This is a genomic window from Aeromonas sp. 603757 (assembly GCF_049171255.1).
GTDB lineage: Bacteria > Pseudomonadota > Gammaproteobacteria > Enterobacterales > Aeromonadaceae > Aeromonas > Aeromonas veronii_A.
The window spans coordinates 1-56,143 of the sequence record NZ_JAAKOE010000026.1; the positions used below are offsets into that span (position 1 = coordinate 1).

The following is a 56,143-nucleotide window of genomic DNA, read 5'->3' on the forward strand; positions in this document are numbered from 1 at the left end:
GGTCGTTACTGGGATCGAACCAGTGACCCCCTCCTTGTAAGGGAGGTGCTCTCCCAGCTGAGCTAAACGACCTGGGAATTCTGTCTCCACCGAGTGGAGAAAATGGTGGGTCGTGCTGGATTCGAACCAGCGACCAATTGATTAAAAGTCAACTGCTCTACCGACTGAGCTAACGACCCTCACCACAACCAGTTCCGACTGCATTACTGCTTCGGCTCTGACGGCGGCCTATATTACGGATTTAAATTTCCGGTGCAACAGAAAATTCGTAATTTAAATCCGTTTGCTCACTGTGCGTACAAATGCAGGCTGTTTTTACAGTAGCGTTACGAAAACAGTGACATACAGCAATGTTACAGCTTGGCCAGACTCTGTTTGGCCAACTGGGCCGGCGAGGTGTTGGGATAGCCCTTGATCACCTGCTCATAGAAGGATTTGGCTTCCGCCTTCTTGCCATCCAGCTGCGCCAGCATACCCAGCTTCAGCAACGCATCGGCTCGCTTGGGGGATTTGCTGTATTTGTTGGCCACGGTCGAAAACTGGGCCGAGGCACCGGCTCTGTCCCCCTTGTTGAACAGCAACTGGCCGAGCCAGTAGTGTGCATTGGGAACATAGCCCGAATTGGGGTACTGCTTGATGAAGCCTTGGAAAGCCGGAATGGCTTTGTCGTAGTTCTTCTCTTTGAGCACCATGTTGACCGCTGCGTCGTAGGCCTGGTTCTCATCCTGATTGGTTGAGTAATTGGCGGCAGCAGCCGGTGTGGCAGCAGCAGGGGCCGGGGTGGCTGGAGCAGCTTGCTGGCTGCTGGCAACCTTGTCGAGCTCCTGATAGAGCTGACGCTGGCGCTCTTGCGACTGCTCCATCTGGTAGGTCTGCTGCTCCAGCTGACCACGCAGCTCGGAAACCTCCCCTTGCAGGGAGTCGACCTGTTGCTGCAATTCAGCTTGCAGCCGCAGACGGGCATTGAGGGTGCGCTCCAGCAGGGCAACCCGATCTTCCAGGCTACCGGTGGGCACGATGGCGCCGTTGTTGCCGCTAAGGACAACCCCACCACTTGAGTCACCGCCCAGATCGCTGACCGGTGCCGCAGCTTGCGCATTCAGAGCAACCATTACGGCCAGCGCAACAACCGCTTGCTTGTACACAGATTTCATTCGGATCAAACCTTAGCGTTTAGTACAGATAAAACGGCCAGCGCCATCGTCGCTCGCATATACAGATTTCATTCGGATCAAACCTTGGCGTTTAGTGCAAATAAAACGGCCATCGAAATGGCCGCTTGCATATAAACGAACTTCGTTCGGTTCAAACCTTAGTAAACCAGAACCGCGCGGCGGTTTTTGGCAAAGGCATCCTCGGTGTGGGACAGATCCAGCGGCTTCTCTTCGCCATAGCTGACGATGGAGAGCTGCTCGGCCTGCACACCCAGGGTTTGCAGATACTTGGCAACAGCCTTGGCACGACGCTCGCCCAGGGCGATGTTGTACTCCGGAGTACCGCGCTCATCGGCGTGACCTTCGATCAGGACTTTCACGCTCGGGCGCTCGCGCAGGTAGCTGGCGTGGGCATCCAGCAGATCAGCGTACTGACCCTGGATATCGTAACCGTCGAACGGGAAGTAGATCACGTTGTCACGCTGCAGTGCTTCGAACTTCTGACGCATCTGCTCTTCCGGGGACAACATGCCGTTGGCGCCGCCGGTTTGTACACCGCCCATGCCGTCGGTCATACCTGATTCGGCGCCAGCGGCGTCGGAATCAGAAGAAGAACTACAAGCGGCCAGGGTGAACAGTGGCAGTGCGATGGCCAAACCCTTGAGCAGTTTATTGAGTTGCATGCTATTTCCTTAAACCTTTATAACAAAACAAAAAACAATTGGATTTTTATCAATTCAAGAAGGGCGACCAAGCTGGTGCACGAATTTCACCGCTACTGGTCGGAAGCACAGCCTTGAAGCGACCATCAGTCGACACCAACGCGAGACTCTTACGACCCTGATAGATGGTGGCATAAATGATCATGCTGCCATTGGGAGCCACACTTGGCGACTCATCCAGAGCACTCTGGGTCAGGACCAGCAGGGCATTGTTTTCCATGTCCTGACGGGCAATACGATACTGTCCCTGAACACGGGTCACCATCACCATGATTTTGCCATCAGGAGTGATGGATGCACCCTGGTTGGATTCACCTTCCCAAGTCATCCGGCGAGTCATACCAGTCGCCAAATTTACGCTATAAATCTGGGGTTTGCCACCACGTTCAGAGGTGAACAACAAATTTTGCCCGTCCGGCATCCAGGAGGGCTCGGTGTCGATCACGCGGCTGGTAGTGACGCGGGTAAGCTGCTTGCTAGCGACATCAACCACATAGAGGTTGGGTGAACCATCTTTGGAGAGAACGATAGCCAGACGACGACCATCAGGAGACCACTCAGGGGCCCCGTTAATGCCACGGAAACTGGTGATCAGGCTGCGCTGCTGGGTGTAGATATCCTGCACATAGATTTCGGACTTCTGGTTCTCGAAGCTCACGTAGGCCAGCTTGCTGCCATCCGGTGACCAGGAGGGAGACATCAACGGCTCGCGAGAGCGCAGCAGAGTCTTCTCGTTGTAACCGTCGTAGTCAGAAATGCGCAGCTGGTACGGGAACTGGGTACCCTGCTGTACGGAGACGTAAGCCAGACGGGTCAGGAAGGCACCGCGCTCGCCAGTCAGACGCTCATAGACGATGTCGGAGATACGGTGGGCAAACTGACGCATCTGGGCACCCGGGATGGTCGCCATGCGGCTATCCAGGATGTAACCGTTGCTCTCGCCACCTTGCGCCTTGGCCAGCTGGCCTTTCAGCACATCGACCAGCTCGAAGTTGACCTTGTAGGTGCCGTCACCTACTGCCGAAATGGAACCCACCACCACGGCTTCAACCCCTTGGGAGGCCCAGGGAGCGAAGTTGATCTCGCTGCTGCTGCTCGGGGTCTGCGGCATCTGGCCACGGGCCAGCGGCTTGAATTTGCCACTGCGCATCAGGTCGTTGGAGACCACTTCCGCGATGTCCTGCGGCAACTGCCCGTTGCCTTCCCACTTGAAGGGGGCGACGGCGATGGGGCGTGCGCTATCAATACCGCCGGTGATGACGATGTCCAAGGCCGCCTGGGCACTCTGGCCCAGCAACAAACAGCCAACCAAAGCAAAAAATACTTTTCTGATCATGGCTTAAATACTCGGTTCCAATAAAGATGAGAGGTTAAATTCCTTTCTCGGCGAGAGGTTGCCAACCGGAGGCAAGCAACCTCGTTTTATCACGCTTAGATACTCGGTTCTAACTTCAGGTTAAATTCCTTCAACATCTCGAATGCCGCAGGATCCTTGGGCACTGGCAGTTGATTGGCTTTCAAGACAGCCGCCTTACCCGAACGACAGACCGCCGGGTCACCCTGGCCGTTATCTACCGATATGACAAAGCCACTGCTCGCAAGACGTACGCCGATAGTACATGTTTTGCCCCGCATGGTGGGATCCAAAATCATATACCGCTCAACAGTGGCCTTGATGAGCGCCGCATACTTGTCGACCTCACCTTGTGCCGCTGCAGAGGCAGCCTGGCTGCGGGCATTGGCTTCAGCCGCCAGCTGCTGCTGCATCATGGCTTCCATCTCTTTTTGCAGTCTGGCCTCCTCGGCCGCTTTGCGTTTGCGTTCTGCCGCGATCTTGGCCTGCTTCTCGGCTTCAGCCTTGGCTTTCTTCTCTGCGTCAGCTTTTGCCTTTTTGGCTGCCTCTTCCTTGGCCTTCTTCTCAGCCTCGGCTTTGGCTTTATTCTCAGCCTCTGCCTTGGCTTTCTTCTCTGCCTCAGCCTTGGCCTTCTTGTCAGCTTCCGCTTTCTTGGCTTTGGCCTCCTCGGCTTTAGCCTTCTCTTCCGCCTGTTTGTTCTCGAGCTCTTTCTTTTTCTTCAGCGCCAGTGCCTTGGCCTCTTCAGCAGCCTTGCGCTCGGCTTCCGCCTTCTTGGCCTTCTGCTCTTCCAGCTTGCGGGCCTCCTCGGCTTTCTGCGCCTTCTCTTCCGCCCGCTTCTGCTCGGCAACTTTTTTCTGCTTCTCAGCCTCGGCCTTGCGGGTCGCCTCTTCTGCTTCTTTCCGCTTGGCCTCGGCAATACGCAGCCGTTCCTGCTGCTGGGCTAGTTCGCGTTTGGCAAGATCCGTATCTTCCTTATCCTTCTCTTTCTCTACCTTCTGCGGCTTGGGCTGAGCTTTCTGCTGCTGGATCTGCTTGGCCTGCTCGTTGAGGAAGTTCTCATCAAGCATGACGGCATTGACGATCTGCCCCTTCGATTCGGGTCGTTTCGGTTTGCTGAAATCGAGCCCGACAAACAGGATGATGCCGATGATCAGGTGCAGCAGAAACGACGCGATGAGATAACCGGAAATACCACGCTTCACATCCATCTCCGTTAGTTCACCGGATCTGTCATCAGGCCAACCTGAGGCACGCCCGCATTCTTGAGGGCCACCATCAACAGGATCACCTCTTCGTAGCGCACGGCCTTGTCACCCGCGACCACCACGGGGGCATTCTGGTTGATCGCCAGATAGCCCATGGCTTTTTCGGTGATGTATTGCTGCATCGCCTCTGGCGTGCCACTTGGCACCGGCTCGTCATCGGCTTCGCCAGCCTTGATGACATACTCGCCTTCGGTATTGACGCTGACGATGAAGGGCGGCTTGGCATCTTCCGGCAACTGCTCGGACTCAGCCTGCGGCAGATCCACCTTGACCCCTTGCGTGATCACCGGCGTGACCGCCATAAAGATGATAAGCAGCACCAGCATGACGTCGATATAGGGAACCACGTTGATCTCGGCCACCTTCTTGCGCCGGATCCGCTGATAGGTTTGCATTACTGATCACCCTGCTGCTGAGCAATTTGACGGTTCAGAATGGTGGTGAACTCGTCCATGAAGTTGGCGTAGGCGTTCTCCAGCCGCTCGACCTTGTTGGAGAAGCGGTTGTAGAAGATTACCGCCGGGATAGCGGCAAACAGACCCATGGCGGTCGCAATCAGCGCTTCCGCGATACCCGGTGCCACCATCTGCAGGGTGGCCTGCTGCACCTGACCCAGGGCGATAAAGGCGTTCATGATCCCCCATACGGTACCGAACAGACCGATATAGGGGCTGATGGAGCCGATGGTCGCCAGCACCGGCAGGTTGGATTCCAGATCATCTACCGCGCGGGAGAGGGAGACGCGCATGGCGCGGTAGGTACCATCCATCACCGCATCCTGACCACGGGCACCGGCCTTGAGCAAGCGGGCATACTCCTTGAAGCCGGAGTAGAAGATATCTTCCATGCCTTCGATGTCATCGCGGCGGGAAGAGGACTCCTGATAGAGGCGATTGAGATCGACCCCTGACCAGAAGCGATCTTCAAACTGTTCCGATGCGAGATTGGCCGCCTTGATCGCCTTGGAACGCTGGATAATCAGCGCCCAGGAGACAATAGACATGCTCATCAGGGTGATCATGACCAGTTTTACCAACAGGCTGGCTTGCCAAAACAGGCCAATAAACGAAATTTCAGCGTGCACTTAACAGCACTCCCTTGATTTTTTCAGGTATAGCTACAGGTTTCATTTGCGGACGACTTACACAGGCTATCTGTACCAAAGCCTGGGTGACGAGTCGTCCATCAGCCGCCAGGATCTGCTGCGAAAAACGCAGGGATGCGCGTTTCACTTCAATCACTTGCGTTAATACATTCAATAGTTCATTAAAACGGGCCGCCGAGCGGAAATCGATCTCAGTTCGGCTCACCACGAAGGCATATCCCTCCTGCAGCCAGACGTCCTGTTCGACCCCTTTGGCACGAAGAAACTCGGTGCGAGCACGTTCCATAAACTTGAGATAATTGGCGTTGTAGACGATGCCCCCGGCGTCGGTGTCTTCGTAGTAGACACGCACCGGAAACTCAAAGACTTCCCCCATAACAATCTGTGATCCATTCGACAGTCAGATGGGGGGCTATCATAGCGCAGGGCTGAATAGGAAAGAAGCAGGGGGAGGCAGGGAAATCCTGCCTCCCCCCGTTTTTTATGAAAGGAAATATGAATGTGTCAGCCAGAGGCCATACAACAAACTGGGCCAGGCGAGCCAGGGATTGAACAGCACACGTCCGGGCAGGCTTTTCAGATGAAAGCCAAGCCCGTTAAGTACGCCACAACAGACGGCCCACATCAGCCAGGGAGCAAGCCAGAGACCATGCTCGCTGGTGTTGGCCGCGATCAGATTGGGGGCCTGTAAAATAGCGACGGCCAACAAGGCCGCCGCGAGTAACATCAACCCCTGCCACGGCTGCCGCTCCAGTGGAGCGGCGAGCCTGGCGAGTCGATCACTTGTTTTCATCGATCTGACGATCCATGTTCTCGGTGTGTTCCAGCCACAGCGCATTGATGATGCCAAATGCACAGGCCAGCAACAGCCCCAGGATCCAGGTGAAATACCACATTGTCAGCGCACCTCTTAATAGAGAGATTGTTGGTTATCTTCGATGTGCTTGTTGGTTACCCGGCCAAACATCTTGATGTAAGTCCAGATGGTGTAACCCAGCACAATCGGTACGAAGACTGCTGCAGCCACGGTCATCACCTGCAAGGTGTTGAAGGAGGCGGTAGCATCCCACATGGTCAGGCTCAGTGACGGCTCAAGGCTTGAGGGCATCACAAACGGGAACATGGAGAAACCGGCAGTGAGGATGACCCCGGCAATCGCCAGCGAGGAGCTGGTAAACGCCAGCCAGCCGATGTTCATACGGGCAAACAGCGCAGTCAGCAGGCTCATGGCAAGACCCAGTACAGGGGCAGCCACCATCCACGGATAGAGGGTGTAGTTGTTCATCCAGGCGCCAGCCTGCAGGACAACTTCCTTGTTCATCGGGTTGGATACTGCGTCAGTCGCGGCAGCCTTGACGATGACATACCCTTCCATACCGCTTACCCACCAACCCGCGGCAGCAAACAGCACCAGGGTCACCAGTGAGCAGATCATGGCGGCAGTGCGGGAACGCGCCAGCACTTCACCATCGGTCTTCATCATCAACCAGGTTGCACCCTGGGTGAGCAGCATGAACAGGCTCACCAGACCAGCCAGAATGCCGAACGGGTTCAGCAGGCCAAAGAAGTTGCCGTGATAGGTCAACATCATGAACTGGTTAAACTCGAATGGAACGCCTTGCAACAGGTTGCCAAAGGCCACACCAAAGACGATGGGCGGTACGGCGCTACCGGCGAACAAGGCCCAGTCCCAGTTGCTGCGCCATTTTGCATCAGCACGCAGCGAGCGGTACTTGAAACCGACCGGACGCAGGAACAGCGCCATCAAGGTCAGGATCATGGCGATGTAGAAGCCGGAGAAGGTCGCGGCATACACCATCGGCCAGGCGGCGAACAAGGCGCCACCGGCAGTGACCAGCCAAACCTGGTTACCTTCCCAGTGCGGCCCCATGGTGTTGAGCATCACGCGGCGCTCGACATCTTTCTTGCCGACGAACGGGAGCAGTGCGCCTACCCCCATGTCGAAGCCGTCAGTGATGGCAAAACCGATCAGCAGTACGCCGACCAGAGCCCACCAGATGACACGCAGAGTTTCGTAATCAAACATGGTCGCTCTCCTTATGCCTTGATCTGTTCAAAGTGATACTTGCCAGTCTTCAGGCTGCTGGGGCCAAGACGGGCATACTTGAACATCAGGTACATCTCGATAACCAGAAGTACGGTATAGAACAGGCAGATACCGATCAGAGAGAACCAGATCTCGGCTGCAGGCAAGTTGGATGCAGAGAGGGAAGTCGGCAACACCTCTGCAATGGTCCACGGTTGGCGACCATATTCGGCAACAAACCAGCCAGCTTCGATGGCGATCCACGGCAGCGGGATACCCCACAGCAGAGCCTTGAGCAGCCACTTGCGCTGGCCGATCTGGTGACGGGCACTGTCATAGAAGGCCATACCAATCAGTACCAGCATCAGCATGCCGACGGCAACCATGATGCGGAAGGCGAAGAACAGCGGCAGAACCTGCGGGATGGAGTCATCCACGGCGGCCTTGATCTGCTCGTCGGTAGCATCGGTCACATTGCTGGTGTAGCGCTTGAGCAGCAGACCGTAGCCCAGATCCTGCTTCACTTCGTCGAAGCGAGCGCGGGTCTCGTCAGACTTGTCACCGGATTGCAGCTTGGTCAGCAGGTCGTAAGCGGTCATACCGTTACGAACGCGCAGTTCGTGCTCGCTCTTCAGATCTTTAAGACCGGTGACCTGACCGTCCAGAGAACGGGTCGCGATAATGCCCAGCGCATAGGGGATCTTGATGGCGTAGTCGGTGCGCATCTCTTCCTGATTCGGAATACCGAACAGGGTAAAGGCGGCCGGAGCAGGTTCAGTTTCCCACTCGGCTTCGATAGCGGCCAATTTCACCTTCTGCACTTCACCGGTCTCGTAACCGGATTCGTCACCGAGGATCAGCACGGACACGATGGAAGCCATACCGAACGCAGCGGCAATGGCGAAGGAGCGACGGGCAAACGCCACATCACGATTCTTCAGCAGGTAGTAGGAGGAGATACCCAGCACAAACATGGCGCCACAGGTATAGCCAGCCGCCACAGTGTGGACGAACTTGACCTGAGCAACAGGGTTGAGCACCACGTCAGCGAAGCTCATCATCTCCATCCGCATGGATTCGAAGTTGAACTCGGCACCGACCGGGTTCTGCATCCAGCCGTTGGCGACCAGGATCCAGAGGGCGGAGAGGTTGGTACCCAGCGCCATCAACCAGGTGGCAGCCAGATGCTGATGCTTGCTCAGACGATCCCAACCAAAGAAGAACATACCGACGAAGGTGGACTCCAGGAAGAAGGCCATCAGCCCTTCGATAGCCAGCGGGGCCCCGAAGATATCGCCGACATAATGGGAGTAGTACGCCCAGTTCGTCCCGAACTGGAACTCCATGGCCAGACCTGTGGTGACCCCCAGGGCAAAGTTGATACCAAACAACTTACCCCAGAATTTGGTCATGTCCCGGTAGATGGTGTTGTTGGTCATCACATAGACGGATTCCATGATCGCCAGGAGAAAGGCCATTCCCAGCGTCAGGGGTACAAACAAAAAGTGATAAAGGGCCGTCGCAGCGAACTGGAACCGCGATAGGTCTACCACATGCTCAGCAATCATGATGTTTCCTCACCGATTATTGGCACGGCTATTTTAAGTTTTAAGCACAAAGCTTCCGTTGGGGGTTATCGAATGGGCCCCGTTGAGACGGATCACAACAAAACACTTTCAGTAACCACCAATATTAACAACAAGGCAACGCGAAAACACAAACAAAGCTAATGTTTAACAATTAAAAAACAATAAGCTTCAATTTATTCTCGCTCATTATGACCGGGTTTTTATATCACCTTTATTTGATTGAAATCAATGTAAAAGGACCCGCCATACATGGCTTTCAAAGCCATGTTTAATCTATTTCACGATTATTGAAGCGAGCCAGATCACAAAAGATGACAATGCGTAAAATATTGATTTAAATCAATTTAAGAATTTAACATCCGGCCACCCCATTTAATTTGAAAAATGTCGATGACGCGCCTTTTTCCATGTTATCCAGGTCAGGCGAACTGATTCGAAAACTCAATTTAAAACTACAAACAATGCATACTCATGCGAACCAATTTCATCAATCACTACATTAGATAAACTAATTTGAAGGTTGCAATTTTTCTTGTTTGCCCGGGCCGATACGAGCTCCTACAATGCGCCTCGCAGTGAGGGCATACCCTTGGATACAGGCCGGTTAATCCGGGTTCACGGTACGTATTCGACCATCAATTTGAACCTGTCTATTGGAATCGAAGATGAAAAAGTTTGTTGCTAAAACCATCCGTTACTACAAGCTTTCCTTTGTTCAGCTCTATCAACTGAACCGACTCTGAGAGCTCGCGACGGCTCACCTGTTTATTTTCCGGTCTGTGTCCAGACGCACTCACTGTCTGTGAACATCCATCCTGAATTGTCTTTGCCCACCGCATCCGCCGTGGGCTTTTTTTTGCCCGGATAACAAAAAACCGCCTTTGACGGCGGTTTCATGTTCAAACGACTGTTTTTACTTCTCATCTGGTCGCTGAAGACCGAAATGAGCGTAGGCTCGTGTGGTCGCAATCCGTCCTCTGGGTGTACGTTGCAGATACCCTTGCTGGATCAGATAAGGCTCCAGCACATCTTCGATAGTATCTTTCTCCTCCCCGATCGCGGCGGCCAGATTATCGAGACCCACAGGGCCCCCCATAAACTTGTCTATCACAGCCAACAATAACTTGCGGTCCATGAAGTCAAAACCTTCGTTATCGACATCCAGCATGTCCATGGCGCGGGCCGCGATGGGGCCATCGATCCGGCCATCGGATTTGACCTGGGCGAAGTCACGCACTCGTCTTAACAAACGGTTAGCAATCCGCGGCGTACCACGAGAGCGACGAGCGACCTCAATGGCACCATCTTCCGTCATATCTAGCCCCAGACAACGGGCACTGCGGGAGACGATATCGGTCAGATCCTTGACGTTGTAGAACTCCAACCGCTGGACGATACCGAAGCGATCCCGCAGCGGGCTGGTGAGTGAACCAGCCCGGGTGGTGGCGCCAATCAGAGTGAAGGGAGGCAGATCCAGCTTGATGGAACGAGCCGCTGGCCCCTCCCCGATCATGATGTCGAGCTGGTAATCCTCCATCGCCGGATAGAGCACCTCCTCCACCACCGGGCTGAGGCGATGGATCTCGTCGATGAACAGCACATCGTTCGGTTCGAGGTTGGTGAGCAGCGCCGCCAGATCCCCCGCTTTCTCCAGCACCGGGCCGGAGGTGGTCTTGATATTGACCCCCATCTCGTTGGCGACGATGTTGGCGAGGGTGGTCTTGCCCAGACCCGGCGGACCGAAGATCAGCAGGTGATCGAGCGCTTCTCCCCGCTGACGGGCCGCTTCGATAAAGATCTCCATCTGTTCGCAGACGGTATCCTGACCGGTGTAGTCAGCCAGCTTCTTGGGGCGGATAGCCCGGTCAATAATGTCATCCTCACGGGCAGCACTGGCCGAAATGAGGCGGTCTGCTTCAATCATCAACTACCTCATACCAGGCTACGCAGGGATTCACGGATGATATCTTCCACCGACATCCCCTCTTTGGCGATCTTGCTGACAATCTGGCTCGCCTGCTGCGGCTTGTAACCGAGGGCCACCAGCGCACTGGCCGCCTCTTCGGTCACATCCGGTGCCCGCAATTCTGGCTCACTGGCTGGCAGGGTGACCATGGCCGGGGAGAAGAGGTCGTGACTGACCCAGCCCTTGAGGCGATCCTTCATCTCCACCACCAGACGCTCGGCGGTCTTCTTGCCGACTCCCGGCAGTTTGACCAAAGAGCTTATCTCTTCACGTTCGACACTCAGCACGAATTGGGTAGCTGTCATGCCGGAGAGAATAGCCAGCGCCAGCTTGGGGCCGACTCCGTTGGTCTTGATCAGCTCGCGGAACAGCGCCCGCTCCTGTTTGTGGTTAAAACCATAGAGTAACTGGGCATCTTCCCGCACCACGAAGTGAGTGTGGATGGTCGCCTCCTTGCCGATCTCCGGCAAATCATAGAAGCAGCTCATCGGCATATGAACCTCGTAACCAACCCCGCCTACTTCCAGCAAGACCTCGGGGGGCTGCTTCTCAATGACAATGCCTCTCAAGCGACCAATCACGGCTCTCTCCTCACCAATACAACTATTCGCAAATTGGCTCATAGCATAAAGAATAACTGGATAAGTATCCAGCATAGGGCAGCAACCCCCTGGTATCCGGAGAAGCTTTTTCGCAAATTGGCCACCATGCTTGATCTGGTTCAGCCTGCGTGTACGGGATGTTTCTGCACCGTACCGGACTCCGACTGGGCATGAGCCACTACACTAAATCCGTTCGGAACCGAAATTGATGCCAATGCAGATACCAAGGAAGGCCATCATATGAAAATTGTTACCACCGCCAATCTGGGTCTTGCCATCTTGCTCGGCTGCACGCTGGGGATGGGGGTCGTGGGCTGGTATGGCAGCCAGCGGCTGGCCGGCCTGCTCACCTATGTGTTGGGAAGCGCCTGGCAGACCGCCGATGGCGCCATGGAAGGCTCCATCGAACTGGGCAATCAACAGTTACAGATTCAGAAGATGCAAAACGGCACCCCGCTCAATCGCACCGAGCTTGATGCCGCCAAGGCGGCGACCGATGATGCGCTGGCCCGGGTCAGCCAGGGTCAGCTCATTGATGGCGCAGTCCTGGCCACCATGGAGCAGCAGAAGCTGGCCTATCAACAACAACAAGAGAAGCTGTTGACGCTCTATCACGCCTATACCGAGGTTGATGAGGCGCTGCATCACAACGCCGAGCTGATGGCACGACTCTCGACCCAGCTGGAGGTGATTGGCGATGGGGCGGTAGAGGTGCTGACCCAGGCCCCCGACCAGACCATCAGCTGGAACAGCGGCCTCTCCACCCGCTGGGAAGCGGCCGACGGGGGAATGGAGTCCAATATCGGCTTTTTGCGCCAGCTCTATGCGCTGGAGAAGATGCGCAGACAAGGGGTAACGGAGGCGATCAAGGTCGAGCTGAAAGAGGCGACCGATTTCTATCACGAAGCGATCGACAGCATGCTCGGTACCGGGCTGTTCGATATCGAGGGAACCGGCGAATTTGCCGGCAAGCCGCTGGCGACACAGTATCGCACCCTGTTGGCCCGACATCAGCAGCTGATGGGGCAGTGGATCGAGGCGCTCGGCAGCTATCAGGCCCAGCAGGCTCTCTATGAGGCCAGTGCCGACCAGCTACAGCAACAACTGGTTGCCATCGAGGCGAGCGGTGATGCCACCGTCGAGGATCAGGTAGTCCAGCTCAACGGCATCATCAGCCAAACCCGCACCCTGCTGCTGGGCGGCCTGTTGCTTAGCCTGATCATGGTCACCCTCTGTGGCTTCTGGCTGACCCGCAAGCTGGTCACCCCGCTGCTGCAAGTGGACAAACGGATGCAGGATATCGCCGCCGGCGAGGGGGATCTCAACGCCCGCATCAACCTGCAGCGGGATGACGAGATAGGCTCGCTGGCCAACAGCGTGGATCGCTTCATCGAGAAATTGCAGAAGATGATCAGCTCCACCATGGACAACAACCGGCACATCAGCGAACACGTTCACACCTCGGTCAACCGGGTGGAGGCGATCAGCCAGAGCAGCCGCCAGACCGCCGAACATGCGCTGGCCCTGCATCAGGACAGTGAACAAATGGTACAAGTCGCTACCGGTATTTCTGACAACTGCAGCATGGCGGCCCACAATGCCAACGAGGTGCGCCAGCTAACCACCGAAAGTAGCCAATATGTCGCCTCTGCCAGTGCGGGCATGCAGCGGGTGGTGCAGGAGGTGGGCGAGTGCGCCATCGCCATCAACGCCCTCAAGGAGCAGGCGGGCCAGATCGGCCAGATCATCTCCACCATCAGCGAAATCTCGGAGCAGACCAACCTGCTGGCCCTCAATGCGGCTATCGAAGCAGCCCGCGCGGGGGAGATGGGACGTGGCTTTGCTGTGGTCGCGGACGAGGTGCGCACCCTGGCCAATCGCACGGCGACATCAAGCGCCGAGATCAGCCAGGTGATCAGCAGCATCCAGCAGCAGACCGAGAGCGCCTACCTGATGATGCAGCGCAACCTCAAGACGGTGGAGTCCGGCATGCAGGACTCCGAGAACACCAAGCAGATCCTGTTCAAGGTGGAAGGCGCCATCGACCAGCTGGCCGACATGGTGCAGCAGGTGGCCGTAGCCACAGGTCAACTGTCACACACCCTGAGCCACTCCTCTGACAAGGTCTCCGGCATCAGTCTGCAAGCCAGAACCGGCGAACAGGAGGCGCAGGAGTGTCTGCAACTCGCCTCCTCGCTCCATCAGGCCAGCCTGCTGCAACAGCGCCTGCTCTCCCAGTTCAGAGTCTGAGCCCCTCCAATAGTAAAGATGCCACTCATATGAGTGTCATCTTTTTGTTACCGGTCGCTCATTCCTGCCGCCTTAACTTCCTCAACGTCCTATGGCCAGTTGAACAGCCAGGCTCAGCATGATGATGCCAACCAGCAGATCGATCCCCTGCTGCACCCGGCTGCGGGCCAGCCAAGGCGCCAGTGCCGCTGCACCCAGCGCCAGCGAGTAAAACCACACCAGCGAGGCCAGCATGGCCCCCGCAGCAAAGGCCGGACGCAGGGACTCGCTCACCTGACAGCCAAGGGAGCCGAGCAGCATCAGGGTATCGAGATAGACATGGGGATTGAGCAGGGTGACCCCTAGCGTCATGGCCAGTACGCTTCTGGCTCTCATCCGTTGCGAAGAGTCGGCCAGTCCGCCCTCCTGTCCATGCCAGGCGCTGCGCAGGGAGCGAACCCCAAACCAGCCGAGAAACAGCACGCCGCCCCAGGTAAGCAGCATCATGCCAATCGGGCTGGCAGCCAGCAGATTGGCTCCGCCAAATACCCCTATAGCGATCAGAATGAGGTCGCAGAAACTGCAGAGTGTGGCGCTCAGCAGATGGTGATTGCGATGGATGCCTCTGCTCAGCACAAAGGCATTCTGGGCGCCGATGGGGATGATCATGGCCAGACCGATGGTGAAGCCTTGCAGGGTCGTGGTCAGCAGCATGGAAAGTTCCGTTCGAAGTGATGAATGAACGGCACTATAGCGAGCCCTGTTCCCTCTTAGAAATTCATTGATTTACTGGTTCATTCATTTTGCTAATGATGAAGCTTTTCTATTCAATCCCTTGTCAATTACCGGATCTGACAATTGTGACCCTCATACAGCAGCAGGAGAATCTGTGGCATGTGAGACTCGGACTACTGCAACACTCGGGGAAAATTGGTGACCACCACCTGCTCCAGATTGGGCAACAGCAAGCCGGTCCCCACCCCCTTGGCAATGGCCTGGTAGCGGTTCATGGAGCCGGTTTTGCGGGTGACCTGATTGAGGTGGTAATTGACCGTGCGCTCCGTGATGCCGAGGATGCAGGCTATCTCGCAGGAGGTCTTTCCTTCGCTGGCCCAAAACAGACACTCGGTTTCGCGCTCGGTCAGGGGCTCTTTGCCCGCACTGTCCATCATGCTGAAACGCACCACCCGGATTGCGGCATCGAAGATGTAGTTCGACATCCATGAGAGGATCGGCGACGACTCCAGCAGCAGATCGCTCGAGGCCCGCTCGGACGTGATAAAGGAGAGGATCCCGTTCTCCCCGGCGGCACCGTGCAAGGGGAAGGAGATGCCGTTGCGCAGCCCGAACTCGGCTGCCAGCCCCATCACATCCATGCTTCCCTCTTGCAGAAAGCTTGCTCGCTCATCGAGGCGATTCCAGTAGATGGGCAAGGTCTGCTTGCGCGCCAGCTGGATCACCGGATCACATGCCAGCATGTTGTTTTCGGTATAGGCCTGCACCCAGGAGTCAGGGCAGTGATTGAACAGCACCACCTTGGGTCTTTGCATCGACATCGGCAGGATCAGCGCGAAGCGGTAGTAGTCGTAGCCCATCCCGAGCGTGAAGTGACCGATCAGCTCGGCCAGACGGTTGCCATCCGTCACCGAAGTGAAATGTTCGAGATACTCAAGCAGTTGGTCTCTTTTCATATGAAAGCCCCCTTGGCCAGACATGTGATTATAACGGCGAATAGCAAGACAGAGGGCCCATAATGTTGGTTTTCAAAGGAAAATTGAGAGAGCATCCACGAAATGAGGTAGAGGATGAACTCTATCGCTTTCGAAATCGCGTCTTTTCCGACCGGCTCGGCTGGGATGTAGAGTCCCATCGGGGACTTGAGCGTGACAGTTTTGATACGCCAGACACCCATTGGGTGCTGATCGAGGATAAGCAAGGGCTATGCGGCTGTATTCGCCTGCTCAACTGTGCCGATGCCTATATGCTGCCCACCATCTTCCCCACCGCCCTTGCCGGTGAAAGTGCACCGCGTACCCCCGATGTCTGGGAACTGACCCGTCTTGCCATCGATGCCAGCCGTGCTCCGCGGATGGTCAATGGCGTCAGCGAGCTCACCTGCGTCATCTTTCGCGAAGTCTATGCCTTCGCCCATGCTCACGGGATCCGTGAGCTGGTCGCTGTCGTCAGCCTGCCGGTAGAGCGCATCTTCCGCCGCCTCGGCCTGCCCATCGAGCGCCTCGGCCATCGCCAGGCGGTGGATCTGGGGGCCGTGCGCGGGGTGGGGATCCGCTTCCATCTGGATGAACGCTTCGCCCGTGCCGTTGGCAAACCTCTGCTGGGCCACTATCAAACCAGCCACTCTCTACTGCAGCAACCATCACCGGCGCTGGCAACGCAGCCATAAAAAATCCCGGGAAAACAGACCCGGGATAAACAGATCGCTATGAGCCCGCAGGCTAACCCATGGGTCAGCGGGCAGTATCCTCCCTCAACAACCTGATCACTACTGTCAGAAATCACAGCGTAACGGCCCTGTCGCCACCCATTGTTGTCCCCTGCCGAGTGACGTAGAGTCAGCCCAGAAGCAACGCAAGGGAGGGAAGATGAAAGAGCTGGACTACAAACTGCTGCGGGCACTGGATGCGGTATTGCAGGAGCAGAACTTCGAGCGGGCCGCCAAATCACTGCACATGACCCAGTCCGCCATCTCCCAGCGGATCAAACTACTGGAGCAACAGTTTGCCGAGCCGCTGCTCATCCGCAGCCAGCCGTTGCAGGCGACCCAGCTCGGCCAGAAGCTGCTGGCACACTATCGTCAGGTCCACCAGCTAGAGCTGGAACTGGCTGGTGAGCTGGCTCCCGCCACACCACAAGCACCCATCCGGATCAGTATCGCCGTCAATGCCGACAGCCTGGCCACCTGGTTTCTGCCCTCGATTACTCCCTTGCTTGAGCAGCATCCCATCGAACTCAACCTGCTGGTGGATGACGAGTGCCGCACCCTCGACAAGGTGCGCGAGGGACAGGCCTTCGGCGCGGTCAGCCTGAGCCCCCAACCGCTGGCTGGTTGCTGTGTCGACGAGCTGGGTGAGATGAACTATCTGCTCACCGCCAGCCCGGCCTTTGTGGCTCGCCATTTTCCTCGCGGTCTGACCCGGGAAGCACTGGCCAAGGCACCGGCAGTAGCGTTCGATCAGCGAGATGACATGCATGTAAGCTTTATGAGGGAGCAGTTCGGGCTGGAGCCTGGCGGCTACCCCTGCCATACGGTTCATTCGTCGGAGGCCTTTGTCGCCATGGCCGAACAGGGAGTGGCCTACTGTCTTATCCCGGAATTACAGATCAGGATACAACTGGAGAGTGGCTCACTGGTCAACCTCAGCCCAGAGCGCATCCTGACGGAGCGACTCTACTGGCACCGTTGGGTACTGGAAAAAGGGGTACACAAACAGCTCTCTTTACGGCTCATCGACTATGCCCGCAGCTCTCTGAAACCACGCTGATCAGGCCATTCACCTTGGCTTTGCAGGGCTAAAAACGTATAGTGCTGGGCGTTTCTTCATCAGGTCTCCACTCAGGTTCCCCATTTATGTTCCAAGACAATCCGCTGCTGGCCCAGCTCAAGCAACAAATCCGCGAAAACATCCCGAAGAAAGAGGGTGTGATCCGCGCCTCGGACCGGGGCTTCGGCTTTCTGGAAGTCGATGAGAAGACCAGCTATTTCGTGCCGCCTCCCTACATGAAGAAGGTGATGCACGGTGACCGGGTGACCGCCCTGATCCGCACCGAAAAAGAGAAGGAAGTGGCCGAGCCGGATACCCTGCTGGAGCAGTCCGTCACCCGCTTCGTGGCCCGGGTCAAGATGTTCCGTGACCGCCTCAACGTGGTTGCCGACCATCCGCTGATCAAGGATGCCATCAAGGCCCGCGTCAAGAAGGGTCTGGATGAGAAAGAGTTCAAGGAAGGTGACTGGGTGGTGGCGACCCTCAAGCGCCATGCGCTGGTCGACGGCAACTTCTCTGCCGAGATTATCCAGAAGATCGCCGCCCAGGAAGATCACAATGTGCCCTGGTGGGTGGTGCTGGCGCGCCACAATCTGGCCCAGGTCGAGCCGGCTGACTTGCCGGAGTGGAAGGTGATCGAAGAGGAAGAGCTGCCCCGTCGCGATCTGACCGCAGTCCCCTTCTTCACCATCGACGGTGCCAAGACCAAGGATATGGACGATGCGCTGGCCATCACCAAGCTGGACAACGGCTGGGAGCTGCTGGTCGCCATCGCTGACCCGACCGCCTATGTGGCCGAAGGGAGCGAGCTGGACAAAGAGGCCGCCCAGCGCGCCTTTACCGTCTACATGCCGGGCCGCAACGTGCCGATGATCCCGCGCACCCTCTCCGACGAGCTCTGCTCCCTGAAAGAGGGCGAGGAGCGCAACACCCTGTGCGCCCGTCTGCTGATCGCCGAAGATGGTCTGCTGCTGGAGGAGACCGAGTTCTTCGCCGCCCGCATCTGCTCCCACGCCCGTCTCAACTATGACGACGTCTCCGACTGGGCTGAGCATGGCAAAGAGCTGGCTATCGACGCAGGTGTGCTGGCCCAGCTGCCGCTGATGAAGGCGATGACCGAAGCACGCATCGCGTGGCGCACCGAGCATGCGCTGGTATTCCCGGATCGTCCCGACTACGACTTCGAGCTGGGCGAGAATGGCGAAGTGCTGGCTATCCACGTCGAGCCGCGCCGCATCGCCAACCGCATGGTGGAAGAGTCGATGATCGCCGCCAACATCTGCGCCGGTCGCGTGCTGGGCAAGAGCGTCGGTTACGGCATCTTCAACGTTCACACCGGCTTTGACGAAGAGTCCCTCGACGGCGCCATCGACCTGCTGAAAAGCGCCGAAGCCCCGTTCGAGCGCGACGAGATCGCCAGCCTCTCCGGCTTCTGCGCCCTGCGCCGCTGGATCGACAACCTCGACACCCGCTGGCTGGATGGCAAGATCCGCCGCTTCCAGAGCTATGCGCTGATGTCCTCCGAACCGGGCGCCCATTACGGTCTGGGTCTGGATGCTTACGCCACTTGGACCTCCCCGATCCGCAAATACGGCGATATGGTCAACCATCGTCTGCTCAAAGCCGTCATCGCCGGCAAGACCCCGGGTGAGCGCCCGAGCACCGAGCTCACCGAGCACCTGACCGCCTGCCGCCGCCTGCACCGCATGGTGGAGCGTGACATCGGTGACTGGCTCTATGTCCGCTACCTGAAGGCCGATGCAGGCACCGACAAGGTGTTCAACGCCGAGATCATCGACGTGATGCGTGCTGGCCTCAAGCTGCGTCTGCAGGAGAATGGCGCCGTGGTCTTCATGCCTGCCCGTCATATCCTCGACAACAAGGATCGCCTGGAGTGCAACTGGGACAATGGTCGCGTCTATCTGGACAAGACCGAGGTGGTCTACGAGCTCGGCCAGCTCATCGAGGTGAAGCTGACCGAAGCGGTGGAAGAGACCCGTTCCCTTATCGCCAAGCCGGCGGTAGATCTGGTACCGGGTCCGGCACCGGAAGCCCCGGTCGCCGAGAGCACACCTGCGGACGTAGCCCCCAAGGCTGAGTAAGCCGCACAGAGTCATCTCATCTGCCCGAGAGCCCGCCATTGCGCGGGCTCTTTTTTGCCCCGCATCTGCCATACACGCTGCCACAAGTGGCGCCACTACGCACAGTTTTCGCCACAGTTGGCAGTAAAAGCAGTGAATGTTTCCACGCATAACGTGGAATGCAACCAATATGTGCGACACCTCTCCTTTCTGACATATTAATCAAAGAGAAATATGTTTATACTCGCTTGGGTACAATCCAAGGGATGCTGGTATGCAGGAATGGGACCCGGAACACTTCACCAACTTCGCTCAGTTATGCGAAGTGAGCCTCGCCACCATCCGTGAAAAAACCGATGCCGAACGCCTCTACCTCTGGCTGAAAGCCCCCGAACCGCAGCTCTACAGCTTTCAGCTCGATAAGGGGCTGACTACGCTTGATCTCGCCCATCTCGGTCAACTGACCCTGCCCCACCATCTGCTCGACAAGGCGATGGACAAGGGGCAACTGGTGATCGAGCAGATCTACCAGCCGCCGGACTCTGGTGAGAATGTCGAACCAGCCCAGCAACGACTACGCGCCTGCTTCCCCCTCAAACGCCATATGAGCCTGGAAGGGGTCATCTATCTGGAGACCCACCGCCGTATCGACCGCCTCTCTGCACGCCAGCGTCAGGGGATCCAGCTGCTGATCCACTATCTGACCGCCGAATTGAGCAACCACCTGCTATCCAGCCAGGTCAATCAGGAGCGGGATCAGCGGCTCCATACCCAGACCGATCTGGTGCAGAGTCAGGCGCTGCAGGGCTCTTTTCTCACCATGTTGCAGGCGCTGCACATGGTCAGCGTCACCCTCTCCCGCAGCCGCAGCGAGAACGATCTGCTGCGGGACGCCGTGCTTCTGGCCCGCAAGGAACTGCAGTTCGATCGGGTCGCCATCTTCCTGATCGAACCCGATGGCAAGACCATGCGCGGCACCTGGGGCACCAGCGAAGAGGGAGAGCTGGTAGACGAACATGACTTTGTCAGCCCCATTCCGGAGCACCCCACGGTGCAGGAGGCACTCAGGCGTAAGGACTACGTACTGGTGCTGGAAGATACCCCCCTCTACTACGAGAAACAGCAGGTAGGTCGTGGCTGGAACGCCATGGTCTCGCTGTGGGATGGCACCACTCCCATCGGCTGGATCGCCGCCGACAACCTGCTCTGTCACCGACCACTCAAGGCTCATCAGAGCGAGATTTTCAAACAGTACGCCGCCATCCTGTCACAGTTACTGATCCGCCAGCGCACCCAGGAGCAGTTGGAAACCCTCAACCGCCAGCTGGAGGAGCGGGTTGCCGAACGCACGATACAACTGGCCGAAACCAATCGGGCACTGGAGGAGGCCAATCACCGCCTCTCCCTGCTCTCGCTGGAAGACCCTCTGACTGGTATCGCCAATCGGCGCCAGTGGGACATCACCATGCAACGGGAATGGGAGTGGGCACGGCGCACCCAAAATCCGCTGGCGGTATTGATGATCGATGTCGACGACTTCAAGGCCTATAACGATCACTTCGGTCATACCAAGGGGGATGAGTGCCTGCAGCAGGTAGCCCGAGTACTGCGGGAGGCCGAGCGACGCTCTACCAATCTGGTGGCTCGTTATGGCGGAGAAGAGTTCGTCATCCTGCTCTGCGCCCCCCAACCCGGTGAGGCCGAACAACTGGCCGAGAGGATCCATGATGGCCTAACCCGATTAAAACTGCCCCATCCCGCCTCGCGGGTTGCTGATTTCATTACGGTTAGCATAGGCTTTAGCTATCTGGTTCCCTCCCTGAACGAGGCATGGCAGAGTCTGACCGAACAGGCCGATCAGGCGCTCTACCACGCCAAGTCTCAAGGACGGGCGCGCACTCTGGCCTATCGGTGATCCCATGCTGTTGCGTCGTTATCCCATCTTCAATCGCCGCCTGGCCCTGGTGGCCTACGGCATCGATTATCTGCTCGGCTCACCGGACGAGTGGCCCTCGCTGGCACAACATTGCCGCCTGCTGGCACAAGGGCGCCAATATCTGGTGCCCTTCACCCACGAACAGCTCGATGAACAGCGCCCCCTGCTGTTTGATCAGGATGCGATCCCGCTGGTCGAAGCCTCCAGCGAACGGCTACCAGCTTCCTTTCCGGTGCTGGAACAGTGGCGAGACAGTCGACGCCGGCTTGCCGTACACGGGGTCAGCCGTGAGCCACGCTGGCTCGGTGCCAGCCGTCTGCTGGTATTCTGGATGGGCGAAGAGGGGATCTGCCAGCCCACCGAACACAAGCGGATGGCCCTCGATATCGAAACCTGGGAAGACTTTCTCCCGCTGCGAGAGGCCGGAGTCGACTTCTTTGCCGGTGGTTTTCTCGCCCGCCCCGAGCTGGTCAATCAGCGTGCCACCCAGCCCGACATGGCACTTGTGCAGCAGATCCTCCAGCTCATCTGCCACGAGGAGTTCTCCTTTGCCCAGGTGGCCCGCCTGCTGGAGCAGGATGCCTTGCTCCCGGGCCAGCTACTCACCTATGTCAACGCCCCCGGCTTCGATCATGCCGCCCCCATCACCTCGGTTTCCCGCGCCCTCTCCTATCTGGGAGAGCAGGAGATCCGCAAGTTTGTGCTGATCAACGGCCTGGCCCGGGTAAGCCAGCATATGCCGGAGGCCTCTACCCGGATGGCCATCGCTCGCGGTCGCTTCTGTGAACTTATCGCCCTCACCGCCCTAGACAAACGCGAAGCAAGCTGGGCTTTTCTGGTCGGGCTGGTACTCGATGGTTCCCTGCTATCGGAGTCGCTGAAGGCCCACCTGCCCAACAACGTAAAACGAGCCATCGAGCGGCACGAAGGGCCGCTGTTCCACCTGTTCCAGCTGGTCAGGACCTATGAACAGGGCAACTGGGCCCTGCTGGAGCAGCTGGCACCGAAATACCAGCTCGACCCGACCAGACTCACCCCCGTCTATTTTCAGGCGCAAATGTGGGGGCAAGCGTTTCTCACCTGCTAGGTGATGGCGAGGCGGGGAGCCACTGGCTAGAATGGGCTCCCTTTTTTCAGAGACTGACCCGCACCATGACGCTTTCCGGATTCCAAGGCCTGGTCTTTGACCTTGATGGCACCCTGGTCGACTCCATGCCGCTGCACCTCGCCGCCTGGGAACATACCGCCCGTGAGTTTGGCTTTCGCTTCGATGCCGACTGGTTCTATGAACTGGGTGGCATGCCGAGCCGCAAGATCGCCCTGCTGGTCGCACAGGAGCAGCAGATCCCCCTCGATCCGCTCGAAGTCACCCGCTGCAAGACCGCCCACTATGTGGCCAACCTGCACAAGGCGACCGTGTTTCCGGCCATGCAGGCGCTGGTCGAGCGCTATCATGGCGTAATCCCGATGGGGATCGGCACCGGCTCGCCCCGCGTCAACGCCGAAGCGGTGCTGCGCAATACCGGGCTGGATCGCTATTTCTCCGTGGTGGTCACGGCCGACGATGTTGAGCTGCACAAACCCAATCCAGACACCTTCCTGCTGGTCGCCAGCAAGCTGGGGGTCAAGCCATTAGGCTGTCTGGTGTTTGAAGATACCGGTATCGGGGTTCAGGCCGGACAAGCGGCGGGGATGCAGACCTGCATGGTCAAAGAGGGCAAGCCGGTCGGCATAACGGCGTAGTGCGGAAAAAATATCGCCCTGCAAGGGGCGATAACCGGAACCGGCTCTCATACGGGACATGAATGAAAATGAGAGCAGGTTCCGTCAGCCGCTGACGCAGGGCGCGTCAACGGGGAGTGCGAGGCAGACGATTACTCGTTGTTGCCGCCGCCCTGATTGTCGTCATAACGACCCGGCGCACCATGGGGGCGCGGCGCCATGGAGACACGCGGCTTGCGAGCACGCTGGATGTTCACCTGCGGACGGCCGGTGTGCATGGCGATGGTGGAGATCTTGGCCTTGTAGACCAGCTGCTGGTTGCCGTGTGCATCGGTCAGCAGCACGCTGTACTGGTCAAACCCGCTGATGGTGCCTTCCAGCTTGATGCCGCTCACCAGAAAGATAGCGACCTGACTGCGGTTCTTGCGCAACCAGTTGAGGGCAGAATCTTGCCCGTTCCCGAGGGAGAAGGCTTGCTCAATCGTGGAGTAGCTTGGGGATTCAGTTGTCATAAATTATTGTCCCGCGGAAAAAAAGTGGCGTTTGATTGTGCTAAATGGGCACTGGCTTGTCAAAGTCATTCTCACTCCCGCCAGCAATAGCGGCCTCCGGGGGCTGGTCGCTGACCAGCACAACTGCGATAATCGCCAGCTCTGGCTCCACCATGGGCCTTATCTGGGGTTTTATCTTGCATCCGGTTTCACACCAACACCACACCACCTATGTCCATGATGCCACTGCCTGCGAAGAGTGTGACCTGCTGATACCGGCCACACCGCTCGAGGTGGGACAGGCCAGCTGCTGCCCCCGTTGCGGACACACCCTGAGTCGCCACCTGCCACAGCAGGAGTTGCGGCCGATCTCCTACGGGTTCGCGGCACTTATCATGTTCGTGCTCGCCAATGCCTTTACCTTTATGTCCTTCTCGGCCAAAGGGGTGGGCCAGGAGATGACCTTTTTGCAGAGCATCACCACCCTGGTGGATGAGGGCTATCTGTTTCTCGGCGCGGTACTGAGCCTGACCCTGATCGGCCTGCCGCTGGTCTATATGGGCTCCATCATGCTGGTGCTGTGGCGGATCGATAAAGATCTGCACAGCAATGCCCTGCGCTCCCTCGGCCGTCTGCTCTGCCGGATCAAACCCTGGCTGATGGTGGATGTCTTTCTGGTGGGAGTGCTCATCTCGCTGGTCAAGCTGATGGGGATGGCCGACATCAAGATGGGGCTGTCATTCTGGGCTTTCGTCGGCTACACCGTGCTGCTTATCAAGATGATCTCCTCACTGGATCAGATGTGGCTGTGGCAGCGGCTGTTCGGCCCGACCGAGGCGCGGGAGATCGACCCGGAAGCGGGCGCGCTGGAGTCAGGTCTGGTGGGCTGCCATATCTGTGGTGCTCTGAGCGAGGTGGGCAACCACAGCTGCTCCCGCTGCGGCGGCAAGCTGCATGCGCGCAAGCCGGGCGGCCTGAACCGCACCTGGGCGCTGCTGTTTACCTCCGCCATTCTCTACATTCCGGCCAACGTCTATCCCATCATGGATACGGTGTTTCTCGGTGATGACAGCCCCTCCACCATCCTCGGCGGTGTGGTGCTGCTCTGGGCCATGGGCTCCTACCCCATAGCGGCGGTGATCTTTTTCGCCAGCGTGGTGGTGCCGCTGGTGAAAATACTGGCGCTATTCTGGCTTTGCTATATGGTGCAGCGCGGCAATGTCACCTCCCCCCTCGGCAAGCTCAAACTCTATCGCATGACCGAATTTGTCGGACGATGGTCGATGATCGACGTCTTCGTGGTGGCCATTCTGGCGGGCCTGATCCGGCTCGACAATCTGATGACCATCTACCCCGGCCCTGCGGCCGTCGCATTTGCTGGTGTGGTGCTGATCACCATGGTCGCCGCCATGAGTTTCGACTCCCGCCTGATCTGGGATTTACAACAAGGAGAACGCGAACGTGAGTGAGCGTAAAAAAAGGTGGAAACCGGGCTCTGACTTTCTGAGCTCTGCCGCCGCAATCTGGATGGTGCCCCTGCTGGCGCTGTTCATCGGTCTCTGGATGCTGTTCCAGCACTGGTACTCCCAGGGCCCCAGTTTCACCCTGACAGTCGCCACTGCCGAGGGCATAGTCGCAGGCAAGACGGTGATCCGCTCCCGCGAAGTGGACGTCGGCCGCATCGAGGCCGTCGAGCTGAGCGATGACTACAGCCATGCTGTGCTGAAAGGACGGCTGACCAATGCCGCCTCCGGCATGCTGCGCGGTGACAGCCAGTTCTGGGTGGTCAAGCCCAGAGTGGGCCGTGAAGGGGTGTCGGGTCTGAGCACCCTGCTCTCCGGCGCCTATATCGAGCTCGCCCCCGGCAAGAAAGGGCGGGCGCGGGACGAATACGCCATGCTGGACAAACCGCCGCTCGCCTCCCTCGATGCCAAGGGGCTGCGTCTCACCCTCAGTAGTCGCGACACTCGCGCGCTGGGAGAAGGCTCCCCCATCAACTATCAGGGCTTCACCATAGGTCAGGTGGAAGAGGCGAAGTTCCTGCCAGAAAAGAGCGAGATGCAGTATCAAATCTTCATCCACGCCCCCTATGACATTCTGGTGAGCAGCAACTCCCGCTTCTGGATGACCCCGGGCTTCGAGGTCTCCATGAGCAGCGAGGGGATGAAGGTGAAGATGGATTCGCTCGAGAGCCTGATCGATGGCGGCATCACCATGGGTCTGCCACCCGGCTGGGCACCTGGCGAGCCGGTCAAACAGATGGAAGGGTTCACCCTGTTCCAGGATGAGGCGAGCGTGCTGGCCGGTAGTCTGGATCAGTTCATCGACTACGTCTTCCTGTTCGATGACAACGTGGGTGGCCTGCACCCGGGCGCGGCGGTGCAGTATCGCGGCATTCGGGTCGGTACCGTCATCTCCGCCCCCTACCTCATCGAGGACAAGGGCGTGCAGATCTTCAAGAGCCGCCAGATCCCGGTGCTGGCTCGCATCGAGGTACAGCGCCTCTCCCACCGCTATGCCAAGGCGGAGAAGGATCAGTGGCGTGCCCTGTTCGGCAAGCAGTTCAAGGAGGGGTTGCGTGCCAGCCTCAAGACCTCGAGCCTGCTGACCGGCGGCAAGATCATCGACCTCAACTTCTATCCGGACGCGCCACGTTTCGAACAGGCCAAGCTGGCCGGTTATCAGGTCTTCCCCACCGTGCAGGGCGGGCTGGATCAGATCGAGCGCAAGGTGAACCTCATCCTCGACAAGTTTGTCGACATGGACATGGCGACCACCCTGACCAAGGTCAACGGGTCACTCACCACCCTGGATGGCACCCTGAAGAACATCAGTGCAGTCAGCGCCAACCTGAACAAGCTCACCGCCAAGGATTCCACCCAGCAGCTGCCCGCCTCGCTCAACGAGAGCCTCAAGCAGTTGCAGGAGACCTTGCAGGCCTATGATGCCCAGTCGCAGACCAATCAGGATCTGCGTCAGTCGGTGCAGACCCTCAATCAGTTGATGCGCGAACTGCAGCCGCTGGTGCACTCCCTCAACGAGCAGCCCAGTTCGCTGATCTTCGATCGCGCGCATCCATCGGACCCTGAGCCCAAGCGAGGCAAACAATGAAAAAAGAGATCCTGACGCTGGCCCTGCTGGGGCTGCTGGCGGGTTGCAGCAGCCAGCCAAGCCTGCACTACTACTCTCTCGATGCCGACAGCCAGCAACCCGTAACGGCCCCGGCCCAACCGCAGCACCAGCTGGTGCTGCGACCGGTGGCGCTGGCCAGCCAGCTCGACCGGATCAGTCTGGTCTATCAGCTGGAAGGACAAGAGCTCCACTTCACCGAGTACCATCGCTGGGCCGGTGCGCTGGACGATCAGCTCAACCAGCTCACCCTCAATGGCCTCTCCACCCGCCTGCCGGGCTGGGTGGTACGGCAGGATGGCGCCCGCAAGGGGCCGGTGCTGACTATTCTGGTGGAGCGCTTTCAGGGCCGTCATGACGGCAGCGCCGTGCTGAGCGGTCGCTGGCGCCTGCTGGCAGAAGATGGCACCGTGCTGCGCGATGCCCCCTTCCGTCAGGAGCGGGTACTGCCAGCCGATGGCTACAACGCACTGGTGAACGAGCTGGGTCAGGGCTGGCAACAGCTGCTCGACCAGATCGCCGCCGAGGTGCGCCAGAGCACCCGCTAACCGGCAATCCCCCCGATTGCAGAGATAAAAAAACGACGCCAGCTGGCGTCGTTTTTTTATGGGCAAGAGTCGGGGGCGACTTATGCCTTGGCAGGCAGGCTCAGGCGGGCAACCACTTCCACATGCATGGAGTGCGGGAACATATCGACCGGTTGCACTTCGTCCAGCACGAAGCCCTGCTTGACCAGCCAGGCAAGGTCGCGGGCCAAAGTCTGCGGGTTGCAGGAGACATAGACCAGACGGCGGGGCGCCATGGCGACCAGGGTCTGCAGCACCGCCTTGTCACAGCCTTTGCGGGGCGGGTCCATCACCACCACATCAGCGGTCACACCTTGGGCGTGCAGTTCGGGCATCAGCTGCTCCGCCTTGCCGACGTGGAATTCGGTGTGCTCGATGCCGTTGAGGGCGGCGTTGCGGCGGGCATCGCTGATGGCGCTTTCCACCGACTCGATCCCCACCACCTTGGCGGCCTTGCCAGCCAGGAACAGGGAGATGGTGCCGATACCGCAATAGATGTCGAACACCGTCTCGTTACCGGTCAGCTCGGCATACTCGAGGGCGCTGGAGTAGAGCACATCGGTCTGGGTCGGGTTGTTCTGGAAGAAGGAGAGCGGCGAGATCTCGAACTCGAGTTCGTGGATCTTGTCGCGGATCACCCCTTCGCCGAGCAGCACCCGGTTGGTGGCACCCAGAATGCGGTTGGTGCGCTCATCATTGATGTTCTGCACCAGAGTAGTAACCGGCAGATCGCTCAGAGCTGCCAACAGCTCGGCTTCGAACGGCAGCTCCTCACCCAAAGTGACCAGCACCACCATCAGCTCGCCGCTCTTGAAGCCCTTGCGGGTCATCAGGTTACGCACGCAGCCGCTGTGGTTTACTTCGTCATAGGCGGCGATGTCGTGCGCGCGCATCCAGTTGCGCACCCGGGCGTTGAGCTCGACGTGCAGCGGATCCTGCACCGCACAGTCATCGGCGGTGATGAGATCGTGGGAGTGCTTGCGATAAAAACCGATCTCGGCACCGGCGTCGCAGCCACGCACCGCATATTGCGCCTTGTTGCGATAGGCGAACGGGCTTTCCATGCCAAGGATATCCTTGACCGGGGTGTCACCCAGCCCGGCCTGCTCCAGTGCGCTCTGCACCAGTGCCTGCTTGAGCTTGAGCTGGGCCGGATAGGCCAGCGGACGTACCTGACAGCCACCACACTCGGTGTTGGGGCAGAAATCGGCAACCCGATCTGCAGAGGGCTGGAGCAGCTCGGCAACCTTGCCGTGCAGATAGTTCGGCTTGACCTCGGTCAGCTCCACCAGCGCCTGCTCACCGGGCAGCAGACCTTCGACAAACAGGGGGCGATCGAACAGGCGTCCTTTGCCATCTCCTTTGTCGGTCAGTTCCAGGATCTCGATCTGGTGTTGATGTCCCACTAACGGCATGAGCGGCTCCAAAAGTACTAAAAATGGGGGGTGATGAACGCGGCAGAGCCATGCCCATCGAGAAAAGGTGGCAGAGTTTAGCGGAGATCCGGCCAAATTGCAGGCATAAAAAGCCTGCTTGTTGCAATGGTCATTACCCCAGGCTATCTGCCGGGCGTGGTCACCTTTCGGGCTGCGGCAAATTTAGCCCTTGGGCCGCAACGCCCAGCCTGTTAAAATTCCGCCCTTGAAATTATCCTGGGCCCCGCGCCCGTTCTAGCTAAGGTCTACCGCGATGCGTACCAGCCAATATCTGCTTTCCACTCTCAAGGAAACCCCCTCCGACGCTGAAGTTGTCAGCCACCAGCTGATGCTGCGCGCCGGGATGATCCGTAAACTGGCCTCCGGCATGTATGCCTGGTTGCCAACCGGTCTGCGGGTACTGAAGAAAATCGAGAACATTGTTCGCGAAGAGATGAACAATGCTGGTGCCGTCGAAGTCTCCATGCCGGTGGTACAACCCGCCGAGCTGTGGCAGGAGTCCGGCCGCTGGGATGACTACGGTCCCGAGCTGTGCCGTCTGACCGACCGTCACAACCGCCCCTTCGTGCTGGGCCCGACCCACGAAGAGGTGATCACTGCGCTGGTGCGTTACGAAGTGAACAGCTACAAGCAGCTGCCGCTCAACCTCTACCAGATCCAGACCAAGTTCCGCGACGAAGTGCGCCCCCGTTTCGGCGTGATGCGCGGCCGCGAATTCCTGATGAAGGATGCCTACTCCTTCCACATCGACAAGGAATCTCTGGTCGATACCTACGAGAAGATGCACGCCGCCTACTGCAAGGCGTTCACCCGCATGGGCCTGAACTTCCGTCCGGTGCAGGCCGATACCGGCTCCATCGGTGGTACCGGTTCCCACGAATTCCAGGTACTGGCCGAGAGCGGTGAAGACTTGATCGCCTTCTCCGACAGCTCCGATTACGCCGCCAACATCGAGATGGCCGAAGCGCTGGCACCGGCTGGTGAGCGCGCTGCCGCCACCGCAGCCCTGACCAAGGTTGCCACCCCGAACGTCCACACCATCGACGAAGTGGCTGCCTTCCTGAACGTGGCGCCGACCGCCATCGCCAAGACCCTGCTGGTACTGGCAGAGGAAGATGAGCACGGCAAGCAGGCCGTCATCGCGCTGGTACTGCGTGGCGACCACGAGCTGAACGAAATCAAGGCTGAGAAACTGGCTGGCGTTGCCAACCCGCTGACCTTCGCCAACGACGAGCAGATCAAAGCTGCCGCCGGTTGCGATGCAGGTTCCATCGGCCCGGTCGGCTTTGCCGGTCGCATCATCGTCGATCGCAGCGCCGCCCATCTGGCGGACTTCGTCTGCGGCGCCAACGAAACCGGCTTCCACCTGACCGGTGCCAACTGGGATCGCGACATCGCTTCTTACGAAGTTGCCGACCTGCGCAACGTGGTGGAAGGCGACCCGAGCCCGTGCGGCCAGGGCAAGCTGCTGCTCAAGCGCGGTATCGAAGTGGGCCACATCTTCCAGCTGGGTACCAAGTACTCCGAAGCGATGAAGGCGAGCGTGCTGAACGAAGCTGGCAAGTCCGTCACCATGGAGATGGGTTGCTACGGTATCGGGGTTTCCCGTCTGGTGGCTGCCGCCATCGAGCAGAACAACGACCAGTACGGCATCATCTGGCCGGACGCCATCGCCCCGTTCGAAGTGGCCATCGTGCCGATGAACATGCACAAGTCCGAGCGCGTGGCCGAGCAGGCACAACAGTTCTACGCCGAGCTGAAAGCCGCTGGTGTGGACGTGCTGTTCGACGACCGTAAAGAGCGCCCGGGCGTGATGTTCGCCGACATGGAGCTGCTGGGCATCCCGCACGCCATCGTCATCGGCGATCGCAGTCTGGACAACGGCGTGGTGGAGTACAAGTGCCGCCGCACCGGCGAGAAGCAGGAAGTGGCCATCAGCGACATCATCGCCATGCTCAAGGCCAAGCTGGGCCGTTAATTCCGCCCTCTTCCCGATATAAAAAAGCGCGCCATTTGGCGCGCTTTTTGTTTCTGTGTGCTGACGACGGCAACCGGATGAAGGGTTGCCTCAGGGATTGCGACCGATAAAGAGATCGGTCACGTGGCAGCTGCTTCTGGCTTCCAGTGCGTCGAGCATATAGGCCGCCGCATCTTCCGGAGTCATGAAGCCACTCGGGTCCACGTGATCCGAGTTGTCCCAGAATTCGCTGCGGATCCCGCTCGGGTAGAGGTTGACCAGCCGCAGTGGCGAGCCTTTCAGCTCGGCGCGCAAGGATTCGAGAAAGCCGCGCATCCCCCATTTGGAGGCGCAGTAGAGGCTCTCGTTGGCCTTGCCCACCTGCGCGGCGGAGGAGAGCACATTGGCCAGCACTCCGCCCTTGTCGCCGATAAGCCGCACCGTCTGCTGGGCCACCAGAATGGTGGAGATAAGGTTGCTCTCCACCACCCGGCGGATCTGCTCGGCAGTATAGACACCGACCGGGCCAAACTCACCCACCCCGGCGCAGTGGATCACCATGTCGGGCAGCCCGCCCCACTCCACCGCAGCGGCGAAGGCGACATCGACCTCTTCATGGTGCGCCAGATCGGCGGCGATGCCGATCACCGCGCTGCCGAGCAGTTGCTCCTGCTCCTGCAGTCGCTGATAACGGCGCCCCATCATGGAGACCTGGTGGCCCCGCTCAACCAGACCTATGGTCAGCGCCCGACCCAGACCAGAACCGGCACCTGTCACTATGATGTGGCCCATTATCGCTCCTCTTCGTCAGTTGACGGTCAGATTAGAAAGTGAATTCGCCGCCCATGAACCAGCCATCGATACGCTGGTCAACGTTGTCGAAGTCGACCTTGGCTTCACGCCAGCCGGCACGCAGCTTGATCGGCATGGAGGAGAACTTGTAGGAACCGCCCAGACGGTAGTCATAGTTGTCCGCATCGTGAGTGCGCAGATCACCGAAGAAGGCGATGCCGGTGCCCGGGATCTTCACTTCGCTGCCGGCATAAGCCATCAGGGTATCTTCGTTATAGCCCTTGCGACCGACATAGACCTGCTCACCATCGTAGTGACGACCGGTCATACCCAGATCGATCTTGAACAGATCGTTGTTGAACAGACGGTAGTAGAGGCTCAGATCGTAGGCGGTCAGGTCGTTCTTGAAGTTGCCGCCGGAGGTGCTGAAATCGGAGACTTCAAACTTGGCGTTCGGCAGGAGGATGATGCCGTGCTCCAGTTGCAGATAGCCGTTCCAGTTGTAGCTGTCGTCATAGCTGCCATCGGCACTGGTGCCATAAGCCTGACCACTGCCCTTGGCTGCCCATACGTCGGCACCGGCGGCAAAACGCCAGTCGTCAGCGGCCATGGCACTCTGGCTGCACAGAGCCAGCACAAAACCGGCAATCAGCGTCTTTTTCATTACGTCACTTCCTCTTGCATACATGGAAAAGAGCACTATTTTACTCGGTGCAGCCAAAATACCCAGCGTCAATCCTGAACAAACGACGACAAATGTCAGTGCTTCATATGCTTCATCTCTGCCATCGGCTCAATCGGCTTCACCGGCAGTGACAGCTCCAGCTTCTGACCATCGTCCATGGTGAGGGTGAGCGGGAAAGGAGTCTGCTCGGAGAGCGTACCCACCTCGAACAGCATGATGTGCAGGCTGCCCGGTTTCAGCACCGCCTCGCCCTTGGCCGGGATCTCGATATTCTCGACCTGACGCATCTTCATCACACCATTTTCGTGCAGATGAGTGTGCAGCTCGGCACGCCCGGCCGCAGCAGAAGCCGCTGCCACCAGCTTGACCGGCTGGTCGGCGTCATTCTTGAGCACCATAAAGGCGGCAGTGTTGGGGGTGCCCGGCGGCAGCAGGCGCACATAGCCGTCGACGGCCTCGACCTTGGCCAGCGCGGGAGCCGTCATACCGAGCACCAGCAGAGAATAAAACGCACGTTTAAACATGGTTGAAATCCTTTTATGATGTTGTTAAACGGCAGCAAGGTTACCCCAGCAGAAACCTTTTGTGCACCTTTCAATAACAAGGATTTAGACATGGCCCCCATTCTCATTGCCGAGCGGCAGGATGGCTTGCTCACCCTGACCCTCCATCGCCCCGACAAGCGCAACGCCCTCAATACCGAACTGTACCGGCAACTGGTGGCAGCGCTGCGAGAGGCGGCGGTCGATGAGGAGGTGCATGTCCTGCTGTTGCAGGGGCAGCACGACTGCTTTACCGCGGGCAATGATCTGGCCGACTTTATGGGCAAGAGCTCGCTGGAGCCCGATGACCCCATCTTGCAGTTCCTCCACACCCTGGCCGATTTCCCCAAACCTGTGATCGCCGCTGTTGCGGGCCCGGCAGTGGGGATTGGCACCACCATCCTGCTGCACTGCGATCTGGTCTATCTGGGGGATAACGCCCGCTTGCAGCTTCCTTTCGTCGAGCTGGGGCTGGTGCCGGAGTTTGCCTCCAGCCTGCTGCTGCCACGTCTGGTGGGGCATCTCAAGGCAGCCGAGCTGTTGTTGCTGGCCGAGGCAATCGATGCCGAGGAGTCGCTGCGGCTCGGGCTTGCCAACAAGGTGGTGGCGGCCGATGGATTGCTTTCCTTTGCCCGCGAGCAGGGGCTGAAGCTGGCGGCCAAACCGCCCAGGGCGCTGCAAAAGAGCAAGGCGCTGCTCAAGCAGGAGCTTAAACAGGCGGTGCACTTTGTCATCGATCTGGAGGCGCGCGCCTTCGCGCAGGCACTGCAAGGGGAAGAGGCACAGCAACGCATTGCCCAGAAGCTCAAGCGACGGAGTTAAGTTATCGCTCAACCCCGGTCAGTTGAGGCGAAAGCGGCCGATCAGCTCGCAGCCCTGTACCTTGTCCTGTAGCTGGATCAGCCGGGCAATCTCGGGATTGGGGTGACGCTTGAGAAAGGCGAGCAGGGCGCCGCGACAGCAACCCAGTTCGCTGATCAGCGCTTCGCACTCCCGGTTGGGGCACTGTGGTACCAGTGCAGTCACCAGCTCGGAGGCGAGCTTCAGGTAGCGCAGCTCGTAAGTCGGCTCATCCATCGCCCGCCAGAAATCGGCCAGCCGGTGACAGGTGGCGACCCGCATGGTGGCCAACTCCGTCAACTCGACCTGGGTCATCTCGTAAACATCCCCCAGCGCCTGCTGATAAAAGCAGATAGCCGCCCCCAGCGAACCGGCCTGCCAGGCACGCTCCGCCTCCAGCATGTATCGTTGCCAACTTTGCGGTGTCATCTCGCTCTCCCGAGTCCGTCATGGTGGGAGTGTTATCATGGCTAATTGAGAATAAATATCAACCAGAGGGTTAGTGCAGGATCTCTGCGCAACCTTGGCAAACCCGGCGCCCGACCTTATGATCGCGCCCTTCCCTCTTCTTTGGAGCACACCACAATGCGACCTCGCCTCCCGCAGATGCTGGGCTGCTCCCTGCTCTGCGTGCCCCGCATGCTGGTCTGGATCTATTAGCTGCGCTCAAGCGAACGCAACCCATCCGATCCATTCAGCAAAGGAGTACCAGCATGAACACCTGCCAACACTGGTCGCAGGTCGAATACCTGCACCTGACGGTGACCAACCCCAATATCTGCCTCAAAGGGCAGCACAGCTACTACTCGGGTGCCTGGGATGGCCCCTTCGAAGAGGTGGCGGTGCGCTACCTCCATGGCGATCCCTTCAGCCGCAGCCCGGAAACCGGCTGGGAGCCGCTCTGGCATATCGACCGGCTCCATATCGGCGACTATGTGCAAATTGCCGCTGGGGTAAAGATCATCATGGGCGGCAACCACACCCACAACACGGCCTTCATCAGCACCTATCCGTTCGCCGATCTGGCGGCGCTCAAGCGCAGCTACCGCCCCGCTGGCGATACCCGCATCGGCAACGATGTCTGGATCGGCATGGAGGCGATGATCATGCCCGGCGTCACCATCGGCGACGGCGCCATCATCGCCGCCCGTTCGCTGGTCAATCAGGATGTACCACCCTATGCCATGGTGGCGGGCACCCCGGCCAGGGTGGTGCGAATGCGCTTTGGCGAGGAGGAAATTGCCCGGCTACAGGCCCTCGCTTGGTGGGATTGGCGGGATCAACAGGTCAACGATCTGCTAGCGCTGATCCAGCAAGGTGACGTCGCCCTGCTTGAACAGGCGGCTGCCCACTGGGCGGTGCGCCATGAGTGACCACCGCTAACCAGTAGCTGACAGCATAAGGGCGACCCTGGGGTCGCCCTCTTTTATCTCCGGCATGCTCTGGATGCCGTCATCGCACATCCACTCACTGCGCGCTTTTGGACTGGTTGAGGCTGCACTGCTTGCCGGGATAACCGGGCAAGTCACTGGCATCGCTGCCGCAGGCGAGCCGTTTGGCCTGTTGCAGGCGGGCGGTCAGATTGGAGTTATCGACAGGCATCCACTGCATCTGCTTGCCGAGCCAGCTGGCCCAGGCAAACTCGACGAAATAGACCTGTTTGTCCTTGCGAAAGTAGCCCGCATCCTGCAGCAGTCCGGCCAGGGTGCGATAGGGGTAATCAGGCAGCTTGTCGATACTGGTCGGCAACTGCTCCGGGGTCAGCGGCTGCCCCTTCTCATCCTTGAGCCAGGCCCAGTGGTTGTTCTGCATCTGGCTCCAGAAGTTGGCTTTGTCCTGCAGACGGCCAATCACCTTGACCCGCGCATCCTTGACGCCCTGCTGCCACAACGCCTTGGTGAGATGGTGCCTGTCCACCAGCCAGTAGCTGCCATCCGGTGCAATCACCACGGGGATCTCTTTCTTTTTCATCAACTTGTCGAGCTGCTTTGCGCTCATGCCCGCCAATGTGGCCTGGGTCTCATCAACCTGGATCTGGCCGACGCCCCCCTGGGTCGGGTGCAAGGCATCGATGCCGATCTCGCACCAGTTGCCCACCGTCGTGTCGCTCTGGCACGGGGCCAACGCCCAGGCACTCTGGCTCAACACACAGGCCAGCAATAACCATGCTTTCATCGTTTGACACTCCTCACCACATTGAACTGCACAGACGCCGGGAACGCTCTGCTACCCCGATTGGGAGTGAGAGTCGAATGCTGGCGGTCAGACCAGCAAACGGGATATCATGATTTCCCATCTGTCGGCGATATTTTCTCGCCGAGTTTTCTCCCCGCTTCACACTATTTGAAGGATCCGACCCATGAAAGGATGGACCCCCTTGCTGGCCCTGCTGGGCTGTGCTGCTGTCCAGGCAGCCGATATTCCCGCCGGAACACAACTCGCCGCCGAGCAGATTGTCGTTCGCCACCTAAAGGATGAACCTGCGAGCCTGAGCCCGCTCAAGCTGGTCGGCCTGCCGGAGTTGCAGGTACTGCGGGATCTGTTCGAGGGGCTGCTGACCCAGGGGCCGGATGGCAAACCGGTTGCTGGGGTGGCGGCCAGCTGGGAGAACAAGGGCAACCAGTTCTTTACCTTCCATCTGCGCCCGGATGCGCGCTGGTCCAACGGCGATCCGGTCAAGGCCGGCGACTTCGTCTACGGCTGGCGCAAGCTGGTCGACCCGAAAGAGGCGGCCACCTTCGCCTGGTTTGCCCAACTGGCCCGTTTCGACAAGGTGGACGAGATCGTGGCTGGCAAATTGCCTGCCAGCGAGCTGGGGGTCAAGGCCCTCGATGATCACACCCTGCAAGTGACCCTCTCCCAGCCGGTGCCCTACTTCCTGAACCTGCTGAGCCACCCCAGCCTGTCGCCGCTCCATCAGGCCAGCATCGAGCAGTACGGCAACCAGTGGACCCAACCCGGCAAACTGGTGGGCAACGGTGCCTTTGTGCTGAACAACCGGGTGGTCAACGAGAAGCTGGAGCTGACCCCCAACCCTTATTACTGGGATCGGGCCCATACCGTATTGACCAAGGTGATCTTCATGCCTATCAATCAGGAGAGCGCGGCCACCAACCGCTATCTGGCGGGCGACCTGCATATCACAGAATCCTTCCCCAAGGAGCAGTACGACAAGCTGAAGCAGCAGATCCCGAATGAGGTCTACACCCCGGATCAGCTCGGTACCTACTACTACGCCTTCAATACCCGTCAGGCACCACTGAACGATGTGCGGGTGCGCAAGGCGCTCTCCTACACCATCGACCGCGCCCTGATCGCCGACAAGGTGCTCGGCACTGGCGAGAAACCGGCTTATCACTTCACTCCGGATGTGACCGCCAGCTTTACCCCGGCCGCCAACTTGCTCTCCACCAGCAGCCAGCCGGCGCTGGACAGCAAGGCCAAGGCCCTGCTCAAGGAGGCCGGTTACGGCCCGGACAAGCCGCTCAAGCTGACCCTGCTCTACAACACCGCGGAAATTCACAAGAAGATGGCACTGGCGATTGCCAGCATGTGGAAGCAGAAGCTGGGCGCCGAGGTCGAGCTGACCAATCAGGAGTGGAAAACCTATCTTGACAGCCGCCAGAGCGGTCAGTTCGAGGTGATCCGCTCATCCTGGGTCGCCGACTACAACGACCCGTCAGCGTTCCTCGGCCTGTGGGGCTCCCGTCACAGCGGCAATATGGCAGGCTTTGCCAATGCCCGTTATGACCAGCTGCTGGCAGAGGCTGCCAGCACTCAGGATGCCGCCAGCCGCAGCAAGCTGTTTGGCGAGGCGGAGGCGATCCTGCTGGATCAAGCCCCCATCGCCCCCATCTATCAGTACACCAATGCCCGACTCATCAAGCCATGGCTCAAGGGCTACCCCATCAACAACCCGGAGGATGTGGCCTACAGCCGCCAGCTCTATCTGATCAAACACTGACACCGGCCACAACGATGCGAGGCCCCGCAGGGCCTCGCTATTGATACTGTTCACACCATGATTTCCAGCCTAAAATGCCGCCCCTTCTGTTCAATTAATCTTCAATCCCCAGTCAGTCATGCGCTACCTGATACTGCTCTCGTTGTTGTGGACCCTGCCTGCGCAGGCCAATCGCGAATCCCAATGCCAGCAAGAGTTTGTCGGCTGGATGCTGCATCAGCAGCAACAGTTCAGCGATCGCAAGTCTGACAAGATGGAGCGGCGCCGGGCCGAGCGGGCCATCGATCTTGCCCGGCAGGAGTACGACAAGCAGGCCAGCTTCTGCAAGACCATGCAGCTTGTTCGTGAATACAAAGATGGCGATCCACGTTTTACTCCGCGCCCCGGAGAGATACACGACTACAGTACGGCTTCTGACAACACATCAGGGTGACCCTGACCAGAAAAACCAAAAGCGCGTCGATTGACGCGCTTTTTGTGGTTCTTGCCCTGACAAAGCGGCTTATTCGGCCGTCTCGCTGCTGGCAAACTCCGGCACCTTGGCCATGGCATCCAGCACCACCTGAATACCGGCGCCCGGTTTGCAGGCGTTCTCGCTCAGGTGACGGCGCCAGGCGCGAGCCCCCTGCATGTTCTGGAACAGCCCCAGCATGTGGCGGGTCATATGGGAGAGGTAGTTGCCCTTGGCCAGCTCCTGCTCGATATAGGGCAGCATCATCCGAACCACTTCATGGCGGCTCGGCACAGCACTGTTCTGGCCGAACACCAGGTTGTCTACCTGCGCCAGAATGTAGGGGTTCTGATAGGCTTCACGCCCCATCATAACACCATCAACGTGTTGCAGGTGCTCAAGGGTCTGCTCCATGGAGATGACGCCGCCGTTGAGGGCAATGGTGAGCTCCGGGTAATCCTGCTTGACCCGATAGACCCGAGGATAATCGAGGGGCGGGATCTCGCGGTTCTCCTTGGGGCTCAGACCACTCAACCACGCCTTGCGGGCATGGACGATAAAGGTATCGCAACCGGCATCGCGCACCTGCTCGATAAAGGCCTGCAGAAATTCGTAGGAGTCCTGATCATCGATACCGATACGAGTCTTCACCGTCACCGGAATATCGACTACATCGCGCATCGCCTTGACGCAGTCAGCCACCAGCGCCGGTTCGCCCATCAGGCAGGCGCCAAAGCGGCCGTTCTGCACCCGATCGGAGGGGCAACCGACGTTGATGTTCACCTCGTCATAGCCGCGCTCCTCGGCCAGCTTGGCACAGCGCGCCAGATCGGCCGGATTGCTGCCCCCCAGCTGCAGGGAAATGGGGTGCTCCTGCTCGCTGTAACCCAGATAATCCCCCTTGCCATGGATGATGGCGCCGGTGGTCACCATTTCGGTATAAAGCAAGGTCTGGCGACTCATCAGTCGATGAAAGTAACGGCAATGCCGATCAGTCCAGTCCAGCATGGGGGCGATGGAAAAACGCTGCGCCTGCATAAAAATCATCCGGGTTGGCTAAAGAAAGGGGCGGATTTTATCACAACGTGAAGCAGCCCCAGAAAATGAATTTTGTCGCCGCGCCATGCGAGGCCCTGTGATAGTATCCGGCTAATAGAAAGGGTATCTGCGTGATCATGAATCAAGACCAACTTTTACAACGAGCCGAGCGACTCTGTATACAGCGAGGGATCCGCTTCACCCCGACCCGACGTCAGGTATTTCGCCTGCTGGCGGCACACGGCAACGCCATCAGCGCCTATGATTTGTTAGCCCAGCTGCAACAAACCGAAGCCAATGCCAAGCCGCCAACCGTCTATCGGGCACTCGATTTTTTGCTCGAGCAGGGTTTTGCTCACAAGGTGGAATCTCTCAACGCGTTTATCTTCTGCTGCCACTTCGATCACGCTCACCCGATGCAGCTACTGATCTGCGATGAGTGCGGTGATGTGGTCGAGCTTCACGACTCGGCGATCGATAGCGCGTTTTCCGAGCAGGCCCACTTGCATGGTTTTACTATTACCAATAAGACGATAGAGGCACATGGCCAATGTGCCCGTTGTACGCCCACTGTAGGAAGTCATCATGAAGGCTGATTTTGTAAATCCGTTCCTGCTATCCCTGCTCAATGTGCTCTCGACCATGGCACAGCTGGAACTCAAACCGGGCAAACCGAAACGCAAGATGGATGAGTTGGCGCGCGGCGACGTCTCCGGCCTGATCGGCATGGTCGGCCCGCAGACCCGTGGTTCCCTCTCCATCAGCTTCGAGAAGGGGCTGGCGCTGGAGATCATGCGCCGTATGCTGGGGGAAGCGCCCGCCTCCATCAACGAAGAGGTGACCGACATGGTCGGTGAAATCACCAACATGGTGACCGGCGGTGCCAAGCGGATGCTGGGTGAGAAGGGCTACGAGTTTGACATGGCGACCCCCATCATCGTCTCAGGCCCCAACCACACCATCACCCACCGTGCCGATGGCACCAAGATTATGATGCCGTTCGAATCCGATTTCGGTCGCGCCACCATCGAAATCTGCTTCGAGTAATCCTATGTGGAAAGCATTGAAATGGATTTTCATCTGCTGGGCCCTGCTGTTGATCCTATCGGACATTCAGATCAGCACCTCCCTCTACAAATACGAGGATAACCGGGTACTCATCAACTTCCCGCGCTGGGAGACCAAGCAGCCTTGGGGCACCTTCGAGTGGCATGCCGGACGGGTGGAAACCCACTGGTATGGTCTGGAGGGTAAACCCAAGCCGTCAGGCCCGCAAATCTGATCCGGTAACGGATCCGGCAGAAACAGAAGAGGCCAGCAGATGCTGGCCTCCTTGCTATCTCGTTGTTTCTGAATCAAGCCGCCTCGGCAGCCAGCTTCTCGGGCGGGCGAACCACCATCCCTACCACGCAAGCCAGCAGGGTCGGCATCAGCCAGGCAAGGCCATTGTCGAACAGCGGCAGGAAAGCAAACGCATCCATCTTCATACCGGCAGCTCGCAGCCCATCCAGACAGCCAAACAGAAAGGCGACCGCCAGCACGCCGCGAAACACCCGCCGTGGATGGGCAAACCACCCCTTGAGGAAGGTGAGCAGCACCAGCGCGATGGCGACCGGATAAATGGCCACCAGCACCGGGATGGAGAGGCCGATCAATTCGCTCAATCCCACATTGGCCACCAGTGCACAGAGCGCCCCCAGCAGCATCACCCAGTTGCGATAGGCCCAACCTGTCAGGCCATGGAAGTAGTCAGCACCGGCACAGAGCAGGCCGACCGCACTGGTAAAACAGGCCAGGGTGATGATGGCAGCCAGAATAAACTGACCCGGTTGGCCAAACAGGCTCAGGACGTAGGCATTGACGATAGCGCCGCCATTGCTGATATCGCTCGCCACCCCACCGGCGCTGTTGCCCAGCTGAAAGAGTGAGACATACACCGCCGACAACCCGACCGCCGAGATCAAGCCCGCAATGGTCAGATATTTGAACTGGCTGCGATAATCCTCAATCCCCTTCTGGCGCAGCAACCCGATGATCAGGGCGCCAAACATCAGGGAGGCCAAGGTATCCATGGTGTTGTACCCCTCCAGCATCCCCTTGGTCAGGGCTGCATCTATGTACTCACCGCTGGCATCAGGCATGGTGCCCTGCGGCGTCATAAAGACCCCGACCGCCAGAATAAGCAGCATCGCCATCAGGGCTGGGGTCAGATACTTGCCGACCGCATCGAGCAGTTTGCCCCGATCGAGCGCCACCAGGATCACCAGCGCAAAGAAACTCAGGGTGTAGATCAGCAGCCCCTCATGACCGGCATCGCCGAGCCAGGGCTTGAGCCCCATCTCGTAGGCGACCAGACCGGTGCGGGGAATGGCAAAGGCGGGCCCCATGATGATATAGATGACGATGGCCAGCGCCGTCGCCACCCCGGCGGGCAGATAGCGGGTCATTCCGGTCCAGCCACTCGCGCCGCCCCCCGAACTCCCCTTGGCCACCGCAATCAGGGTGATCAGCGGCAAGCCCACTGCCGTCAGCAAAAAGCCGCACATGGCGGCCAGCAGATGCTCACCAGCCATAAAACCGGCCAGCGGCGGAAAAATGATATTGCCAGCCCCCAGATAGAAGGCAAACGTCATAAACCCCAATCCGAATACGTCGGACAACTTCAATGATTTCGTCAAACTCAACCTCATCTGCCTTATCAGCTTGTTATTGATTGCACCCACTGCCTGGCAGATAACCGGTAACAATACCTCTCGCCCCCACACGGCCCTCGGACCGGATGAGGCGCACCACCTTTAGCATAAAGAAGAAGAGTTCGATCTCAATCACCAATTAATATCTTGAAACAATTTACTGCTGCGGAATTAATCGCCGAACAACTCGGCGTTCCATAAACAGGTGTCACACGTGGCGTATGGGAGGTAAGAAGGGGGGAACAGGTTATAGCGGCCAAATACGGCTGCTCAGATGCTATCTGCGAACGGTGACAACTACGGCAGTGTAAAGCGAGGCGAGAAACGAAGCTCACAGAAAACAAAAGAGCCTGCACGGGGCAGGCTCTTGCTCTTGGCAATATCACATCGGGCGTGATCAGGCAGCTTCGGCAGCCATCTCGGTCGGACGCACCATCATGCCAACTACGCAGGCCAGCAGGGTCGGCATCAGCCAGGCGAGGCCCTTGTCGAACAGCGGCAGGAAGGCGAACGCATCCATCTTCATGCCGGCAGCACCCAGACCATCCAGGCAACCGAACAGGAAGGCAACCATCAACACGCCACGGAACACCAGACGGGGACGGCCGAAGTAACCCTTCAGGAAGGTGACCAGTACCAGCGCCACGGCAACCGGATAGATGGCAACCAGCACCGGAATGGAGAGGCTGATCAGCTGGCTCAGGCCCACGTTGGCCACCACGGCACAGATAACGCCCAGCAACACCACCAGCTTCTTGTAAGCCATGCCGGTCAGATTGTGGAAGAAATCGGAACAGGCGGAGATCAGACCGACTGCAGTGGTAAAGCACGCCAGAGTGATGATGGCCGCCAGAATGAACTGACCCGGCTGACCAAACAGGCTCAGTACGTAAGCGTTGACGATGGCGCCACCGTTGCTCACATCGGTCGCCACACCGGCTGCAGTGTTGCCCAGCTGGAACAGGGAGACGTACACCACGCTCAGACCAACGGCAGAGATGAGGCCGGCAATGGCCAGATACTTGAACTGGCTCTTGTAATCGTTGATGCCTTTCTGGCGCAGCAGGTCGACGATCAGAGCACCAAACATCAGGGACGCCAGGGTGTCCATGGTGTTGTAGCCTTCCAGGATCCCTTTGACGAAGGGGCTGTTCTGATAGTCACCGGACGCATCAGGCATGGAGCCTTGCGGTGCTACGAATACCCCGACCGCCAGAGTCAGCAGCAGCAGCATCAGTACCGGAGTCAGGTATTTGCCGATGGCGTCCATCAGCTTGCCCTGGTTCATGGAGACTAGAATGGCCACACCAAAGAAGATCACGGTATAGGCAGCAAGACCAACCTGACCCATGTCACCGATGAACGGCTTGAGGCCCATCTCGTAGGCAACCAGACCGGTACGGGGCGCGGCAAAGGCCGGGCCGATGATGATGTAGATGGCAACGGCCAGCGCAGTCGCGACACCGGCAGGCAGCAGCTTGGTCATGCCAGCCCAGCCGTTACCGGCTTTCGCAACGGCCAGAATGGTCACCAGAGGCAGGCCCACGGCAGTGACCAGGAAGCCAAACATCGCCAGGGAGAGGTGCTCACCAGCCATGTAACCGGCCAACGGCGGGAAAATGATGTTACCGGCGCCCAGGTAGAAGGCGAAGGTCATAAACCCTAATCCGAGTACATCGGACAATGTGAGTGATTTCGTCAAGTTCAACCTCGTCTGTCTTGTAAATTATTGCTTGTTATAGTTTTTATCGGTCGCTGACCGGGTGTGTTCAGGGGGTATAAAAAAAGAGCCCCGCATGTTTTTTCATCGCAACCAGTGGTTTTAGCTGGTCTGGAGCGGGCGCTCGATCTGGAACCAGCATAATGGCGTGAAAAAATAGTTCAAGACGAAATTTACATCTTCAAATAGAAGGGGTTGGTCAGTTGGATATATCTGTCGGAATAGGCCCCATCAGCAGAATGGATCACAATTTCACCCCTCTCACACCTGTTTAATCCTCTGCCAAGTAGCAATAAAACACGATTTGCCTCTTTACCCTCTCTGGTGATAACAGCTGTATAACAAATGCCATGCAGATCATAATTCGCCGAAATGCATAAAATTTCATCGGCCATCGCCGTCGGCAGCACCAGCGCCACCTGCCCGTTCGGGCTCAGCAAACGATCGCAGGCCGCCAGTAATGCGTGGCTGTCGAGGGCTCCGGTATGGCGGGCCAACGCCCGCGCCGGATCGCTAAATGACTGGCCTGCCACGAAATAGGGAGGGTTGGAGACGACAAGATCGTAAGGGGCTGCCTGATAATCCTGAATGGCACTCTCTATGACGGTCACCCGATCGGCCCAGGGAGAGGCAGCCGCATTCTCCCGCGCCTGGCTGGCCGCATTAATATCCAGTTCGACCGCATCAAGACGGCAGTCAGATCTGCTGCGCTGGGCCAGCATCAGGGCGATCAGGCCGCTGCCGGTGCCGATATCGAGCACTCGACGCGCCTGTTCGACCGGCGCCCAGGCACCGAGCAAAATGCCATCGGTACCCACCTTCATGGCGCAGCGATCGTGATTGATATGGAACTGTTTGAAGGTAAATCCGCGACTACGTCCCATCTGGCCCCCGTCATCTGCAAAAATGGTGGGCGATTATAGCGGCTAAGACACACTCACCAATAGGAGCCGACGAGATAATCGCCTATAATCTGCCGTTTCCTTAATGACCGAGTATTGCCATGAGCCAGTCCTTTGATGATTTCGACCTGCACCCAGCCCTCAACCGGGCCTTGGCCGAGATGGGATTCACCCGCCCCACCACCATCCAGCAGATGGTGCTGGAGCCAGCCCTGGACGGCCGCGATATTCTGGCATCCGCACCGACCGGTACCGGCAAGACCGCCTCTTTCCTGCTGCCGGCACTCCAGCACCTGCTGGACTTCCCGCGCCGCAAGCCGGGCCCCTGCCGCATGCTGATCCTGACCCCGACCCGTGAGCTGGCGCTGCAAGTGACCGCCCACGCCAAGGCGCTGGCGGCTCACACCAACCTCAGCATCGAGACCATCATCGGCGGCGTCAGCCATGAAGAGCAGCTGCCTGCCCTGACCAAAACCACCGACATAGTGGTGGCAACCCCGGGCCGTCTGCTCGAGTACATCGAGAAAGAGGAGTTCGAGAGCCACGACATCGAGGTGCTGGTGCTGGACGAAGCGGACCGCATGCTGGACATGGGCTTTATCAAGGATGTGAACCGCATCGTGGCCGAAGCGCGCTACCGCAAGCACACCATGCTGTTCTCCGCCACCCTGGAAGGGGCCGGCCTTGAGAAGTTCGCCAACGAGATCCTCAAGGATCCGGTGGAGCTGCATGCCGAACCGCCCCGCAGCGAACGTCGCCCCATCACCCAGTGGATCCATCTGGCCGATGACGCCGCCCACAAACTGGCGCTGCTGACCCATATCCTGAAAGATCCGGAAACCCAGAAAGCCATCATCTTCGTCAAGACTCGCGAGCGTCTGGCGGAGCTCTCCGGCCAGCTGCAGGCTGCAGGTATCTCCTGCGCCTGGATCCGTGGCGAGATGGAGCAGAGCAAGCGTATCGAGTCGATCCGCAAGTTCCACGAAGGGGAAGTGCCCTTCCTGATCGCCACCGACGTCGCCGCACGCGGCATCGATCTGCCGAACGTCAGCCATGTCATCAACTACGACATGCCCTACGGCGCCGATGTCTACGTCCACCGGATCGGCCGTACCGGCCGCGCTGGCAACCGTGGCTGTGCCATCAGCCTGGTGGAAGCCCACGACATGGCGATGGTCGCCAAGATCGAACGCTACACCGAGGAGCGCCTCAAGCGCCGGGTGATCGACGAGCTGCGCCCGAAACACAAGGAAGCGCGGGTACCGGTGAAGAAGAAAAAGCCGGTCGACAAGAAGAAGTCCGCCAAGAAGAAAAAGAAGAAGTGATCGCCTGGCGATAAAGAGAAGGGCCATCCCGCGGGATGGCCCTTCTGCATTCTGAATCACTCTGACGAGTGGTTATGCCGCCACTCTGCGCATCCCCATATGGGGGATATCATCTTCGAGATAGCCTTCCCCTTCCGCCACAAAACCGTGTTGGCCGTAGAAGCCTTGCAGATGGGCCTGCGCCCCCAGCCAAATACTGTGAGTCGGCCAGCGCGCCTCGCACGCCTTGACCGCCTCGCCGATCAGCTTATGACCAAGACCACCGCCGCGCGCCTTGGGTGAGGTCACCACCCGGCCGATGGCGGCACTGCTCTCATCGCCGATGCCGGGCGCCATAATCCGCGCGTAAGCAGCAAGCTGGTCGCCCTGATAGCCGAGCAGGTGCCAGACCCCATCGCGGCGATCGAGCCCGTCCAGATCCTGAAAGGGGCAGGTCTGCTCCACCACGAACACCTCGGCCCGCAGCGCCAGCAACTCATACAACTCGTCAGTGGTCAGTTCAGACCAGGGTTTCAGGATCCAGTTCATCGGCAACTCCTTATCAGTTCGGCCTGCCAGCATAATCGTGGCGCCAGCGCCCTGCATTAACCTTTGTTAAGTTCTTTCAGCCGTTTGCGAATGCGGCTCAGGCTGATGGGAGTAATGCCAAGATAGGCGGCGATCTGGTGGTCGGGCACTCTGGCATCGAGTGCGGGAAAGCTGTCGAGAAAGTGCTGATAACGCGCCTGCGGGCTACCGGTCAGCAGCAACTGCTCCTTCTCCTCCTTGATGCGCAGCTGCACCTCCAGCAGGTGCTGGTACCAGCGCGGCCAGCCGGGCAACTGGCGCAAGTCGGCCAGACTGAACAGCTGCAGACGGCAGGGCTCCAGCGCCTCCACGCTGTAGCGGGCTGGCTCGCCACTGAGCAGGTGGTGGAAGTCGAGAAACTCGTCCCCCTCCCAGTAGAACTCCTTGATGTACTCGCGGCCATCTTCCAGCACCAACTTGGCCCGCAGCAACCCCTGCTCCACCCTGACCAGCAGATCCGGGCTGTCGCCAGTATGCCAGAGGCAGCTTTTCGGGCTGAGGGTCAGCGGGCGGGCAAAAGAGAGGAGGCGCGCGGCCTCCTCTTTATCTGCGACCTGCGCCCAATCGAAGGGGGGTCTGTCAGTCAGCATGATTAACCGCGGCGCTGACGCACGGCTTCAAACAGGCAGACGCCGGTTGCCACCGAGACGTTGAGGCTGGATACCGCCCCTGCCATCGGGATGCTCACCAGCTCGTCGCAGTGCTCGCGGGTCAGGCGACGCATACCTTTACCTTCGGCACCCATCACCAGCGCCATCGGGCCGGTCAGTTTGGCCTGATAGAGGTCGTGATCGGCCTCGCCAGCGGTGCCGACAATCCAGACGCCGCGCTCCTGCAATTCGCGCAGGGTGCGGGCCAGGTTGGTGACCTGAATGAGCGGCACCAGTTCGGCGGCGCCACAGGCAACCTTGCGCACGATCGGGGTGAGACCCGTGGCCTTGTCCCGCGGCACGATGACAGCATGAGCCCCGGCAGCATCGGCGCTGCGCAGGCAGGCGCCGAGGTTGTGCGGGTCAGTAACGCCATCCAGCACCAGCAGGAAGGGCTGGCTCTGTTGTGCCGCCAGCTCGTCCAGCAGGCTGGCCAGATCGTGCTCGGCCAGCTTCGGCGCCTCTTTCACCCGGGCCATGATACCCTGGTGATTGTTGCCTTCCGCCTTGTCATCAAGGGTCTTGCGGTTCACGCTCTGCACCTTGAGACCGAGGGATTCCAGCTCGGCCAGCAGAGGTTGCAGCCGGTCGTCATCCCGCCCCTTGAGGGCCCACACTTCGATGAAGCGCTCGGGAGTGCGCTCCAGCAGCGCGGATACAGCGTGAATGCCGTAGATCAGTTCAGTACTCATTTAGTGCTCTTGGCCTTATCGCGAGCCTTTTTGCTCGGTCGTCTGTTGCTCGGTTTGGCGCGGCCACCCTTATCGGATTTGCCGTGATCCTTGCCCTCTTTACGTTTTTCGTGGCGCTGGGCGCTCTTGGCCTTCTCTTTCTTGATCTCGGCCTGTTTGCGCGCCATCTCTTTGGCGTTCTTGCCGGTGGCCTTGAGCGGCTCTTCCACCATCAGGAAGTCGATCTTGCGATCATCCAGGTTCACGCCCATCACCTTGACCCGCACCTTGTCACCCAGACGGTAGCGACGGCGGAAGTTCTCGCCAATCAGCTGCATGTGCAGGGGATCAAACTGGTAGTAGTCGTTGGTGAGGGTGCTGACGTGCACCAGACCGTCGATGTGGATCTCCGCCAGACGGACGAAGAAACCAAAGCCGGTGACGCTGGCGATAACGCCGTCAAACTCGTCACCCACGTGATCCAGCATGTACTCGCACTTGAGCCAGTCGGCCACGTCGCGGGTCGCATCGTCGGCACGGCGCTCGGTCATGGAGCAGTGCTCGCCCATCGGGTCCACTTCTTCCAGCTGGTAGTGATAACCACCGCTCGGGGTCCACTTGTGGCGCAGATTGCCCTGCTGCTCCTTGGCGGTCTGATACTTGATCGCCCGGTGCAGGATCAGGTCGGGATAGCGACGGATTGGCGAGGTGAAATGCGCGTAGGACTTCAGGGCCAGACCGAAGTGACCGATGTTGTCAGCCTGATAGATGGCCTGACGCATGGAGCGCAGCAGCATGGTGGAGAGCAGCTCCGCATCCGGGCGCCCCTCAAACTTGGCGGCCAGCTCGGCAAAGTCTTTCGGCTCGGGCTCGAGGCCACCTTTGAGCTCCAGACCCAGTTCGGCCAGGAAGTCACGGAAACCGGTCAGACGCTCTTCACCCGGACGATCGTGTACCCGGAACAGGGCGGCAGCTTCGTTCTTCTCGATGTAGCGGGCGGCAGCCACGTTCGCCTGGATCATGCACTCTTCGATGATCTTGTGGGCGTCGTTGCGCACCAGCGGCACAATGCGGTCGATCTTGCGCTGGGCGTTGAAGATGAAGCGGGTCTCCTCGCTCTCGAACTCCACCGCGCCACGCTGATGGCGGGCATGCTTGAGCGCCTTGTAGAGGTTGTTGAGCTCCTCGATATGGCCCACCAGCGGATCATACTGCTGGCGCAGCTTGGGATCGCCATCGAGGATCGCGGCAACCTTGGTGTAGGTGAGACGGGCGTGAGAGTTCATTACCGCTTCGTAGAACTTGTAGCCGGACATGCGACCAGCGGCGGAGATAGTCATCTCGCACACCATGCAGAGGCGGTCTACTTGCGGGTTCAGGGAACACAAGCCGTTGGAGAGCACCTCCGGCAGCATGGGCACCACGAACTCGGGGAAGTAGACGGAGTTGCCGCGCTGATAGGCTTCGGCATCCAGCGCCGTGCCGGGCTTCACGTAAGCGGAGACGTCAGCAATGGCAACCCACAGACGCCAGCCACCACCGCGTTTGGCTTCACAGAAGACGGCGTCATCGAAGTCACGGGCGTCTTCCCCGTCGATGGTCACCAGCGGCAGGGCGCGCAGGTCGATGCGGCCCTCTTTGGCTTTCTCCGGCACCTGCTCACCGAGACCGGCAACCTCTTTGGTCACCTCTTCCGGCCAGGTGTGCGGGATACCGTGGGTACGCAGGGCAATTTCGATCTCCATGCCCGGCGCCATGTTCTCGCCCAGCACTTCCAGTACGGTGCCGACGGCATTGATGCGGGAGGTAGCGCGCTGATTGATGCGCACAACCACGACCTGGCTTTGGCGAGCCCCTTTGTTTTCCCCTTCCGGGATGATGATGTCCTGGCCGATACGGCTGTCATCCGGCACCACGAAACCAACACCATTCTCGACGAAGTAACGGCCGACAATGTCAGCCTCACGGGACTTGAGCAGGCGCACCAGACGCGCTTCCTGACGACCCTTGCGGTCAATCTCGGTCGGCTGTACCAGCACGTAATCGCCATGCATCAGGCGTTGCATCTCTCGGTTGTTCAGATACAGATCCGGACCACCACCTTCCGGACGCAGAAAACCGAAGCCATCCTTGTGGCCGATTACATAACCTTTGACCAGATTCAGGCGATCCGGCAGGGCATAACATTGGTTGCGAGTGAATACCAGTTGTCCATCACGCTCCATGGCGCGCAGACGACGACGCAAGGCTTCCAACGGCTCTTCATCTTTCAGCTTGAGGACCTTGGCCAACTCTTCACGGGACATGGGCTTTTCATGGCCCTTGATGAGTTCCAGGATCAACTCGCGACTGGCGATGGGGTTATCGTATTTTTCGGCCTCGCGTTCGAGGAAAGGATCTTTTTGAGACATAAGCAGGCCTTAGGGTAGGTGGTAACGGTGCCATTATATCGGAGGGGGGGGCGAATGGCATCCATCGGCTGCCTTTTGGCCAATCTCTCTGTCATACTATCTTCAGTTCGCTGGCATGATGAGACACAGAACTCATGAGTAAGGACACATTTGCCCAATCCGCCGCCTATCTCAAACAGGCAGTTCCCCTGATGATCAAGTACCAAATCCCCACGACGCCGGACAACTACCACCTGTGGTACAACTATGTCTCGGCCAGCATGCCCGAACTCAACCAGGCGATCGATCAAGCCATCAAACTGCAGGGAACCTGCTCGCTCACTACCTGCGAGCGCCTCTATCACCAATATCTGGCTGCGCAGGACGAACAGCAGATGGAGGCGATGAAGCTCAACCTTGCAGCCATGGCCAACGAGCTCGGCCACTCCATGCAGGATGCCATCTCCGATACCGGTATGTTTCAGGAGATGCTCGACAAGAGCTTCGACAAGTTAAGTAAGATCGACGATGAGGGGCTGAGCCTGGAAGATACCATGGGCATCTTGCGAGACTTGGTGCGCGAATCGCGGGATGTACGCATGTCCACCATGCACTTTCGCAGCCAGCTCAGCAATGCCGAGAAGGAGATCAAGGAGCTGCGTGCCGCGCTCAACGAAACCCGCAAACTGGCCAACGAGGATGCACTCACCAACCTGCTCAACCGCCGCGCCTTCGATCTGGAGCTGGAGGGGTTGATCCGCAGTCAGCACCCCTTTTCACTGATCCTCGCCGATATCGATCGGTTCAAAAATTTCAACGACGAGTACGGTCACCTGCTCGGCGATCAGGTGCTGCGTGCCTTCAGCAAACGGCTGCGCGATGCCTGCAAGGAGGGGGTCACCGCCTATCGGCTGGGTGGGGAAGAGTTTGCCATGCTGGTTCCCCATCGCTCGCTGGCACTGGCTAGGCAAATGGCAGAGAGCATGCGCCGTTCCATAGAGCGGATGTCGATTCTGGATCGCAAATCTGGCCGCCGCATCGACCACATCACCGCCTCGTTTGGCGTGGGCGAGTTCAACGGTCAGGAGAGTGCAGACTGTCTGGTCGAACGTACCGACAAGCTGCTCTACAAGGCCAAGGAGCTGGGGCGCAACCGGGTGATGCCGCTCCCTTCCTGATTTGTCCTCTGTCCGACCGCAATGCCAATGTAAAAAGCCAGTCAGCTCAACTGACTGGCTTTTTGGCCTCTCTTGCTCCAACAGGGGCTGTTAATTCCAGCCCCTGTGGAGAGCTGCTCAGTGTGAAAGATTACTCCTGCACCTCGCTGACACCTTCGACTTTCACATCAACACGGCGATCCGGAGCCAGGCAGACGATCAGCTCACGCTTGGACTTGCTGACGCAGCTGTCGCCGGTAACCGGTGAGGATTTACCACGCCCTTCCACATTGATCTTGGCGGCCGGGATCCCTTTACCAACCAGATAGTTGGCGACGGTCTGGGCACGCTGCTCAGAGAGTTTCTGGTTGTAGGCATCGGAACCGATACGGTCGGTGTGACCAATTACGGTTGCCACGCCATCTTTGGGTCGAGCCTCTTCAATCTGGCTGTAGAGGCTATCCAGAGCCTGACTGGCCTCTGGCTTGAGGGTCGCCTTGTTGAAGTCAAACAGCACATCAGAGCTCAGGGTGAACTGCTTCTCGACCATCACAGGCTCGGGAGCCGGGGCTGGTGCCGGAGCGGGTGCCACGGGGGCAACCTGACCAAAGCGATAAACCGCTGCCAACGACAGCAAGCCGTTATCCATTCTCAGGCCGGTATCATCACGGCTGCCATACGGGGTGGTGTACTGGTACTCTAGGCGAGCAGCCCAGTCGAGGTTAAACGCATACTCGGCACCCAGAGCACCGACCATGACAAAGCGGCTGTCATCCTTGTAGAGATCGCTCTTGGTATCAGCCCAGCCATAACCGCCACCGACACGACCATACAGATCCAGATTATCGGTAACCGGGAAACCCAGTTTCAGGGTCAGTTGGGCCAGCTGTGCTTTCACTTCATCACTGAAAGCGCCTGCCGCCGTAGTCGCATCGTATTTGTAATTGCCCAGGTAGTCGTAACCCAGCTCCAGCCCCAGATTTTTGTTGATCTGATAGCCGCCGAACACACCCGCACCCAGGGCATCGTTGGTCTCATTGCCAAGCGTCAGGGCATTGCTTTCATCAATGCCGTAGAAGTTGGACCAACCCAGTTTGGCACCACCATACCAGGTGTTGTCCTGACCGGCCGCCTGGGCATTGGCCGCCAGCAAGCCGGTAACCAGCAAGGTAATCAATGATTTTTTCATATCTGAGCCTCTGCAACTTTGTGTAGGAGGAGGTTGATTGATATCAACTCGTCTTCTAGGCGCAATCGCCCAAAAGCGATCACTGCAGATAAACGTTAGCCTATTTTCAAGTCACTGATATCAATTAACAAAAAACACTCTAACGCAACCACGTTACAAAAACAGCAACAAACGTTTGTTATTTGAACTGAATGTGACGCAAAAAGACGCACAGATGAGGGCTGAAAGGGAAAAAAGGCCAGCAACATGCTGGCCCGAAGCGATATCAGTGACGAACAAACTCGTAGTGCTGATCGATAAAGTCAGCAACACGCTGGCTCAATACCTTGTGCACCGTCTTGGTCGGATGCACCTGATCCCAGAACATATGCTCATCGCAGTTGAGAGTCGCTGCTCGCCCTTTTGCCTGCCCGCTCACCACCGCCTGCGCCAGGATCGGGTTACCGGCAATAGCCACTCTTTCGGAGACACTCAAAGCCGGGGTCGCAGCCACCTCGGCGGCGCTGCCGGAGAACGGCTTCCACATATAGCCACCACCGTAGCAGGCGTGCTCAGTGTCACTCAGACCAAACTGCTGGGGATCGCGCATCATCTCGTCAAACTGCTTGTCCACTTCGAACAGCTTCACGATGCCAAGGGGAGCCAGCTCGCGAGTGAGGTTCTGCAACTTCTGGTTGTGGTAGCTGGCCACATGGCGCACCTTCTCCACCACCTTCATGCTGCGGGCTGACGGGGTCTGCCCCAGATCAGGAATGTTGAACAGCAGGATCTGCTGCGCGCCGTTGAGCACCAACCGGTTGGATGCCAGCCGGATGGTATCGATCACCCGATCCGCATCCCGCTCGGTGTTCCAGCCATAGGCCAGATAGTCGTTGGCACCGACCCAGATCACCACCAGATCATCGGGGCGGAACTTGTCCTTTTTCAGGAACTGATCGATCTCGTAATCGAGATTATTGATCACCTGATATTTGGGATCCCAGGACCAGAAACCGAGCCAGCCGTTCAGGGCGCCCAGATGGTTATAGGCCACCGCGGTTGCACCGCCTTCCGCCTCGTTGGCCACGACCAGACCGGGGAAACGCTCGTCACCCAACTGCTCCAGCCACACCGGGCCGTTGCTGAAGCGCCCGTTGAAGTAGGGTGGGCTGGAGGGGAGATACCCCCGCATCTTTTTGTACATCTTGCCGGTGTCGGAGAGGCTGTCACCAAACATCACAACCCGGGAAAAAGGTTGGCGTCCTTCTGCCGCTTGCGCGGTCAATGCCATTAACCCCAATAAACAAACAAGCCATTTTTTCATATTGTTATGCTCTTCGATTAAGCAGGTGAGACCTGCGGACTTCTCCTCGAGTGGCGACAGGCATGGGAAGAGTCTGCTGCCACTGACTTCTGGTGAAGGCGACAGATTACAGTTCCAGATGAAATCACACATGTTCCGCCACCGATGAAATCGCTTGCGCTCACAAAACAGACAATCACACCAGCCTATTTCTTTCACGCTTGTTTCACGCCCCCCCCGGCACAATGCCCTCATACCAACGACAGGAGTATGAAATGAACAAGGCAAGCGCAAGCGTAATCGGACTGTTGACCCTGATGTCTGTCTCCTCTTTTGCCATGGCGGCCTATACCGGCCCGCAGGAGCAGAACAAGGTTTCCGTTGCTCAACTGAAAGATCTGGCCGATGACAGCTGGACCACCCTGGAAGGGAAACTGGTCAAGCACCTGGGCGGCGAGAATTATCTGTTCCGTGATGCCAGCGGTGAGGTGGAGGTCGAAGTGGATCAGGATGTGTGGCGCGGCACCGAAGTGGGCCCGGATGATCAGATCCGCATCCGTGGTGAAGTGGACCACAGCTGGAACAAAACCGAAGTGGAAGTGAAAACCCTGGAGAAAGTGGGCGCGGCCCCGCAGACCAAGGGCGGCTTTATCGCCAAATAAGGCCACTTCAACGACGAACTGGCCAGACGTTAAAAGGGCGCTTGATATCAAGCGCCCTTTTGCATGGTTAACCCAGCGTCACAGCTTAACCGGCCCGACTAGAAAAAGCTCTCTTGAATCCCTTCTCGGCCTGATTGACTTTGTAGAGGTAACGGCGCGCCTCCTCTTTGGGATGTTGCTCGGTCAACACCTGATATACCGCCTCGGGGGAGAGCCGGTTGATCCGGCCCGGCGCCGCCTTGCGATCGCTGGAGAAGGTATTGAGTACCCCGCCCGCACCACCGTTATAGGCGGAGATCACCGCATAGCGACGGGAGCGCGGATCCTGAATATCCGCCAGATAGACGGTCTGCAACAGGTGCAGGTAGGCGGTACCGACATCGATGTTGTAGGCCGGATTGAACAGCTCCTCCCGAGTCGGCTGGCCGTTCTTGCCCTTGACCCGAACATAGACGTCACGACCGGCGGTAGCCGGGATCACCTGCATCAGGCCATAAGCGTTGGCATGGCTCACCGCATAGGGGTTGAAGCTGCTCTCGGTCTTGATCACCGCATAGATCAGGCTCTCCGGCACGCCGTATTTGCGCGACGCTTCCCGGATGATCCCCGCATACTTGTAGCCCCGTCGATCTTCATGGTTGGCCACCATGGGAATATCGACGAAGAAGATGGTGCGAATCCCCAGAGTGCGCTTCTTCATCGCCGTGTTGAGCAGGTAATCGGCATAACGCTCGGCGCGCCAGGAGGCGCGGATTGGCTGGCGCTGATTGTCCAGCACCTGACCATAGAGGAAAGGCTCGCCGCCGGTCAGAATTTCCCGATCGGAGTAAAGATCCACTTCGGCCGGATCGTCCGGCGTCAGCAGGGTCTCGATAATGGCGCGACGCAGGTGAGCGCGGGGATCGATGCCCGAGACCGTCTCCACCATGATGTGACCGCTGGAGAAGTCGATATGGGCCCGGCTCTTGTACTGATCCGTGTATTTGACGTAGTCAAACTTGCCCGCAAACAGCGCCTCCCGCCCCCATATCTCGTTCACGTTATGGGAGAGCGCGCTGATCATGTGTTCAAAACCGCGGATGTCCTTGCCGTTGACCAGATCGTCATCCTCACTCCCGCTGGGCTTGGGGGAGGATGAGCAGGCAGAGAGAAACAGCAGGGTGCACAGCAGCCAAAAAATTCGGCCCATAGGATCCTCAAACCGGGCAGCAGAGCTGCCCATCATTCATTTGCTGCGACTTCAGAAGCGGTCACGCCAGTGTGGCGCCATTCCCGCACCTGTTCACACGTACAACAGCCGGAGAGCTTACTGGGCAGGCGGGGTGTAACCTTCGATCTGCACTTCACCTGCATCAAACAGGTAGCTGACCATCTCTTTTTCCAGCAGTTGGCGATGCTCAAGATTCATCATGTTGAGCTTTTTCTCGTTGATCAGCATCACCTGCTTCTTCTGCCACTCGGCCCAGGCTTCCTTGCTGATGTTGTCAAAAATCCGCTTGCCGAGCTCACCGGGATAGAGTTGGAAATCCAGACCAGGGCCCTCTTTTTTCAGGCGTTGGCAAAATACAGTACGGCTCATGTTGACCTCTATGGTTGTAACTCTGGATAGGCGAGGAGACGGGCCGTGGCAGCCGCCAGCCCCACCTCGGCAGGATGGCGTAAGTTATACCAGAGTCGGTTATCTGCTTCCATGAGCCGCAGCGGCTGCGCCTCATCAATGTCAATCAGCAACGGCTGAATATCGAGATGGAAGTGGCTGAAAGTATGGC

56 protein-coding genes and 2 tRNA genes (1 of these 58 cut by a window edge) are annotated in these 56,143 nt (G+C 58.5%); 21 read left to right on the plus strand and 37 right to left on the minus strand.

Annotated elements, in window-relative coordinates; all coding sequences use genetic code 11:
- From G5332_RS18860 to ruvA, 15 genes are all read right to left on the minus strand, one after another.
- Positions 1-72, minus strand: a tRNA-Val gene (locus tag G5332_RS18860).
- A gap of 31 nt (positions 73-103) precedes the next feature.
- Positions 104-179, minus strand: a tRNA-Lys gene (locus G5332_RS18865).
- 174 nt (positions 180-353) lie between these two features.
- Positions 354-1,154, minus strand: coding sequence for a tol-pal system protein YbgF (ybgF, locus tag G5332_RS18870; protein WP_005343216.1), 801 nt, complete (start codon positions 1,152-1,154; stop codon positions 354-356).
- Between the two features lie 158 nt (positions 1,155-1,312).
- The gene (gene pal, locus G5332_RS18875; protein WP_005313284.1) at positions 1,313-1,837 is read right to left on the minus strand and encodes a peptidoglycan-associated lipoprotein Pal; all 525 of its coding nucleotides are present in this window, start codon (positions 1,835-1,837) and stop codon (positions 1,313-1,315) included.
- Between the two features lie 49 nt (positions 1,838-1,886).
- The gene (gene tolB / locus G5332_RS18880; protein WP_139436956.1) at positions 1,887-3,212 is read right to left on the minus strand and encodes a Tol-Pal system beta propeller repeat protein TolB; all 1,326 of its coding nucleotides are present in this window, start codon (positions 3,210-3,212) and stop codon (positions 1,887-1,889) included.
- Positions 3,213-3,307: 95 nt separating this feature from the next.
- Positions 3,308-4,438: a cell envelope integrity protein TolA gene (tolA, locus tag G5332_RS18885; RefSeq protein WP_421249614.1), complete on the minus strand. Its 1,131-nt coding sequence runs from the start codon at positions 4,436-4,438 to the stop codon at positions 3,308-3,310.
- Positions 4,439-4,443: 5 nt separating this feature from the next.
- Positions 4,444-4,890, minus strand: coding sequence for a protein TolR (gene tolR, locus G5332_RS18890; protein ID WP_005335733.1), 447 nt, complete (start codon positions 4,888-4,890; stop codon positions 4,444-4,446).
- A complete protein-coding gene (tolQ, locus tag G5332_RS18895; RefSeq protein ID WP_216954450.1) occupies positions 4,890-5,567 on the minus strand; it encodes a protein TolQ in 678 nt (225 codons plus the stop codon). Before tolQ ends, tolR begins: the two co-directional genes overlap by 1 nt.
- Before the next feature lies 1 nt (position 5,568).
- Entirely contained in the window at positions 5,569-5,976 is a 408-nt protein-coding gene (gene ybgC, locus G5332_RS18900) for a tol-pal system-associated acyl-CoA thioesterase (protein WP_337073798.1), read from the minus strand.
- A 105-nt stretch (positions 5,977-6,081) separates the two neighbouring features.
- Complete coding sequence (locus G5332_RS18905; protein ID WP_041202810.1) at positions 6,082-6,393, minus strand: cyd operon YbgE family protein; 312 nt, start codon at positions 6,391-6,393, stop codon at positions 6,082-6,084.
- A complete protein-coding gene (gene cydX / locus G5332_RS18910) occupies positions 6,380-6,496 on the minus strand; it encodes a cytochrome bd-I oxidase subunit CydX (RefSeq protein ID WP_005304933.1) in 117 nt (38 codons plus the stop codon). Before cydX ends, G5332_RS18905 begins: the two co-directional genes overlap by 14 nt.
- A 14-nt stretch (positions 6,497-6,510) precedes the next feature.
- Positions 6,511-7,647 (minus strand): cytochrome d ubiquinol oxidase subunit II, encoded by a 1,137-nt coding sequence (gene cydB, locus G5332_RS18915; protein ID WP_033113517.1) that lies wholly within the window; start codon positions 7,645-7,647, stop codon positions 6,511-6,513.
- 11 nt (positions 7,648-7,658) lie between these two features.
- Entirely contained in the window at positions 7,659-9,215 is a 1,557-nt protein-coding gene (locus tag G5332_RS18920) for a cytochrome ubiquinol oxidase subunit I (RefSeq protein ID WP_227341407.1), read from the minus strand.
- A 934-nt stretch (positions 9,216-10,149) separates the two neighbouring features.
- A complete protein-coding gene (ruvB, locus tag G5332_RS18925; protein WP_005335744.1) occupies positions 10,150-11,160 on the minus strand; it encodes a Holliday junction branch migration DNA helicase RuvB in 1,011 nt (336 codons plus the stop codon).
- A gap of 8 nt (positions 11,161-11,168) precedes the next feature.
- Positions 11,169-11,783 (minus strand): Holliday junction branch migration protein RuvA, encoded by a 615-nt coding sequence (gene ruvA / locus G5332_RS18930; RefSeq protein WP_216952061.1) that lies wholly within the window; start codon positions 11,781-11,783, stop codon positions 11,169-11,171.
- Positions 11,784-12,044: 261 nt separating this feature from the next.
- On the opposite strand from ruvA, the gene G5332_RS18935 reads away from it, so the two are divergent.
- Entirely contained in the window at positions 12,045-14,054 is a 2,010-nt protein-coding gene (locus G5332_RS18935; protein ID WP_227341409.1) for a methyl-accepting chemotaxis protein, read from the plus strand.
- A gap of 81 nt (positions 14,055-14,135) precedes the next feature.
- Here G5332_RS18935 and lysE read toward each other — a convergent pair whose 3' ends face one another.
- Complete coding sequence (gene lysE / locus G5332_RS18940) at positions 14,136-14,747, minus strand: L-lysine exporter (protein ID WP_227341410.1); 612 nt, start codon at positions 14,745-14,747, stop codon at positions 14,136-14,138.
- Positions 14,748-14,941: 194 nt separating this feature from the next.
- Positions 14,942-15,724 carry a LuxR family transcriptional regulator gene (locus G5332_RS18945; RefSeq protein WP_216952064.1) on the minus strand — a complete coding sequence of 261 codons (783 nt, stop codon included), beginning with the start codon at positions 15,722-15,724 and terminating at the stop codon, positions 14,942-14,944.
- A 62-nt stretch (positions 15,725-15,786) separates the two neighbouring features.
- On the opposite strand from G5332_RS18945, the gene G5332_RS18950 reads away from it, so the two are divergent.
- The 6 genes from G5332_RS18950 (at position 15,787) to G5332_RS18975 (ending at position 23,296) form a co-directional block, all read left to right on the plus strand.
- Entirely contained in the window at positions 15,787-16,437 is a 651-nt protein-coding gene (locus G5332_RS18950; RefSeq protein ID WP_216979493.1) for an acyl-homoserine-lactone synthase, read from the plus strand.
- A gap of 199 nt (positions 16,438-16,636) precedes the next feature.
- On the plus strand, positions 16,637-17,536 hold the full coding sequence (locus tag G5332_RS18955; protein WP_421259382.1) for a LysR family transcriptional regulator ArgP: 900 nt from the start codon (positions 16,637-16,639) through the stop codon (positions 17,534-17,536).
- A gap of 86 nt (positions 17,537-17,622) precedes the next feature.
- Entirely contained in the window at positions 17,623-19,638 is a 2,016-nt protein-coding gene (locus G5332_RS18960; protein WP_216952067.1) for an exoribonuclease II, read from the plus strand.
- A 253-nt stretch (positions 19,639-19,891) separates the two neighbouring features.
- Entirely contained in the window at positions 19,892-21,532 is a 1,641-nt protein-coding gene (locus G5332_RS18965; protein ID WP_421311539.1) for a diguanylate cyclase domain-containing protein, read from the plus strand.
- 4 nt (positions 21,533-21,536) lie between these two features.
- Positions 21,537-22,640 (plus strand): EAL and HDOD domain-containing protein, encoded by a 1,104-nt coding sequence (locus G5332_RS18970; RefSeq protein ID WP_216952069.1) that lies wholly within the window; start codon positions 21,537-21,539, stop codon positions 22,638-22,640.
- A gap of 65 nt (positions 22,641-22,705) precedes the next feature.
- Positions 22,706-23,296, plus strand: coding sequence for an HAD family hydrolase (locus tag G5332_RS18975; protein ID WP_421249616.1), 591 nt, complete (start codon positions 22,706-22,708; stop codon positions 23,294-23,296).
- 131 nt (positions 23,297-23,427) lie between these two features.
- On the opposite strand, the gene hfq is transcribed toward G5332_RS18975, so the two are convergent.
- Complete coding sequence (gene hfq, locus G5332_RS18980; protein ID WP_005335772.1) at positions 23,428-23,787, minus strand: RNA chaperone Hfq; 360 nt, start codon at positions 23,785-23,787, stop codon at positions 23,428-23,430.
- 176 nt (positions 23,788-23,963) lie between these two features.
- Here hfq and G5332_RS18985 point away from each other — a divergent pair, with 176 nt between their 5' ends.
- The 3 genes from G5332_RS18985 to G5332_RS18995 are packed head-to-tail and all read left to right on the plus strand — an operon-like array spanning position 23,964 to position 27,443.
- Positions 23,964-25,235 (plus strand): PqiA/YebS family transporter subunit, encoded by a 1,272-nt coding sequence (locus G5332_RS18985; protein WP_421172431.1) that lies wholly within the window; start codon positions 23,964-23,966, stop codon positions 25,233-25,235.
- Positions 25,228-26,877 (plus strand): intermembrane transport protein PqiB, encoded by a 1,650-nt coding sequence (gene pqiB, locus G5332_RS18990; RefSeq protein WP_005335774.1) that lies wholly within the window; start codon positions 25,228-25,230, stop codon positions 26,875-26,877. The genes G5332_RS18985 and pqiB overlap by 8 nt, the downstream gene beginning before the upstream one ends.
- Complete coding sequence (locus G5332_RS18995; RefSeq protein WP_021231745.1) at positions 26,874-27,443, plus strand: PqiC family protein; 570 nt, start codon at positions 26,874-26,876, stop codon at positions 27,441-27,443. Before pqiB ends, G5332_RS18995 begins: the two co-directional genes overlap by 4 nt.
- 80 nt (positions 27,444-27,523) lie before the next feature.
- Here G5332_RS18995 and rlmD read toward each other — a convergent pair whose 3' ends face one another.
- Positions 27,524-28,876 (minus strand): 23S rRNA (uracil(1939)-C(5))-methyltransferase RlmD, encoded by a 1,353-nt coding sequence (gene rlmD / locus G5332_RS19000; protein ID WP_416014984.1) that lies wholly within the window; start codon positions 28,874-28,876, stop codon positions 27,524-27,526.
- Positions 28,877-29,150: 274 nt separating this feature from the next.
- On the opposite strand from rlmD, the gene G5332_RS19005 reads away from it, so the two are divergent.
- The gene (locus G5332_RS19005; protein WP_421311540.1) at positions 29,151-30,875 is read left to right on the plus strand and encodes a proline--tRNA ligase; all 1,725 of its coding nucleotides are present in this window, start codon (positions 29,151-29,153) and stop codon (positions 30,873-30,875) included.
- A gap of 90 nt (positions 30,876-30,965) precedes the next feature.
- On the opposite strand, the gene G5332_RS19010 is transcribed toward G5332_RS19005, so the two are convergent.
- The 3 genes from G5332_RS19010 to G5332_RS19020 all read right to left on the minus strand — a co-directional run bounded on the left by G5332_RS19010 (position 30,966) and on the right by G5332_RS19020 (position 32,855).
- On the minus strand, positions 30,966-31,646 hold the full coding sequence (locus G5332_RS19010) for an SDR family oxidoreductase (protein WP_157162400.1): 681 nt from the start codon (positions 31,644-31,646) through the stop codon (positions 30,966-30,968).
- Positions 31,647-31,677: 31 nt separating this feature from the next.
- Positions 31,678-32,310, minus strand: a complete 633-nt coding sequence (locus G5332_RS19015) for a TIGR04219 family outer membrane beta-barrel protein (RefSeq protein WP_058059690.1) — start codon at positions 32,308-32,310, stop codon at positions 31,678-31,680.
- A 95-nt stretch (positions 32,311-32,405) separates the two neighbouring features.
- On the minus strand, positions 32,406-32,855 hold the full coding sequence (locus G5332_RS19020) for a copper chaperone PCu(A)C (protein ID WP_216960811.1): 450 nt from the start codon (positions 32,853-32,855) through the stop codon (positions 32,406-32,408).
- Between the two features lie 90 nt (positions 32,856-32,945).
- On the opposite strand from G5332_RS19020, the gene G5332_RS19025 reads away from it, so the two are divergent.
- Positions 32,946-33,695 (plus strand): enoyl-CoA hydratase-related protein, encoded by a 750-nt coding sequence (locus tag G5332_RS19025; protein ID WP_216960808.1) that lies wholly within the window; start codon positions 32,946-32,948, stop codon positions 33,693-33,695.
- Positions 33,696-33,713: 18 nt separating this feature from the next.
- On the opposite strand, the gene G5332_RS19030 is transcribed toward G5332_RS19025, so the two are convergent.
- A complete protein-coding gene (locus G5332_RS19030) occupies positions 33,714-34,142 on the minus strand; it encodes a DUF2753 family protein (protein ID WP_005335785.1) in 429 nt (142 codons plus the stop codon).
- A gap of 284 nt (positions 34,143-34,426) precedes the next feature.
- On the opposite strand from G5332_RS19030, the gene G5332_RS19035 reads away from it, so the two are divergent.
- The gene (locus G5332_RS19035) at positions 34,427-35,086 is read left to right on the plus strand and encodes a CatB-related O-acetyltransferase (RefSeq protein WP_157161483.1); all 660 of its coding nucleotides are present in this window, start codon (positions 34,427-34,429) and stop codon (positions 35,084-35,086) included.
- 94 nt (positions 35,087-35,180) lie between these two features.
- On the opposite strand, the gene G5332_RS19040 is transcribed toward G5332_RS19035, so the two are convergent.
- Complete coding sequence (locus tag G5332_RS19040; RefSeq protein ID WP_421311542.1) at positions 35,181-35,888, minus strand: ParB-like protein; 708 nt, start codon at positions 35,886-35,888, stop codon at positions 35,181-35,183.
- 184 nt (positions 35,889-36,072) lie between these two features.
- Between G5332_RS19040 and G5332_RS19045 the strand changes: the two genes are divergently transcribed.
- Both G5332_RS19045 and G5332_RS19050 read left to right on the plus strand, forming a co-directional pair.
- A complete protein-coding gene (locus G5332_RS19045; RefSeq protein ID WP_421311543.1) occupies positions 36,073-37,677 on the plus strand; it encodes a peptide ABC transporter substrate-binding protein in 1,605 nt (534 codons plus the stop codon).
- A gap of 118 nt (positions 37,678-37,795) precedes the next feature.
- Entirely contained in the window at positions 37,796-38,110 is a 315-nt protein-coding gene (locus G5332_RS19050; protein ID WP_421230976.1) for a hypothetical protein, read from the plus strand.
- 69 nt (positions 38,111-38,179) lie between these two features.
- Here G5332_RS19050 and dusA read toward each other — a convergent pair whose 3' ends face one another.
- A complete protein-coding gene (dusA, locus tag G5332_RS19055; RefSeq protein WP_421259384.1) occupies positions 38,180-39,166 on the minus strand; it encodes a tRNA dihydrouridine(20/20a) synthase DusA in 987 nt (328 codons plus the stop codon).
- Between the two features lie 137 nt (positions 39,167-39,303).
- Between dusA and zur the strand changes: the two genes are divergently transcribed.
- From zur to G5332_RS19070, 3 genes are read left to right on the plus strand one after another with little or no spacing between them, the layout of a single operon-like run.
- Positions 39,304-39,762 carry a zinc uptake transcriptional repressor Zur gene (gene zur, locus G5332_RS19060; protein WP_160882369.1) on the plus strand — a complete coding sequence of 153 codons (459 nt, stop codon included), beginning with the start codon at positions 39,304-39,306 and terminating at the stop codon, positions 39,760-39,762.
- A complete protein-coding gene (locus tag G5332_RS19065; protein WP_005343179.1) occupies positions 39,752-40,213 on the plus strand; it encodes a chemotaxis protein CheX in 462 nt (153 codons plus the stop codon). The genes zur and G5332_RS19065 overlap by 11 nt, the downstream gene beginning before the upstream one ends.
- Before the next feature lie 4 nt (positions 40,214-40,217).
- Complete coding sequence (locus tag G5332_RS19070) at positions 40,218-40,448, plus strand: hypothetical protein (RefSeq protein WP_157161479.1); 231 nt, start codon at positions 40,218-40,220, stop codon at positions 40,446-40,448.
- 73 nt (positions 40,449-40,521) lie between these two features.
- Here G5332_RS19070 and brnQ (G5332_RS19075) read toward each other — a convergent pair whose 3' ends face one another.
- The 3 genes from brnQ (G5332_RS19075) to G5332_RS19085 form a co-directional block, all read right to left on the minus strand.
- The gene (gene brnQ / locus G5332_RS19075) at positions 40,522-41,799 is read right to left on the minus strand and encodes a branched-chain amino acid transport system II carrier protein (protein WP_254204564.1); all 1,278 of its coding nucleotides are present in this window, start codon (positions 41,797-41,799) and stop codon (positions 40,522-40,524) included.
- A gap of 457 nt (positions 41,800-42,256) precedes the next feature.
- Positions 42,257-43,561 (minus strand): branched-chain amino acid transport system II carrier protein, encoded by a 1,305-nt coding sequence (brnQ, locus tag G5332_RS19080; protein ID WP_270905671.1) that lies wholly within the window; start codon positions 43,559-43,561, stop codon positions 42,257-42,259.
- Positions 43,562-43,752: 191 nt separating this feature from the next.
- The gene (locus G5332_RS19085) at positions 43,753-44,463 is read right to left on the minus strand and encodes a tRNA1(Val) (adenine(37)-N6)-methyltransferase (RefSeq protein ID WP_139408756.1); all 711 of its coding nucleotides are present in this window, start codon (positions 44,461-44,463) and stop codon (positions 43,753-43,755) included.
- Positions 44,464-44,582: 119 nt separating this feature from the next.
- On the opposite strand from G5332_RS19085, the gene srmB reads away from it, so the two are divergent.
- Positions 44,583-45,806: an ATP-dependent RNA helicase SrmB gene (gene srmB, locus G5332_RS19090; protein WP_005343175.1), complete on the plus strand. Its 1,224-nt coding sequence runs from the start codon at positions 44,583-44,585 to the stop codon at positions 45,804-45,806.
- Between the two features lie 72 nt (positions 45,807-45,878).
- On the opposite strand, the gene G5332_RS19095 is transcribed toward srmB, so the two are convergent.
- The 4 genes from G5332_RS19095 to rnr are packed head-to-tail and all read right to left on the minus strand — an operon-like array spanning position 45,879 to position 50,105.
- Positions 45,879-46,334 carry a GNAT family N-acetyltransferase gene (locus tag G5332_RS19095; protein ID WP_421249625.1) on the minus strand — a complete coding sequence of 152 codons (456 nt, stop codon included), beginning with the start codon at positions 46,332-46,334 and terminating at the stop codon, positions 45,879-45,881.
- Positions 46,335-46,390: 56 nt separating this feature from the next.
- A complete protein-coding gene (locus tag G5332_RS19100; RefSeq protein WP_201938658.1) occupies positions 46,391-46,963 on the minus strand; it encodes a Crp/Fnr family transcriptional regulator in 573 nt (190 codons plus the stop codon).
- A gap of 2 nt (positions 46,964-46,965) precedes the next feature.
- Complete coding sequence (gene rlmB / locus G5332_RS19105) at positions 46,966-47,715, minus strand: 23S rRNA (guanosine(2251)-2'-O)-methyltransferase RlmB (RefSeq protein WP_421249626.1); 750 nt, start codon at positions 47,713-47,715, stop codon at positions 46,966-46,968.
- Entirely contained in the window at positions 47,712-50,105 is a 2,394-nt protein-coding gene (rnr, locus tag G5332_RS19110) for a ribonuclease R (protein ID WP_421249627.1), read from the minus strand. Before rnr ends, rlmB begins: the two co-directional genes overlap by 4 nt.
- Before the next feature lie 134 nt (positions 50,106-50,239).
- Between rnr and G5332_RS19115 the strand changes: the two genes are divergently transcribed.
- A complete protein-coding gene (locus tag G5332_RS19115) occupies positions 50,240-51,262 on the plus strand; it encodes a GGDEF domain-containing protein (RefSeq protein WP_005343157.1) in 1,023 nt (340 codons plus the stop codon).
- 130 nt (positions 51,263-51,392) lie between these two features.
- Here G5332_RS19115 and ompA read toward each other — a convergent pair whose 3' ends face one another.
- Positions 51,393-52,430, minus strand: a complete 1,038-nt coding sequence (ompA, locus tag G5332_RS19120; protein WP_227341426.1) for a porin OmpA — start codon at positions 52,428-52,430, stop codon at positions 51,393-51,395.
- 265 nt (positions 52,431-52,695) lie between these two features.
- Complete coding sequence (locus G5332_RS19125; RefSeq protein ID WP_421249629.1) at positions 52,696-53,733, minus strand: SGNH/GDSL hydrolase family protein; 1,038 nt, start codon at positions 53,731-53,733, stop codon at positions 52,696-52,698.
- A 254-nt stretch (positions 53,734-53,987) separates the two neighbouring features.
- Here G5332_RS19125 and G5332_RS19130 point away from each other — a divergent pair, with 254 nt between their 5' ends.
- Complete coding sequence (locus G5332_RS19130) at positions 53,988-54,374, plus strand: YgiW/YdeI family stress tolerance OB fold protein (RefSeq protein ID WP_421311545.1); 387 nt, start codon at positions 53,988-53,990, stop codon at positions 54,372-54,374.
- Positions 54,375-54,459: 85 nt separating this feature from the next.
- Here the strand turns inward: G5332_RS19130 and mltC are convergent, their stop codons facing one another.
- The 3 genes from mltC to mutY form a co-directional block, all read right to left on the minus strand.
- Positions 54,460-55,563 carry a membrane-bound lytic murein transglycosylase MltC gene (gene mltC, locus G5332_RS19135; RefSeq protein ID WP_031227922.1) on the minus strand — a complete coding sequence of 368 codons (1,104 nt, stop codon included), beginning with the start codon at positions 55,561-55,563 and terminating at the stop codon, positions 54,460-54,462.
- A 117-nt stretch (positions 55,564-55,680) separates the two neighbouring features.
- The gene (locus tag G5332_RS19140) at positions 55,681-55,953 is read right to left on the minus strand and encodes an oxidative damage protection protein (protein ID WP_005335828.1); all 273 of its coding nucleotides are present in this window, start codon (positions 55,951-55,953) and stop codon (positions 55,681-55,683) included.
- Positions 55,954-55,961: 8 nt separating this feature from the next.
- Positions 55,962-56,143, minus strand: the 3' end of a protein-coding gene (mutY, locus tag G5332_RS19145; protein WP_374811379.1) for an A/G-specific adenine glycosylase. It continues 871 nt past the right edge of the window; only the last 182 of its 1,053 coding nucleotides appear in the window; its start codon lies off the right edge, out of view; it ends in the stop codon at positions 55,962-55,964.

Bases quoted from the DNA above. Each gene is read 5' to 3' on its own strand.
- G5332_RS19025 (WP_216960808.1), top strand. From the start codon at position 32,946: ATGGCCCCCATTCTCATTGCCGAGCGGCAGGATGGCTTGCTCACCCTG.
- rnr (WP_421249627.1), bottom strand. From the start codon at position 50,105: ATGTCTCAAAAAGATCCTTTCCTCGAACGCGAGGCCGAAAAATACGAT.
- rlmD (WP_416014984.1), bottom strand. From the start codon at position 28,876: ATGCCGTTAGTGGGACATCAACACCAGATCGAGATCCTGGAACTGACC.
- G5332_RS19030 (WP_005335785.1), bottom strand. From the start codon at position 34,142: ATGACACCGCAAAGTTGGCAACGATACATGCTGGAGGCGGAGCGTGCC.
- G5332_RS19015 (WP_058059690.1), bottom strand. From the start codon at position 32,310: ATGAAAAAGACGCTGATTGCCGGTTTTGTGCTGGCTCTGTGCAGCCAG.
- brnQ (WP_254204564.1), bottom strand. From the start codon at position 41,799: ATGACGTTTGCCTTCTATCTGGGGGCTGGCAATATCATTTTTCCGCCG.
- G5332_RS19100 (WP_201938658.1), bottom strand. From the start codon at position 46,963: ATGCTGACTGACAGACCCCCCTTCGATTGGGCGCAGGTCGCAGATAAA.
- lysE (WP_227341410.1), bottom strand. From the start codon at position 14,747: ATGCTGCTGACCACGACCCTGCAAGGCTTCACCATCGGTCTGGCCATG.
- G5332_RS19010 (WP_157162400.1), bottom strand. From the start codon at position 31,646: ATGGGCCACATCATAGTGACAGGTGCCGGTTCTGGTCTGGGTCGGGCG.
- pal (WP_005313284.1), bottom strand. From the start codon at position 1,837: ATGCAACTCAATAAACTGCTCAAGGGTTTGGCCATCGCACTGCCACTG.
- G5332_RS19035 (WP_157161483.1), top strand. From the start codon at position 34,427: ATGAACACCTGCCAACACTGGTCGCAGGTCGAATACCTGCACCTGACG.
- G5332_RS18905 (WP_041202810.1), bottom strand. From the start codon at position 6,393: ATGAAAACAAGTGATCGACTCGCCAGGCTCGCCGCTCCACTGGAGCGG.
- zur (WP_160882369.1), top strand. From the start codon at position 39,304: ATGAATCAAGACCAACTTTTACAACGAGCCGAGCGACTCTGTATACAG.
- G5332_RS18975 (WP_421249616.1), top strand. From the start codon at position 22,706: ATGACGCTTTCCGGATTCCAAGGCCTGGTCTTTGACCTTGATGGCACC.
- G5332_RS18920 (WP_227341407.1), bottom strand. From the start codon at position 9,215: ATGATTGCTGAGCATGTGGTAGACCTATCGCGGTTCCAGTTCGCTGCG.
- G5332_RS19140 (WP_005335828.1), bottom strand. From the start codon at position 55,953: ATGAGCCGTACTGTATTTTGCCAACGCCTGAAAAAAGAGGGCCCTGGT.
- G5332_RS19130 (WP_421311545.1), top strand. From the start codon at position 53,988: ATGAACAAGGCAAGCGCAAGCGTAATCGGACTGTTGACCCTGATGTCT.
- G5332_RS19125 (WP_421249629.1), bottom strand. From the start codon at position 53,733: ATGAAAAAATGGCTTGTTTGTTTATTGGGGTTAATGGCATTGACCGCG.
- G5332_RS18965 (WP_421311539.1), top strand. From the start codon at position 19,892: ATGCAGGAATGGGACCCGGAACACTTCACCAACTTCGCTCAGTTATGC.
- G5332_RS18935 (WP_227341409.1), top strand. From the start codon at position 12,045: ATGAAAATTGTTACCACCGCCAATCTGGGTCTTGCCATCTTGCTCGGC.
- G5332_RS19085 (WP_139408756.1), bottom strand. From the start codon at position 44,463: ATGGGACGTAGTCGCGGATTTACCTTCAAACAGTTCCATATCAATCAC.
- cydX (WP_005304933.1), bottom strand. From the start codon at position 6,496: ATGTGGTATTTCACCTGGATCCTGGGGCTGTTGCTGGCCTGTGCATTT.
- ybgF (WP_005343216.1), bottom strand. From the start codon at position 1,154: ATGAAATCTGTGTACAAGCAAGCGGTTGTTGCGCTGGCCGTAATGGTT.
- ompA (WP_227341426.1), bottom strand. From the start codon at position 52,430: ATGAAAAAATCATTGATTACCTTGCTGGTTACCGGCTTGCTGGCGGCC.
- G5332_RS18950 (WP_216979493.1), top strand. From the start codon at position 15,787: ATGTTGGTTTTCAAAGGAAAATTGAGAGAGCATCCACGAAATGAGGTA.
- rlmB (WP_421249626.1), bottom strand. From the start codon at position 47,715: ATGAGTACTGAACTGATCTACGGCATTCACGCTGTATCCGCGCTGCTG.
- G5332_RS18945 (WP_216952064.1), bottom strand. From the start codon at position 15,724: ATGAAAAGAGACCAACTGCTTGAGTATCTCGAACATTTCACTTCGGTG.
- G5332_RS19065 (WP_005343179.1), top strand. From the start codon at position 39,752: ATGAAGGCTGATTTTGTAAATCCGTTCCTGCTATCCCTGCTCAATGTG.
- G5332_RS19020 (WP_216960811.1), bottom strand. From the start codon at position 32,855: ATGTTTAAACGTGCGTTTTATTCTCTGCTGGTGCTCGGTATGACGGCT.
- G5332_RS18960 (WP_216952067.1), top strand. From the start codon at position 17,623: ATGTTCCAAGACAATCCGCTGCTGGCCCAGCTCAAGCAACAAATCCGC.
- G5332_RS19095 (WP_421249625.1), bottom strand. From the start codon at position 46,334: ATGAACTGGATCCTGAAACCCTGGTCTGAACTGACCACTGACGAGTTG.
- G5332_RS18970 (WP_216952069.1), top strand. From the start codon at position 21,537: ATGCTGTTGCGTCGTTATCCCATCTTCAATCGCCGCCTGGCCCTGGTG.
- G5332_RS19045 (WP_421311543.1), top strand. From the start codon at position 36,073: ATGAAAGGATGGACCCCCTTGCTGGCCCTGCTGGGCTGTGCTGCTGTC.
- G5332_RS18955 (WP_421259382.1), top strand. From the start codon at position 16,637: ATGAAAGAGCTGGACTACAAACTGCTGCGGGCACTGGATGCGGTATTG.
- mltC (WP_031227922.1), bottom strand. From the start codon at position 55,563: ATGGGCCGAATTTTTTGGCTGCTGTGCACCCTGCTGTTTCTCTCTGCC.
- hfq (WP_005335772.1), bottom strand. From the start codon at position 23,787: ATGACAACTGAATCCCCAAGCTACTCCACGATTGAGCAAGCCTTCTCC.
- G5332_RS19040 (WP_421311542.1), bottom strand. From the start codon at position 35,888: ATGAAAGCATGGTTATTGCTGGCCTGTGTGTTGAGCCAGAGTGCCTGG.
- tolA (WP_421249614.1), bottom strand. From the start codon at position 4,438: ATGGATGTGAAGCGTGGTATTTCCGGTTATCTCATCGCGTCGTTTCTG.
- tolB (WP_139436956.1), bottom strand. From the start codon at position 3,212: ATGATCAGAAAAGTATTTTTTGCTTTGGTTGGCTGTTTGTTGCTGGGC.
- G5332_RS19050 (WP_421230976.1), top strand. From the start codon at position 37,796: ATGCGCTACCTGATACTGCTCTCGTTGTTGTGGACCCTGCCTGCGCAG.
- srmB (WP_005343175.1), top strand. From the start codon at position 44,583: ATGAGCCAGTCCTTTGATGATTTCGACCTGCACCCAGCCCTCAACCGG.
- ruvB (WP_005335744.1), bottom strand. From the start codon at position 11,160: ATGATTGAAGCAGACCGCCTCATTTCGGCCAGTGCTGCCCGTGAGGAT.
- cydB (WP_033113517.1), bottom strand. From the start codon at position 7,647: ATGTTTGATTACGAAACTCTGCGTGTCATCTGGTGGGCTCTGGTCGGC.
- G5332_RS18995 (WP_021231745.1), top strand. From the start codon at position 26,874: ATGAAAAAAGAGATCCTGACGCTGGCCCTGCTGGGGCTGCTGGCGGGT.
- G5332_RS19115 (WP_005343157.1), top strand. From the start codon at position 50,240: ATGAGTAAGGACACATTTGCCCAATCCGCCGCCTATCTCAAACAGGCA.
- G5332_RS19070 (WP_157161479.1), top strand. From the start codon at position 40,218: ATGTGGAAAGCATTGAAATGGATTTTCATCTGCTGGGCCCTGCTGTTG.
- tolR (WP_005335733.1), bottom strand. From the start codon at position 4,890: ATGCAAACCTATCAGCGGATCCGGCGCAAGAAGGTGGCCGAGATCAAC.
- dusA (WP_421259384.1), bottom strand. From the start codon at position 39,166: ATGCAGGCGCAGCGTTTTTCCATCGCCCCCATGCTGGACTGGACTGAT.
- ybgC (WP_337073798.1), bottom strand. From the start codon at position 5,976: ATGGGGGAAGTCTTTGAGTTTCCGGTGCGTGTCTACTACGAAGACACC.
- G5332_RS19005 (WP_421311540.1), top strand. From the start codon at position 29,151: ATGCGTACCAGCCAATATCTGCTTTCCACTCTCAAGGAAACCCCCTCC.